59 protein-coding genes and 2 tRNA genes (1 of these 61 cut by a window edge) are annotated in these 55,903 nt (G+C 55.0%); 34 read left to right on the plus strand and 27 right to left on the minus strand.

Going from position 1 to position 55,903, the window contains the following annotated elements:
* The 3 genes from aaeA to JO226_RS06250 form a co-directional block, all read left to right on the plus strand.
* Window positions 1-726, plus strand: a 726-nt coding sequence (gene aaeA, locus JO226_RS06240) for a p-hydroxybenzoic acid efflux pump subunit AaeA (protein ID WP_293534762.1), incomplete at its 5' end; no start/stop codon positions are given.
* Window positions 727-731: 5 nt separating this feature from the next.
* Window positions 732-2,699: a p-hydroxybenzoic acid efflux pump subunit AaeB gene (gene aaeB, locus JO226_RS06245; protein ID WP_293534765.1), complete on the plus strand. Its 1,968-nt coding sequence runs from the start codon at window positions 732-734 to the stop codon at window positions 2,697-2,699.
* Between the two features lie 106 nt (window positions 2,700-2,805).
* Window positions 2,806-3,081 (plus strand): hypothetical protein, encoded by a 276-nt coding sequence (locus JO226_RS06250; protein ID WP_293534768.1) that lies wholly within the window; start codon window positions 2,806-2,808, stop codon window positions 3,079-3,081.
* A 49-nt stretch (window positions 3,082-3,130) separates the two neighbouring features.
* Here the strand turns inward: JO226_RS06250 and yhcN-B are convergent, their stop codons facing one another.
* From yhcN-B to argR, 3 genes are all read right to left on the minus strand, one after another.
* Window positions 3,131-3,397, minus strand: a complete 267-nt coding sequence (gene yhcN-B, locus JO226_RS06255; protein WP_293534771.1) for a DUF1471 family stress response protein YhcN-B — start codon at window positions 3,395-3,397, stop codon at window positions 3,131-3,133.
* A 111-nt stretch (window positions 3,398-3,508) separates the two neighbouring features.
* A complete protein-coding gene (gene yhcN / locus JO226_RS06260) occupies window positions 3,509-3,772 on the minus strand; it encodes a peroxide/acid stress response protein YhcN (protein ID WP_293534774.1) in 264 nt (87 codons plus the stop codon).
* Between the two features lie 379 nt (window positions 3,773-4,151).
* A complete protein-coding gene (gene argR / locus JO226_RS06265) occupies window positions 4,152-4,622 on the minus strand; it encodes a transcriptional regulator ArgR (protein ID WP_293534777.1) in 471 nt (156 codons plus the stop codon).
* 413 nt (window positions 4,623-5,035) lie between these two features.
* On the opposite strand from argR, the gene mdh reads away from it, so the two are divergent.
* Window positions 5,036-5,974 carry a malate dehydrogenase gene (mdh, locus tag JO226_RS06270; protein WP_293534779.1) on the plus strand — a complete coding sequence of 313 codons (939 nt, stop codon included), beginning with the start codon at window positions 5,036-5,038 and terminating at the stop codon, window positions 5,972-5,974.
* 55 nt (window positions 5,975-6,029) lie between these two features.
* On the opposite strand, the gene degS is transcribed toward mdh, so the two are convergent.
* The 3 genes from degS to zapG all read right to left on the minus strand — a co-directional run bounded on the left by degS (window position 6,030) and on the right by zapG (window position 9,136).
* Entirely contained in the window at window positions 6,030-7,100 is a 1,071-nt protein-coding gene (gene degS, locus JO226_RS06275) for an outer membrane-stress sensor serine endopeptidase DegS (RefSeq protein ID WP_293534782.1), read from the minus strand.
* 90 nt (window positions 7,101-7,190) lie between these two features.
* On the minus strand, window positions 7,191-8,567 hold the full coding sequence (gene degQ, locus JO226_RS06280) for a serine endoprotease DegQ (protein WP_293534784.1): 1,377 nt from the start codon (window positions 8,565-8,567) through the stop codon (window positions 7,191-7,193).
* A 170-nt stretch (window positions 8,568-8,737) separates the two neighbouring features.
* Window positions 8,738-9,136 carry a Z-ring associated protein ZapG gene (zapG, locus tag JO226_RS06285; RefSeq protein ID WP_293534787.1) on the minus strand — a complete coding sequence of 133 codons (399 nt, stop codon included), beginning with the start codon at window positions 9,134-9,136 and terminating at the stop codon, window positions 8,738-8,740.
* Between the two features lie 189 nt (window positions 9,137-9,325).
* On the opposite strand from zapG, the gene zapE reads away from it, so the two are divergent.
* The 5 genes from zapE to sspB all read left to right on the plus strand — a co-directional run bounded on the left by zapE (window position 9,326) and on the right by sspB (window position 13,006).
* A complete protein-coding gene (zapE, locus tag JO226_RS06290) occupies window positions 9,326-10,453 on the plus strand; it encodes a cell division protein ZapE (RefSeq protein WP_293534790.1) in 1,128 nt (375 codons plus the stop codon).
* Window positions 10,454-10,727: 274 nt separating this feature from the next.
* The gene (gene rplM, locus JO226_RS06295; protein WP_013364512.1) at window positions 10,728-11,156 is read left to right on the plus strand and encodes a 50S ribosomal protein L13; all 429 of its coding nucleotides are present in this window, start codon (window positions 10,728-10,730) and stop codon (window positions 11,154-11,156) included.
* Between the two features lie 15 nt (window positions 11,157-11,171).
* The gene (rpsI, locus tag JO226_RS06300; RefSeq protein WP_000829818.1) at window positions 11,172-11,564 is read left to right on the plus strand and encodes a 30S ribosomal protein S9; all 393 of its coding nucleotides are present in this window, start codon (window positions 11,172-11,174) and stop codon (window positions 11,562-11,564) included.
* Between the two features lie 313 nt (window positions 11,565-11,877).
* Window positions 11,878-12,516, plus strand: a complete 639-nt coding sequence (sspA, locus tag JO226_RS06305) for a stringent starvation protein SspA (RefSeq protein WP_293535634.1) — start codon at window positions 11,878-11,880, stop codon at window positions 12,514-12,516.
* A gap of 4 nt (window positions 12,517-12,520) precedes the next feature.
* Window positions 12,521-13,006, plus strand: a complete 486-nt coding sequence (sspB, locus tag JO226_RS06310) for a ClpXP protease specificity-enhancing factor (protein ID WP_293535635.1) — start codon at window positions 12,521-12,523, stop codon at window positions 13,004-13,006.
* Between the two features lie 114 nt (window positions 13,007-13,120).
* Here the strand turns inward: sspB and JO226_RS06315 are convergent, their stop codons facing one another.
* On the minus strand, window positions 13,121-14,539 hold the full coding sequence (locus JO226_RS06315) for a glutamate synthase small subunit (protein ID WP_293535636.1): 1,419 nt from the start codon (window positions 14,537-14,539) through the stop codon (window positions 13,121-13,123).
* Window positions 14,540-14,551: 12 nt separating this feature from the next.
* Complete coding sequence (gene gltB / locus JO226_RS06320) at window positions 14,552-19,012, minus strand: glutamate synthase large subunit (RefSeq protein ID WP_293535637.1); 4,461 nt, start codon at window positions 19,010-19,012, stop codon at window positions 14,552-14,554.
* 672 nt (window positions 19,013-19,684) lie between these two features.
* Between gltB and JO226_RS06325 the strand changes: the two genes are divergently transcribed.
* From JO226_RS06325 to mtgA, 4 genes are all read left to right on the plus strand, one after another.
* Window positions 19,685-20,614, plus strand: coding sequence for a TIGR01212 family radical SAM protein (locus JO226_RS06325; RefSeq protein ID WP_293535638.1), 930 nt, complete (start codon window positions 19,685-19,687; stop codon window positions 20,612-20,614).
* An 89-nt stretch (window positions 20,615-20,703) separates the two neighbouring features.
* The gene (gene arcB / locus JO226_RS06330; RefSeq protein WP_293535639.1) at window positions 20,704-23,031 is read left to right on the plus strand and encodes an aerobic respiration two-component sensor histidine kinase ArcB; all 2,328 of its coding nucleotides are present in this window, start codon (window positions 20,704-20,706) and stop codon (window positions 23,029-23,031) included.
* A 240-nt stretch (window positions 23,032-23,271) separates the two neighbouring features.
* On the plus strand, window positions 23,272-23,925 hold the full coding sequence (elbB, locus tag JO226_RS06335) for an isoprenoid biosynthesis glyoxalase ElbB (RefSeq protein WP_293535640.1): 654 nt from the start codon (window positions 23,272-23,274) through the stop codon (window positions 23,923-23,925).
* Window positions 23,922-24,653, plus strand: coding sequence for a monofunctional biosynthetic peptidoglycan transglycosylase (mtgA, locus tag JO226_RS06340; protein ID WP_293535641.1), 732 nt, complete (start codon window positions 23,922-23,924; stop codon window positions 24,651-24,653). Before elbB ends, mtgA begins: the two co-directional genes overlap by 4 nt.
* A 12-nt stretch (window positions 24,654-24,665) precedes the next feature.
* On the opposite strand, the gene npr is transcribed toward mtgA, so the two are convergent.
* Genes npr through JO226_RS06395 form a run of 11 tightly spaced genes read right to left on the minus strand, consistent with a single transcriptional unit; the run spans window position 24,666 to window position 32,547 of the window.
* Window positions 24,666-24,938, minus strand: coding sequence for a PTS phosphocarrier protein NPr (gene npr, locus JO226_RS06345; RefSeq protein WP_293535642.1), 273 nt, complete (start codon window positions 24,936-24,938; stop codon window positions 24,666-24,668).
* Window positions 24,935-25,789 (minus strand): RNase adapter RapZ, encoded by an 855-nt coding sequence (gene rapZ, locus JO226_RS06350; RefSeq protein ID WP_293535643.1) that lies wholly within the window; start codon window positions 25,787-25,789, stop codon window positions 24,935-24,937. The genes npr and rapZ overlap by 4 nt, the downstream gene beginning before the upstream one ends.
* A 31-nt stretch (window positions 25,790-25,820) precedes the next feature.
* Window positions 25,821-26,309 carry a PTS IIA-like nitrogen regulatory protein PtsN gene (ptsN, locus tag JO226_RS06355; RefSeq protein WP_293535644.1) on the minus strand — a complete coding sequence of 163 codons (489 nt, stop codon included), beginning with the start codon at window positions 26,307-26,309 and terminating at the stop codon, window positions 25,821-25,823.
* 57 nt (window positions 26,310-26,366) lie between these two features.
* Window positions 26,367-26,654: a ribosome hibernation promoting factor gene (gene hpf, locus JO226_RS06360; protein ID WP_293535645.1), complete on the minus strand. Its 288-nt coding sequence runs from the start codon at window positions 26,652-26,654 to the stop codon at window positions 26,367-26,369.
* Window positions 26,655-26,676: 22 nt separating this feature from the next.
* A complete protein-coding gene (gene rpoN, locus JO226_RS06365; protein ID WP_293535646.1) occupies window positions 26,677-28,110 on the minus strand; it encodes an RNA polymerase factor sigma-54 in 1,434 nt (477 codons plus the stop codon).
* A gap of 47 nt (window positions 28,111-28,157) precedes the next feature.
* A complete protein-coding gene (gene lptB / locus JO226_RS06370; RefSeq protein WP_293535647.1) occupies window positions 28,158-28,883 on the minus strand; it encodes an LPS export ABC transporter ATP-binding protein in 726 nt (241 codons plus the stop codon).
* Between the two features lie 6 nt (window positions 28,884-28,889).
* Window positions 28,890-29,447: a lipopolysaccharide ABC transporter substrate-binding protein LptA gene (lptA, locus tag JO226_RS06375; protein WP_293535648.1), complete on the minus strand. Its 558-nt coding sequence runs from the start codon at window positions 29,445-29,447 to the stop codon at window positions 28,890-28,892.
* Window positions 29,416-29,991: an LPS export ABC transporter periplasmic protein LptC gene (gene lptC, locus JO226_RS06380; protein ID WP_293535649.1), complete on the minus strand. Its 576-nt coding sequence runs from the start codon at window positions 29,989-29,991 to the stop codon at window positions 29,416-29,418. Before lptC ends, lptA begins: the two co-directional genes overlap by 32 nt.
* Entirely contained in the window at window positions 29,988-30,554 is a 567-nt protein-coding gene (gene kdsC / locus JO226_RS06385; protein ID WP_293535650.1) for a 3-deoxy-manno-octulosonate-8-phosphatase KdsC, read from the minus strand. The genes lptC and kdsC overlap by 4 nt, the downstream gene beginning before the upstream one ends.
* A 14-nt stretch (window positions 30,555-30,568) precedes the next feature.
* On the minus strand, window positions 30,569-31,555 hold the full coding sequence (gene kdsD, locus JO226_RS06390) for an arabinose-5-phosphate isomerase KdsD (RefSeq protein WP_293535651.1): 987 nt from the start codon (window positions 31,553-31,555) through the stop codon (window positions 30,569-30,571).
* Window positions 31,556-31,569: 14 nt separating this feature from the next.
* A complete protein-coding gene (locus JO226_RS06395; protein WP_293535652.1) occupies window positions 31,570-32,547 on the minus strand; it encodes a calcium/sodium antiporter in 978 nt (325 codons plus the stop codon).
* A gap of 208 nt (window positions 32,548-32,755) precedes the next feature.
* Between JO226_RS06395 and mlaF the strand changes: the two genes are divergently transcribed.
* The 7 genes from mlaF (at window position 32,756) to murA (ending at window position 37,549) form a co-directional block, all read left to right on the plus strand.
* Window positions 32,756-33,568, plus strand: coding sequence for a phospholipid ABC transporter ATP-binding protein MlaF (mlaF, locus tag JO226_RS06400; protein WP_293535653.1), 813 nt, complete (start codon window positions 32,756-32,758; stop codon window positions 33,566-33,568).
* 7 nt (window positions 33,569-33,575) lie between these two features.
* Window positions 33,576-34,358, plus strand: coding sequence for a lipid asymmetry maintenance ABC transporter permease subunit MlaE (mlaE, locus tag JO226_RS06405; RefSeq protein WP_293535654.1), 783 nt, complete (start codon window positions 33,576-33,578; stop codon window positions 34,356-34,358).
* A 4-nt stretch (window positions 34,359-34,362) separates the two neighbouring features.
* Window positions 34,363-34,914 carry an outer membrane lipid asymmetry maintenance protein MlaD gene (gene mlaD / locus JO226_RS06410; protein ID WP_293535655.1) on the plus strand — a complete coding sequence of 184 codons (552 nt, stop codon included), beginning with the start codon at window positions 34,363-34,365 and terminating at the stop codon, window positions 34,912-34,914.
* Window positions 34,915-34,931: 17 nt separating this feature from the next.
* Window positions 34,932-35,567 carry a phospholipid-binding protein MlaC gene (gene mlaC / locus JO226_RS06415; protein ID WP_293535863.1) on the plus strand — a complete coding sequence of 212 codons (636 nt, stop codon included), beginning with the start codon at window positions 34,932-34,934 and terminating at the stop codon, window positions 35,565-35,567.
* On the plus strand, window positions 35,567-35,857 hold the full coding sequence (gene mlaB / locus JO226_RS06420; RefSeq protein WP_293535656.1) for a lipid asymmetry maintenance protein MlaB: 291 nt from the start codon (window positions 35,567-35,569) through the stop codon (window positions 35,855-35,857). The genes mlaC and mlaB overlap by 1 nt, the downstream gene beginning before the upstream one ends.
* Window positions 35,858-35,982: 125 nt before the next feature.
* Window positions 35,983-36,237: a BolA family iron metabolism protein IbaG gene (gene ibaG / locus JO226_RS06425; RefSeq protein WP_013364538.1), complete on the plus strand. Its 255-nt coding sequence runs from the start codon at window positions 35,983-35,985 to the stop codon at window positions 36,235-36,237.
* Between the two features lie 52 nt (window positions 36,238-36,289).
* A complete protein-coding gene (gene murA, locus JO226_RS06430; RefSeq protein WP_293535657.1) occupies window positions 36,290-37,549 on the plus strand; it encodes a UDP-N-acetylglucosamine 1-carboxyvinyltransferase in 1,260 nt (419 codons plus the stop codon).
* A 56-nt stretch (window positions 37,550-37,605) separates the two neighbouring features.
* Here the strand turns inward: murA and sfsB are convergent, their stop codons facing one another.
* On the minus strand, window positions 37,606-37,875 hold the full coding sequence (gene sfsB / locus JO226_RS06435; protein ID WP_293535658.1) for a DNA-binding transcriptional regulator SfsB: 270 nt from the start codon (window positions 37,873-37,875) through the stop codon (window positions 37,606-37,608).
* Window positions 37,876-38,063: 188 nt separating this feature from the next.
* Window positions 38,064-39,035 carry an octaprenyl diphosphate synthase gene (ispB, locus tag JO226_RS06440; protein WP_293535659.1) on the minus strand — a complete coding sequence of 324 codons (972 nt, stop codon included), beginning with the start codon at window positions 39,033-39,035 and terminating at the stop codon, window positions 38,064-38,066.
* A gap of 256 nt (window positions 39,036-39,291) precedes the next feature.
* On the opposite strand from ispB, the gene rplU reads away from it, so the two are divergent.
* The 4 genes from rplU (at window position 39,292) to cgtA (ending at window position 42,129) form a co-directional block, all read left to right on the plus strand.
* On the plus strand, window positions 39,292-39,603 hold the full coding sequence (rplU, locus tag JO226_RS06445; protein WP_003025032.1) for a 50S ribosomal protein L21: 312 nt from the start codon (window positions 39,292-39,294) through the stop codon (window positions 39,601-39,603).
* A 19-nt stretch (window positions 39,604-39,622) separates the two neighbouring features.
* Entirely contained in the window at window positions 39,623-39,880 is a 258-nt protein-coding gene (gene rpmA, locus JO226_RS06450) for a 50S ribosomal protein L27 (protein WP_013364542.1), read from the plus strand.
* Window positions 39,881-39,975: 95 nt separating this feature from the next.
* Window positions 39,976-40,941 carry a DMT family transporter gene (locus tag JO226_RS06455; protein WP_293535713.1) on the plus strand — a complete coding sequence of 322 codons (966 nt, stop codon included), beginning with the start codon at window positions 39,976-39,978 and terminating at the stop codon, window positions 40,939-40,941.
* Window positions 40,942-40,956: 15 nt separating this feature from the next.
* Window positions 40,957-42,129, plus strand: a complete 1,173-nt coding sequence (gene cgtA, locus JO226_RS06460; RefSeq protein WP_293535715.1) for an Obg family GTPase CgtA — start codon at window positions 40,957-40,959, stop codon at window positions 42,127-42,129.
* A gap of 51 nt (window positions 42,130-42,180) precedes the next feature.
* Here the strand turns inward: cgtA and dacB are convergent, their stop codons facing one another.
* A complete protein-coding gene (dacB, locus tag JO226_RS06465; protein WP_293535717.1) occupies window positions 42,181-43,614 on the minus strand; it encodes a serine-type D-Ala-D-Ala carboxypeptidase in 1,434 nt (477 codons plus the stop codon).
* Window positions 43,615-43,856: 242 nt separating this feature from the next.
* On the opposite strand from dacB, the gene greA reads away from it, so the two are divergent.
* Window positions 43,857-44,333: a transcription elongation factor GreA gene (greA, locus tag JO226_RS06470; protein WP_293535719.1), complete on the plus strand. Its 477-nt coding sequence runs from the start codon at window positions 43,857-43,859 to the stop codon at window positions 44,331-44,333.
* A gap of 152 nt (window positions 44,334-44,485) precedes the next feature.
* Here the strand turns inward: greA and yhbY are convergent, their stop codons facing one another.
* A complete protein-coding gene (gene yhbY / locus JO226_RS06475; protein ID WP_007369919.1) occupies window positions 44,486-44,779 on the minus strand; it encodes a ribosome assembly RNA-binding protein YhbY in 294 nt (97 codons plus the stop codon).
* Between the two features lie 122 nt (window positions 44,780-44,901).
* On the opposite strand from yhbY, the gene rlmE reads away from it, so the two are divergent.
* From rlmE to JO226_RS06510, 7 genes are all read left to right on the plus strand, one after another.
* Entirely contained in the window at window positions 44,902-45,531 is a 630-nt protein-coding gene (gene rlmE, locus JO226_RS06480; protein ID WP_013364548.1) for a 23S rRNA (uridine(2552)-2'-O)-methyltransferase RlmE, read from the plus strand.
* Between the two features lie 114 nt (window positions 45,532-45,645).
* A complete protein-coding gene (ftsH, locus tag JO226_RS06485) occupies window positions 45,646-47,580 on the plus strand; it encodes an ATP-dependent zinc metalloprotease FtsH (RefSeq protein WP_293535722.1) in 1,935 nt (644 codons plus the stop codon).
* Window positions 47,581-47,678: 98 nt separating this feature from the next.
* Window positions 47,679-48,527 carry a dihydropteroate synthase gene (folP, locus tag JO226_RS06490; RefSeq protein ID WP_293535724.1) on the plus strand — a complete coding sequence of 283 codons (849 nt, stop codon included), beginning with the start codon at window positions 47,679-47,681 and terminating at the stop codon, window positions 48,525-48,527.
* Window positions 48,520-49,857, plus strand: a complete 1,338-nt coding sequence (glmM, locus tag JO226_RS06495) for a phosphoglucosamine mutase (RefSeq protein ID WP_293535726.1) — start codon at window positions 48,520-48,522, stop codon at window positions 49,855-49,857. The genes folP and glmM overlap by 8 nt, the downstream gene beginning before the upstream one ends.
* A 229-nt stretch (window positions 49,858-50,086) precedes the next feature.
* Window positions 50,087-50,416: a preprotein translocase subunit SecG gene (gene secG / locus JO226_RS06500; RefSeq protein WP_293535728.1), complete on the plus strand. Its 330-nt coding sequence runs from the start codon at window positions 50,087-50,089 to the stop codon at window positions 50,414-50,416.
* Window positions 50,417-50,429: 13 nt separating this feature from the next.
* A tRNA-Leu gene (locus tag JO226_RS06505) sits at window positions 50,430-50,516 on the plus strand.
* A 142-nt stretch (window positions 50,517-50,658) separates the two neighbouring features.
* Window positions 50,659-51,066, plus strand: coding sequence for a hypothetical protein (locus JO226_RS06510; RefSeq protein ID WP_293535730.1), 408 nt, complete (start codon window positions 50,659-50,661; stop codon window positions 51,064-51,066).
* 37 nt (window positions 51,067-51,103) lie between these two features.
* On the opposite strand, the gene JO226_RS06515 is transcribed toward JO226_RS06510, so the two are convergent.
* The 4 genes from JO226_RS06515 to argG form a co-directional block, all read right to left on the minus strand.
* A complete protein-coding gene (locus JO226_RS06515; RefSeq protein ID WP_293535732.1) occupies window positions 51,104-51,655 on the minus strand; it encodes a YfaZ family outer membrane protein in 552 nt (183 codons plus the stop codon).
* A 78-nt stretch (window positions 51,656-51,733) separates the two neighbouring features.
* Window positions 51,734-52,777 (minus strand): porin OmpA, encoded by a 1,044-nt coding sequence (ompA, locus tag JO226_RS06520; RefSeq protein ID WP_293535734.1) that lies wholly within the window; start codon window positions 52,775-52,777, stop codon window positions 51,734-51,736.
* A gap of 206 nt (window positions 52,778-52,983) precedes the next feature.
* Entirely contained in the window at window positions 52,984-53,613 is a 630-nt protein-coding gene (locus JO226_RS06525) for a winged helix-turn-helix transcriptional regulator (protein ID WP_293535736.1), read from the minus strand.
* A 209-nt stretch (window positions 53,614-53,822) separates the two neighbouring features.
* Window positions 53,823-55,172 (minus strand): argininosuccinate synthase, encoded by a 1,350-nt coding sequence (gene argG, locus JO226_RS06530; protein WP_293535738.1) that lies wholly within the window; start codon window positions 55,170-55,172, stop codon window positions 53,823-53,825.
* Between the two features lie 333 nt (window positions 55,173-55,505).
* Between argG and JO226_RS06535 the strand changes: the two genes are divergently transcribed.
* Both JO226_RS06535 and rimP read left to right on the plus strand, forming a co-directional pair.
* Window positions 55,506-55,582 (plus strand) — tRNA-Met (locus tag JO226_RS06535).
* Window positions 55,583-55,774: 192 nt separating this feature from the next.
* Window positions 55,775-55,903, plus strand: partial view of a ribosome maturation factor RimP gene (rimP, locus tag JO226_RS06540; protein ID WP_293535740.1) — the beginning only. 324 nt of this gene lie beyond the right edge of the window; 129 of the gene's 453 nt are visible here — the first part of the coding sequence; the start codon lies at window positions 55,775-55,777; its stop codon lies off the right edge, out of view.

The following is a 55,903-nucleotide window of genomic DNA, read 5'->3' on the forward strand; positions in this document are numbered from 1 at the left end:
CGTAAAAATCAGGTGCTGTTTACCATAGACCAGCCACGCTACCAGAAGGCGCTCGCACAAGCGGAGGCAGATGTTGCCTATTACCAGGTGCAGGCATCGGAGAAAAGCCGTGAGGCTGTGCGTCGTAACCAACTGGGTGTGCAGGCCATGTCTCGTGAAGAGATTGACCAGGCGAACAATATGCTGCAAACCGTCGAGCATCAGCTGGCTAAAGCGCAGGCGACGCGGGATCTGGCTCGTCTTGATCTGGAGCGTACCGTTATTCGCGCTCCAGCAGATGGGTGGGTGACTAACCTGAACGTGTACACCGGGGAATTTATCACCCGTGGCTCAACGGCGGTGGCGTTGGTGAAACAAAACTCGTTCTATGTGATGGCCTACATGGAAGAAACCAAACTGGAAGGGGTGCGTCCTGGCTACCGTGCGGAGATCACCCCGCTTGGCAGCTCGCAGATTATGAAAGGTACGGTCGATAGCATTGCGGCAGGGGTGACGAATGCCAGCAGTAGCCGGGACACGAAAGGGATGGCGACTGTTGACTCTAACCTTGAATGGGTGCGCCTTGCCCAGCGCGTGCCAGTGCGTATTCGTCTTGATGCGCAGCAGAGCAATCTCTGGCCTGCCGGGACTACCGCAACGGTGATTATTACTGGCGAAAAAGACCGTGATACGCGCCAGATGTCTTTCTTCCAGAAGCTCGGCATGCGCCTGCGTGAGTTTGGTTAATCACGATGGGGATCTTCACTATTGCCCCCCAGCACCTGCGCTTTGCGGTTAAGCTTGCCTGCGCCATTGTGCTGGCGCTCTTCGTCGGCTTCCACTTTGAGCTGGAAACACCGCGCTGGGCGGTACTGACTGCGGCGCTTGTGGCGGCGGGTCCGGCGTTCGCCGCAGGTGGCGAACCCTATTCCGGCGCGATCCGCTATCGTGGAATGCTGCGTATTTGCGGTACCTTTATCGGCTGTATTGCAGCGCTGATTATCATCATCGTGATGATCCGCGCGCCGTTGCTGATGATCCTGGTGTGCTGCCTGTGGGCCGGTTTCTGTACCTGGATCTCTTCGCTGGTGCGGGTGGAAAACTCCTACGCCTGGGGACTGTCGGGCTACACAGCGCTGATCATTATTATTACCATCCAGAGCGCGCCGCTGCTCACGCCGCAGTTTGCCGTTGAGCGCTGCAGCGAAATCGTGATTGGTATTGTCTGCGCGATCGTCGCCGATCTGCTCTTTTCCCCCCGATCCATCAAGCAGGAGATCGACCGCGAGCTGGATGCCCTGCTGGTGGATCAGTACGCCCTGATGCAGCTTTGCATCCGCCATGGCGACAGTATTGAAGTGGATAACGCCTGGAGCGCGCTGGTGCGTCGCACGCAGGCGCTGGACGGTATGCGCAGCAACCTGAATATGGAGTCCTCCCGCTGGACGAAAGCTAACCGCCGTCTTAAGGCGCTGAATACGCTGTCGCTGACGCTCATTACTCAGGCGTGTGAAACCTACCTTATCCAGAATACGCGCCCGGAGTTGATTACCGACGCCTGGCGCGAGATGTTTAACGAACCGGCGACAACGGCGCAGGAGGTGCATAAAAAGCTCAAACGCATGCGCCGTATCCTGAGCTGGACGGGCGAGCACGATACGCCGGTGACGCTGTACAGTTGGGTCGGGGCCGCGACGCGCTATCAACTGCTCAAACGTGGTGTGGTCGGTAATGCAAAAATTAGCGCCCGTGAAGAGGAGATTCTGCAGGGTGAAGTGGTGGTGAAGGCGGAGTCCGCAGAGCGTCACCACGCGATGATTAACTTCTGGCGTACCACGATCTCCTGCATGCTCGGCACCTTGTTCTGGTTGTGGACTGGCTGGACATCCGGCAGCGGCGCGATGGTGATGATCGCTGTCGTGACATCGCTGGCGATGCGTCTGCCCAACCCGCGAATGGTGGCTATCGACTTTTTATACGGCACGCTCGCCGCGCTGCCGATTGGCGCTTTTTTCTTCCTGGTGGTTATCCCTTCCACACAGCAAAGCATGCTGCTGCTCTGCCTGAGCCTGGCGGTGTTAGCGTTCTTTATCGGTATTGAGGTACAGAAGCGGCGGCTGGGCTCGTTGGGCGCGCTGGCCAGCACCATCAATATTATCGTGCTCGATAATCCCATGACCTTTCATTTCAGCCAGTTTCTCGACAGCGCGCTGGGCCAACTGGTGGGATGCTTTGTGGCCCTGATGGTTATTCTGCTGGTGCGAGACAACTCGCAGGCGCGTACCGGACGCGTGCTGCTAAACCAGTTTGTTTCGGCGGCGGTCTCGTCGCTGACGACCAATACGACGCGCCGGAAGGAAAACCACCTGCCGGCGCTGTATCAGCAGCTGTTTTTACTGCTGAATAAATTCCCCGGCGATCTGGCGAAGTTCCGCCTTGCGCTGACGCTGATTATCGCTCATCAGCGCCTGCATGACGCGCCAGTGCCAGTGAATGATGACCTCTCATCGTTTCATCGCCAGATGCGCCGGACGGCGGACAAGCTGATCTCCGCCAGCAGTGATGACCGGCGTCGTCATTACTTTAGCCGCCTGCTGGAAGAGCTGGATGTCTACCAGGAGAAACTGCGGATATGGGAGGCGCTGCCGCAGGTAACCGAGCCTGTGAGACGCCTGGTGGGGATGCTGCATAAATACCAGCATGCTCTGACGGAAAGTTAATAGCGAGAACCGACGCCAAAAGCGTCGGTTTTTTTATCGCTATACTTACTCGTTAGTAGAGGCCGGGGCGGCCGTGGTCGCCCGCCGGGGACAGGGGGCGCGGACTATGAAAATCTACACGTTTGATTTTAATAAGATAGGCAGTCAGGGGGATTTTTATCGCGAGTTTTCGCAGGTGTTCGCCTTACGGCGCGATAATGTCAGCGATCTTGATTCACTCTGGAAAGCGGTCACCAGCAGCGAGCTTCCGTTGCCGCTGGAGATAGAGTTTATCCATCTGGCGGAAAAGCAGCGTCGGCGCTACGGTGCGTTGATTTTACTGTTTGATGAGGCGGAAGAAGAGCTGGAAGGGGCGCTGCGTTTTAACGTGCGCCACCTGTAAAAAAGCCCCCGACAGGCGGGGGCAAGTCGTCGGCTCAGACGACGAGGGTTTATTTGTACAGCTCTGCTGTCGCGTGCCATACATCGCCGGAACGCGCTTCAATAATACGGTAGCTGCTGGCGCCTTCTTTCTGGGCTTTCGCCGCCAGTTCCTGACGCATATCCATCGGCGCGCTGCCGACCTGGGAGACAGAGATTGTACCCATAGATTGCAGGTTTTGTGCCTGTTCGGCGGTAACCTGATGTACTGCGGCGCCTGCGCTAAAAGAAAGAACGGAAGCCAGGCCCAGTGATGCGATGATAATTGCGCTTTTCATGATCTTTACTCCTGAAAGGGTGTTCAGTGCGGCAAGAAGGTGTGAACAACGTTTTTTATGCCTGGTGCCGCAATGGGAAATTCAATGTTTGTGTCCGACTATCGGAAAAACTTATTTGTACAGCTCAGCCGTCGCGTGCCATTGGTCGCCGGTACGCGCTTCAATCACGCGATAAGAAGAAGCGCCTTGTTCCTGCGCTTTTTGGTTCAGCATGTCGTGCATATCCATCGGTGAAGACCCAACTGCGCCCACGGATACGGTGCCGAGGGACTGGCGGTTTACCGCCTGATCTGCATTGATGGAATCAGCTGCGAGAGCGCCGAAAGAGAGAACAGAAAGGATGCTCAGAGCGGCAACTGTGGTTTTGATTTTCATAATATTCACCTCGTCGAATTTTTAATCAGGGTCTTTGTTTCGTGACCCTCATCACAAAATCAAGTATACACACATCACTGTGAATATTAATACCCTGCTAATTGTTTCCTGTGTAATTAAACGTCAAAAAACGTCATGTTTATAACGCAAAGGCATTAAAAATGTTATTTATGAGCGCCTTTTTACGAAAATTTATAATTAAATCATATTGATATATGGCTTTGATATTTCGTGCGATTTTGTCGGGGGATATTCACTGTGTGAATGATCTTAAGCAGTGAAACGCACTAAATGTTAAATATGCGGCAGGGGAATGTAGCGATGGCGTTGGTATTTGCAACGAGAAAACTCTCCGGCCTGAGCCGGAGAGTGAGGGAGATTAGAGCTCTTGTTCGAACAGCACCAGAATGGCTTCGTAGAGATCTTTGACGGTAAAACCCCGGGCAGGCGTCGTGAAAATCGTGTCGTCGCCAGCAATGCTGCCGAGGATACCTTCGGCTTTACCCAGTGAATCCAGCAGACGGGCGATAAGCTGCGCAGCGCCTGGGCTGGTATGGATGACGACGACGGCATCGTTATAGTCGATATCCAGCACCAGGTTTTTCAGCGGGCTGGAGGTTGTTGGAACGCCAAGTTCTGCCGGAAGGCAATAGACCATCTCCATTTTGGCGTTGCGGGTACGCACGGCGCCAAACTTCGTTAGCATGCGGGAGACCTTGGACTGATTGATATTCTCGAAGCCCTCCTCCTGCAGCGCCTGGACTATCTCTCCCTGAGAACTGAATTTTTCTTCTTTAAGCAGCGATTTGAACGCCTTGATTAATTCTTCTTGCTTAGCCGAGCTTCGCATAAGTCACCCGTGTAATGGCCGTAAAAACAACATTATTATGCATATGGATGAATTTTTATGCAAACTATCTGCCGTAATAATGGCTGAAATAATGTTATGAAAGCCGCAGATTTTATCAAAATTTATTATCGAGAAACATGCTTTCGTCACGGGACGTGAATTAGGGAAAAAGTAAATCAATTGTTATAAAAATGATGTTGTTTTGCCGCAGTTGCTGGGTGTATTGTAACCAGCAGTCGACCGATTGCGTTGTCAGGGATACCTGTCACAGGTTGCAGAAAGTGCGATGACATACATTGCTGCGGGAAACTCCGCATTCTTCAACTAAGTTTATTGTCATTATTAACCTCGTGAATTAAGGTTGCCGCAACGGAGTTACGGTAGATGAAACTAACCATAATAAGGAGTTTAGGATGAAAGTCGCAGTCCTCGGTGCAGCTGGCGGTATTGGCCAGGCACTTGCCCTACTACTTAAGACCCAACTGCCTTCCGGCTCAGAACTCTCTCTGTACGATATCGCACCAGTGACCCCTGGTGTGGCAGTTGACCTCAGCCATATCCCGACCGCAGTAAAAATCAAAGGCTTCTCCGGTGAAGATGCAACACCGGCGCTGGAAGGCGCTGACGTGGTGCTGATCTCCGCAGGCGTCGCGCGTAAGCCTGGGATGGATCGTTCCGATCTGTTTAACGTGAACGCCGGTATCGTGAAAAACCTCGTGCAGCAGATTGCGAAAACCTGCCCGAAAGCCTGCATCGGCATTATCACTAACCCGGTTAACACCACGGTAGCGATCGCCGCCGAAGTGCTGAAAAAAGCGGGTGTTTACGATAAGAACAAACTGTTCGGCGTCACCACGCTGGATATTATTCGTTCGAACACTTTTGTGGGCGAACTGAAAGGCAAACAGCCGACGGACGTTGAAGTGCCGGTTATTGGCGGACACTCCGGCGTGACCATTCTGCCGCTGCTGTCGCAGATCCCAGGCGTAACCTTCTCCGAGAAGGAAGTCGCTGACCTGACCAAACGTATCCAGAATGCGGGTACCGAAGTGGTTGAAGCGAAGGCGGGTGGCGGTTCGGCGACGTTGTCTATGGGCCAGGCGGCAGCACGTTTCGGTCTGTCTCTGGTGCGTGCGATGCAGGGCGAGAAAGGCGTGGTTGAATGCGCCTATGTAGAAGGTGACGGCCAGTATGCGCGTTTCTTCTCTCAGCCGCTGCTGCTGGGCAAAAACGGTATCGAAGAGCGTCGTGCGATTGGCGCCCTGAGCGCGTTTGAACAGCAGGCGCTGGAAGGCATGCTGGACACGCTGAAGAAAGATATTACCCTGGGCGAAGAGTTCGTGAACAAATAAGCGAAACGCGTCCTGAAAAAAACCGGAGCTGCATGCTCCGGTTTTTTTATGACGATCAGTTGGTTGCCGGGTATTCCTGCACGGTGACTTTCAGGGTTATCTGCTTGTCGTCACGCATCACCACGACCGGGATATCGGAGCCCGGGCGGATCTCGGCAACCTGGTCCATGGTTTCCAGCGCTGAGATGGCAGGTTTGCCGTTGACGCTGATAATCACGTCGTTAACCTGGATGCCTGCCAGCGCGGCCGGGCCGCCAGGGGAGACTTCATTAACCACAATCCCCTGAATCTGATCGAGCCCACCGCCCTGCGGCGCATGCATTGGCGTAATTTCGCGGCCGCCGATGCCGATATAGCCGCGGATCACCCGCCCATCGCGAATGAGCTTATCCATAATTTTGGTCGCCAACTGGAAGGGAATGGCAAAACCAATCCCTTCCGGCGTTTCGCCGTCATTACTCTTATCAAACGACAGCGTGTTGATGCCCATCAGTTCCCCCAGCGAGTTAATCAACGCGCCGCCGGAGTTGCCGTGGTTAATCGAGGCATCGGTTTGCAGGAAGTTTTGTCGGCCCGACGGGTTTAACCCAATACGCCCGGTGGCGCTGATAATCCCCTGGGTAACGGTTTGTCCGAGGTTATAGGGGTTGCCGATGGCCAGCACCACATCCCCAATGTGCGGGATGCGTTTCGGGTTAATGGGGATAACGGGAAGACCGCCAGCGGCATTGATTTTCAGCACCGCAAGATCCGTCAGGCTGTCTGAGCCAACGAGCAGCGCTTCAAATACGCGGCCATCCTGCAACGCCACAATGATTTGGTCAGCATCGTTGATGACATGTTTGTTGGTGATGATATAGCCGCGTTCATCCATGATGACGCCGGAGCCAAGCGTGCGGATCTCCAGCCGGTTATTGCTGCTGGAGTTCACACCGCGGTTATAGACGTTCACCACCGCAGGCGCCGCGCGTTTTACTGCCGGGTTATAGCCCGCCGGCGATTCGTCGGCGCTGTCATAAGGAACGGACGATAGCGCGTTAAACTGGCGTAAAGAGGGCATGACGGCTAACAACAGGCCGCCGACAATCAAACCGATTGTGACCGAACGTAAGAGCTTTACAAACATGATGCAGTTATCGCTGGTAAGGAAACTGGCGCAGCATACCACGACTTAACCGGACATCACACGCAGGCGATGTCCGTAAGCGTGCAGCCGTTAGCGCAGGATCAGGTAGAGGCTCTGATTACCGCGCATGACGTTCAGCGCAATAATCGACGGTTTTGCCTCCAGAAGCTTACGCATTTCGGCAATTGACTGAATTCGCTGGCGGTTGATGCCAATGATCACATCATCCTTTTGCAGGCCGACCTGAGCGGCAGGGCTGGCTTTGTCGACATCGCTAATCACGACGCCTTTGGTTCCGTCCTTCAACTGACCGTCGCTGAGCGACGCTCCTTGCAGCGAGGGTGATATCAGCTCGGCGCTGGCGGTAGACGACGTGCTCTTATCCAGGGTGACCTCAACGTCCAGCGGTTTTCCATCGCGCAGCAGGCCAAGTTTCACTTTGGTGCCCGGCGCCGTGGTCGCGATTCGCGAGCGCAGCTCGGCAAAGCTGCTCAGTGGTTTATCGTTGAGACTGACGATGACGTCTCCGGATTTGATGCCTGCTTTCGCTGAACCGGAACCTGGCAGTACTTCGCTGACAAAAGCGCCGCGCTGAACGTTGATATTAAAGGCTTTGGCGATGTCCGCGGTCATCTCCATGCCTTTGATGCCCAGCAGGCCGCGTTTGATTTCGCCGTACTGAATCAACTGCTCGGCGAGCGTTTTGGCCATATTGCTCGGGATAGCAAAGCCGATACCGATGCTGCCGCCGCCGGGCGCCAGAATCGCGGTGTTGATACCGATGAGCTCGCCGTTAAGGTTCAGCAATGCGCCGCCGGAGTTACCCCGGTTGATGGAGGCATCGGTCTGAATGAAGTTTTCCAGGCCCTCAAGGTTCAGGCCGCTGCGTCCTAGCGCAGAGATGATGCCCGAGGTGGCGGTTTGCCCAAGGCCGAACGGGTTGCCGACGGCCACGGCGAAATCGCCGACGCGCAGCTTATCGGAATCGGCGATGGTTATCTGCGTGAGGTTGCTGGGGTTCTGAATCTGAATCAGCGCGATATCGCTCTGATCGTCGCTGCCGACCAGTTTGGCGTCGAATTCACGGCCGTCGTTGAGCTGAACGCTGATTTTCTGCGCCTGGCTTATCACGTGGTTATTGGTCAGCACATAGCCCTTTTTCGCATCGATGATGACGCCCGATCCCAGACCTTCAAAAGGCTGCGCCTGCTGGTTGTCCGGCCCCTCATCGCCAAAATACTTTTTCAGCTCTTCCGGTATTTGTCCGCGTTGGGCGAGCGTTGCAGTCCCTTCAACCTGTACGCTTACGACAGCCGGGAGAACTTTTTCCAGCATCGGCGCAAGGCTTGGCAACTGGCCCTGACCCGGGACCTGCGTCGGCAGAGAGGCGGCAACCGGCGCAGCGGCACCGAGAGATAATCCAACACTTAACGCTAATGCACTCAATAGTAATGTTTTCTTCTTCATCGATGCTGGCTCTCATAACCTGAGGTGTGAGGAAAAGACCGCCTAAACAATCCGATGTTATTGAATTTTCAAACGGCTAACAATGAGGCTGGTGATTAAATAATAGCTGGGATGAGTCGGGAAGGGCGGGCGCAGCGGCTGCGCCCGTGAAAAATAACTGTAATAAGGCGTTAATCGCGTTTTGCACCGTTGCGCAACAGGCCAGATGCGCCTTCAGAGTAGTCGCGCGGCATCTGCACTGGCGCCTGATCGTTACCCGCTTCGGATTCGGCCAGACGGTTGCGGAACGGGTTGGACTCGGCGCTCATTTCCGGCAGCAGGCTGCTGGAGCTTTTCGCCATGTGTTGATACAGCTGACGGTAATCGTGAGCCATCGTGTCGAGCAGCTCTGCGCTGCGGGCAAAGTGGCTGACCAGTTCTTCACGATACTCATCCAGCTCTGCTTTGTTTTTTTCCAGTTCGTACTGCAGTGCCTGCTGTTGACGTAATTTGCGGTTGCCAAAACGCATCGCGACGGCGCCAATGATGATACCGACGACTAACCCAATTAGCGCATATTCCCAGGTCATGAACTTCTCCCGTTGTTTTGTGGTTCCGTAGGGTGGCTCTGAGGCTCTTCGCCTGCGCCCGATAGTGCCACTATAACCGCTATTCCCTTAGAAGTGGAATCCCGGGCGCACATCGCGTAGTGTAGAACGGCCTTTTTTTCGACAACCGTGAACTACGGCACGTTGCTTTTCAGGGAATAACAACAGCTTATGCAAAGCATTACCCCCACATCGCGATATCTGGAAGCCCTGAGTACGGGCAGCCACCAGCCCGATGACGTCCAGCGAGAGACGGTTGCCAGGCTCGATACCATCTACCAGGAACTGACGTCTCGTTCGCACCCGGCGGCGGTGAGTAGCGGCGGATTGCGCGCGACGTTCAGCAAGCTGCTGGGCAAACGAGAACCTGTCGCCGTAACGTCGGTGCGTGGGCTTTATATGTGGGGAGGCGTTGGACGGGGGAAAACCTGGCTGATGGATCTTTTCTACCATAGCCTGCCGGAGGGCCGTAAACAGCGGCTGCACTTCCACCGCTTTATGCTGCGGGTGCATGAAGAGTTAACGGCGCTGCAGGGGCATACCGATCCGCTTGAAATCCTTGCCGACCGCTTTAAGGCCGAAACGGACGTGCTGTGCTTCGATGAGTTCTTTGTCTCCGATATTACCGACGCGATGCTGCTCGGCGGGCTGATGAAAGCCCTGTTCGCCCGCGGCATCACGCTGGTGGCAACGTCCAATATTCCGCCGGACGAGCTCTACCGCAATGGGCTACAGCGCGCGCGTTTCCTGCCCGCTATCGAGGCGATCAAAGCGCACTGCGACGTCATGAACGTCGACGCGGGTATAGACTACCGCCTGCGCACTCTGACCCAGGCCCATTTGTGGCTGTCGCCGCTTGCTGCGTCTACACAGCAGCAAATGGATGCGCTGTGGCTGGCGCTGGCTGGCGCGCCGCGAGAAAACGCGCCGTTGCTTGAAATAAACCATCGGCCGTTGCAGACAATGGGGGCCGAGAACCAGACGCTCGCCGTCTCGTTTAGCACGCTGTGCGTCGACGCCCGCAGCCAGCATGACTACATTGCGCTGTCGCGACTGTTTCATACCGTGATGCTGTTCGATGTGCCGGTGATGACCCCGCACTCGGAGAACGAAGCGCGCCGGTTTATCGCGCTGGTGGATGAGTTTTATGAGCGCCATGTAAAACTGGTGGTCAGCGCGGCGGCGCCTTTATATGAGATCTATCAGGGGGAACGGCTGAAGTTTGAGTTCCAGCGCTGCCTGTCGCGTCTGCAGGAGATGCAGAGTGAGGAGTATCTCAAGCTTGCGCATATGCCCTGAGTGTTTTCCCTGGCACCTGACCTTTTCCTCAGCCGAAGAGGGCCAGGTGCGCATAAAACCCGCTGTAAATCACATTTAGGGGTCGATCTTTGACCGCGACTTCTCTATAATCTTGCGACCCCACGTTACGAGAAGGTTTTTTTCCCGAAACTTTCTATGTGTCGGCATAGGCTATTCGAAGGGGTAGGTTTGCCGGACTCTGTCGTGTGAACCTCAACTGACTAAACGTTTGGGTGTTCACCAACGTGTAACTAATTATTTGGGTAAGCTTTTAATGAAAACTTTTACAGCTAAACCAGAAACCGTACAGCGCGACTGGTATGTTGTTGACGCGACCGGTAAAACTCTGGGCCGTCTGGCTACTGAACTGGCTCGTCGCCTGCGCGGTAAGCACAAAGCGGAATACACTCCGCACGTTGATACCGGTGACTACATCATCGTTCTGAACGCAGAAAAAGTTGCTGTAACCGGCAACAAGCGCGAAGACAAAATGTACTACCACCACACCGGCCACATCGGTGGTATCAAAGAAGCGACCTTTGAAGAGATGATTGCTCGCCGTCCTGAGCGTGTGATTGAAATCGCGGTTAAAGGCATGCTGCCAAAAGGCCCGCTGGGTCGTGCTATGTACCGTAAACTGAAAGTTTACGCGGGTAACGAGCACAACCACGCGGCACAGCAACCGCAAGTTCTTGACATCTAATCGGGATTATAGGCAATGGCTGAAAATCAATACTACGGCACTGGTCGCCGCAAAAGTTCCGCAGCTCGTGTGTTCATCAAACCGGGCAACGGCAAAATCGTTATCAACCAGCGTTCTCTGGAACAGTACTTCGGTCGCGAAACTGCCCGCATGGTAGTTCGCCAGCCGCTGGAACTGGTCGACATGGTTGAGAAACTGGATCTGTACATCACCGTTAAAGGTGGTGGTATCTCTGGTCAGGCTGGTGCGATCCGTCACGGTATCACCCGCGCTCTGATGGAGTACGACGAGTCTCTGCGTTCTGAACTGCGTAAAGCTGGCTTCGTTACTCGTGACGCTCGTCAGGTTGAACGTAAGAAAGTCGGTCTGCGTAAAGCACGTCGTCGTCCGCAGTTCTCCAAGCGTTAATTGTTTCTGCTTCGGCAGAACATTTGGCGAAAAAACCCGCTTCGGCGGGTTTTTTTATGGATAAAACCGCCCTTATCCACAATCAAACTTCCTGTTTTCGCCACTTTTTCAGCATTTCCAGAATACCCTCACCACAAAGGTCATAAAATCTGGTAAACTATCATCCAATTTTCTGCCCAAATGCTGGTGATTGCTCATTTTTTGTTTGGTTCATGAACAAAAATGCCGTTCATTGCTATCCGGGCTTAACATCTGGCTGGCCACGTGGTGGCTGGTAGCAGTACAAAAATTCTGAATATACCTGGAGGTTTTCATGGCTGTCGCTGCCAACAAACGTTCGGTAATGACGCTGTTTTCTGGTCCTACTGACATCTATAGCCATCAGGTCCGCATTGTGCTGGCCGAGAAAGGTGTCAGCTTTGAGATTGAGCATGTGGAGCAGGATAATCCACCACAGGATCTGATCGACCTCAACCCGAATCAAAGCGTACCGACACTGGTGGACCGCGAGCTTACGCTGTGGGAGTCCCGCATCATCATGGAATACCTTGATGAGCGTTTCCCGCACCCGCCGCTGATGCCGGTTTACCCGGTTGCCCGCGGTGAAAGCCGTCTGTATATGCATCGTATTGAGAAAGACTGGTACACGCTGATGAACACCATCCAGACCGGCACCGCCGCTCAGGCTGATGCAGCGCGTAAGCAACTGCGTGAAGAACTGCTGGCGATTGCGCCGGTGTTCACGCAGAAACCCTACTTCCTGAGCGATGAGTTCAGCCTGGTCGATTGCTACCTGGCGCCGCTGTTGTGGCGTTTGCCGGTACTGGGTGTTGAACTGAGCGGCACGGGCTCGAAAGAGATGAAAGGTTATATGACGCGCGTTTTCGAACGCGACTCTTTCCTCGCCTCTTTAACTGAAGCCGAACGTGAAATGCGTCTTGGCCGGGGCTAACTGAATGGATGTATCACAACTGACGCCACGCCGCCCTTATCTGCTGCGAGCCTTCTATGAATGGCTGCTGGATAACGAGCTGACGCCGCATCTGGTCGTGGATGTTACGCTGCCAGGGGTTCATGTTCCGATGGAATATGCGCGTGACGGGCAAATTGTGCTGAATATCGCGCCGCGCGCGGTCGGTAATCTTGAGCTCTCTAACGATGAAGTGCGCTTTAATGCGCGCTTTGGCGGCGTTCCTCGCCAGGTCTCAGTGCCGTTGGCGGCCGTACTGGCTGTCTATGCGCGTGAAAACGGCGCGGGCACCATGTTCGAGCCGGAAGCCGCGTATGATGAAGAGGTCGAGAGCCTCAACGATGACGCAGGCGCTTCTTCCGAAGGCGATACGGTCATGTCGCTGATTGATGGCGATAAGCCTGATGATCACGATCCGGATGATACGCCGCCGCCGCGCGGGGGCCGTCCGGCACTGCGCGTTGTGAAGTAACCGTCCAACAGGCCCGCTCGGGCCTGTTTTTTTTGGTATCAAGCCTTATGGCGCCACAGCACGTTGAGCTCATAAGAAAACGCCCGGCAGCGTAAGGTTGCCGGGCGTTGTGTTTTACACTTCCAGCCAGTTCAGTATCCCGTCAGCCGCCTTACGGCCTTCGGCAATCGCCGTCACTACCAGGTCAGAACCCCGTACAATATCGCCACCGGCAAAGATTTTCGGGTTGCTGGTCTGGAACGCGTTTTCACTGTCTTCAGGGGCGATAATGCGGCCCTGAGAATCCAGTTCGACGCTGTGCTTTGCCAGCCATTCCATGCTGTGCGGGCGGAAACCAAACGCCATCACCACCGCATCCGCCGGCACCACATGTTCAGAACCGGCGACGATCTCCGCACGACGGCGGCCTTTGGCGTCCGGCGCGCCCATCTCGGTACGCGCCATCTTCACGCCGCACACCCGACCATTGGCGTTGATTTCTACGCCCAGCGGCTGGACGTTAAACTGGAATTCGACGCCTTCTTCGCGCGCATTCTTCACTTCGCGTTTTGAACCCGGCATGTTCTCTTCGTCACGGCGATACGCACAAGTGACATGCGTGGCGCCCTGACGCACGGAGGTACGTACGCAGTCCATCGCGGTATCACCGCCGCCAAGCACGACGACGCGTTTGCCTGCCATGCTGACGTACGGTTCTACCGCCGTTTCGCCATAGCCCATGATCTGTTTGGTGTTGGCTATCAGGAACGGCAGCGCGCCAAAGACGCCTTCCGCTTCCTCATTCTCCAGTCCGCCGCGCATGGACTGGTAGGTGCCGACGCCGAGGAACACCGCGTCGTACTCTTTCAGCAGGTCATCCAGCTGTACGTCGCGACCCACCTCAGTATTGAGTTTGAACTCAATCCCCATCCCGGTGAAGATTTCACGACGGCGGGTCATCACCTCTTTTTCCAGCTTGAAGGCCGGAATACCGAAAGTCAGCAGGCCGCCGATTTCCGGATGACGATCGAACACCACCGCTTTGACGCCGTTACGGGTCAGCACGTCGGCGCAGGCGAGACCCGCCGGGCCTGCGCCAATAATGGCCACGCGTTTGTCGGTTTGCTTCACGCCGGTCATATCCGGACGCCAGCCCATTTCGAACGCCTTATCGTTGATGTAGCGCTCGATGTTGCCGATGGTGACCGCGCCGAACTCGTCGTTCAGGGTACAGGAACCTTCACACAGGCGGTCCTGCGGGCAGACGCGCCCGCAGACTTCCGGCAGGGTGTTGGTCTGGTGCGACAGCTCGGCGGCTTCGAAAATACGCCCCTCGTTGGCCAGCTTCAGCCAGTTCGGGATGTAGTTATGCACCGGGCATTTCCATTCGCAGTATGGGTTGCCGCAGGACAGGCAGCGGTCCGCCTGCGCTTTGGCCTGACCTTCTGAAAACGGCTCGTAGATTTCTACAAATTCGATTTTACGAATCTTCAGCGCTTTCTTTGGCGGATCAACACGCTGTAAGTCGATAAATTGGTATACGTTTTGACTCATGACGACAACCCCTTACTGCGCCTGCACGCGCAGCTCTGCTGCGCTACGACTACGGTGACCCAACAGCGCTTTCACATCGCTGGACTTCGGTTTAACCAGCGCGAACTTCGCACAGAACGCCGGCCAATGAGCCAGGATCTCTTCACCGCGCTGGGAGCCGGTAAGCTGCACGTGCTCGGTAATCAAGCCCCGCAGGTGCTCTTCGTGGATTGCCAGCGTTTCAACGTCCAGCACTTCCACCAGCTCCGGGTTCACGCGTTTACGGAAATCGCCGTCTTCGTCGAGGACATAGGCGAAGCCGCCGGTCATCCCCGCGCCGAAGTTGACGCCGGTTTTTCCGAGGATGCAGACAATACCGCCGGTCATGTATTCACAGCCGTTATCACCGATGCCTTCCACCACGGTTATTGCGCCGGAGTTACGTACGCCGAAACGCTCGCCCGCGCGGCCCGCGGCATACAGGCGACCGCCAGTCGCGCCGTACAGGCAGGTGTTACCGATAATGCTCGCTTTATGACTGGGGAAGGCAGAACCTACGGGTGGACGAAGAGCGATCAGGCCGCCCGCCATGCCTTTGCCGACGTAGTCGTTGGCGTCGCCGGTCAGGTGCAGCTCAACGCCGCCCGCATTCCAGACGCCGAAGCTTTGGCCTGCAGTACCGCTAAAGTGCGCGATAATCGGGTCTCCCGCCAGCCCCTGATCGCCGTGCGTCTGGGCAATATAGCCGGACAACGATGCGCCCACGGAGCGGTCGGTGTTGCGAATGTCGAACCAGAACGTTTTGCTCTGCTTGTCGTCGACGAACGGTTTTGCCTGCTGCAGCAGCTGCGCGTTCAGCACGCCGTTGTCGAACGGCGGGTTGTTTTCGGTGCAGTACAGCGCTTTACCCGGATGAGGCTCTGCGGTTTCCAGCAGCTTCGCCAGGTTCAGCTTCTGCTGCTTAGCGGTGAAACCCTCCAGCTCTTTGAGCAGATCGGTGCGGCCGATAAGGTCCACCAGACGTTTTACGCCCAGTTGCGCCATCAGCTCACGCACTTCACGGGCGATAAATTCAAAGTAGTTGGTTACCTTGAACGGCAGGCCGTGGTAGTGGTTTTTGCGCAGTTTATCGTCCTGAGTCGCGACGCCGGTGGCGCAGTTGTTCAGGTGACAGATACGCAGATATTTACAGCCCAGCGCCACCATCGGGCCGGTGCCGAAGCCGAAGCTTTCCGCGCCGAGAATGGCCGCTTTGATGATATCGAGGCCGGTTTTCAGGCCGCCGTCGACCTGCAGGCGAATCTTGTGACGCAGGCCGTTAGCAACCAGCGCCTGTTGGGTTTCCACAAGCCCCAGCTCCCACGGGCAGCCCGCGTATTTCACCGAGGAGAGCGGGCTCGCGCCGGTACCGCCGTCGTAACCGGCAATGGTGATGAGGTCCGCATAGGCTTTCGCCACGCCGGTGGCGATGGTGCCCACGCCCGGTTCGGAGACCAGCTTCACAGAGATCATCGCCTTCGGGTTCACCTGCTTGAGGTCGAAAATCAGCTGCGCCAGGTCCTCGATAGAGTAAATATCGTGATGCGGCGGCGGGGAAATCAGCGTTACGCCCGGTACCGAGTAACGCAGTCTGGCGATGTACGGGGTGACTTTATCCCCTGGCAACTGGCCGCCTTCGCCTGGCTTCGCGCCCTGAGCGACTTTAATCTGAATCACGTCGGCATTCACCAGATACGCTGGCGTCACGCCAAAGCGGCCGGAGGCCACCTGCTTGATACGGGATACTTTGTTGGTGCCGTAACGCGCCGGGTCTTCGCCGCCCTCGCCGGAGTTAGAGAATCCGCCTATGCTGTTCATCGCTTCCGCCAGCGATTCATGCGCTTCCGGGCTCAACGCCCCGATGGACATGGCGGCGGTATCAAAGCGTTTAAACAGCGCTTTTGCCGGTTCAACATCGTTGATGCTCACGGCTTCATCGCCTGGGTTCAGCGCCAGCAGGTCGCGCAGGGTCGCGGCCGGACGCTCGTTCACCAGCGCGGCATACTGTTGGTAGTCGCTGTACTCGCCGCTCTGTACCGCCTGCTGCAGCGTGCGCACCACGTCCGGGTTGTAGGCGTGGTATTCGCCGCCGTGAACGTATTTCAGCAGGCCGCCCTGAGACAGCGGCTTACGTGCCAGCCAGGCCCGCCGGGACAGGTTCCGCAGATCCTGCTGGAAGTCATCAAAACCGGCGCCGCCGATGCGGCTGACCACGCCCTGGAAGCAAAGGTTGGCGACATCGTCATGCAGACCGACGGCTTCGAACAGCTTCGAACAGCGGTAGGAGGCGATGGTCGAGATGCCCATTTTGGACATGATTTTGTACAGGCCTTTATTGATGCCGTTGCGGTAGTTGAGCATCACATGGCGGTAATCTTTTTCAATCGCTTTGTTGTCGACCAGCTTCGCCAGAGTTTCATAGGCGAGGTACGGATAAATCGCGGTCGCGCCGAAGCCCAGCAGCACGGCGAAGTGGTGCGGATCGCGGGCGCTTGCAGTTTCCACGATAATGTTGGCGTCGCAGCGCAGGCTCTTATCGACCAGACGGGTCTGGATAGCGCCCACGGCCATCGGCGCCGGTACTGGCAGACGATTTTTCGCAATATTACGGTCGGACAATACCAGCAGAACGGTACCGTTACGCACCATCTGCTCCGCTTTGTCGCACAGCGCTTTCACCGTTGCTTCAAGGCTTGCTTCGGTCACGTCGAAGGTGATATCGAGCGTGTCGGCGCGATAGTGCTCCTCCTGCATGGTGGTCAACTGTTTGAAATCGGAGAACAGCAGGATCGGCGATTTGAAGCTCAGACGATGGGCCTGGCCTTCCGCTTCGCAGAAGACGTTCATCTCACGGCCGATGCTGGTGGCAAGCGACATCACGTGCGCTTCGCGCAGCGGGTCGATCGGCGGGTTGGTGACCTGCGCGAACTGCTGGCGGAAATAGTCGTAAATGATGCGCGGCTGGCTGGAAAGCACGGCGAAGGGGGTATCGTCGCCCATTGAGCCGACCGCCTCCTGGCCGTTCTCGCCCAGTACGCGGATAACCGAGTCGAGTTCTTCTGCGCTGTAGTTAAACTGTTTCTGGTAGCTGGCGAGCGTGTCGTCGTCCAGTTGACGGCTGCCCACGTCTTCGTCCGGCAGCTCCTCAAACGGCACCAGGCGGCGGACGTTCTTTTCCATCCACTCTTTGTACGGGTGGCGGATTTTCAGGTCATGGTCGGTTTCCGCAGAGTGCAGAATGCGGCCGACCCGGGTGTCGATAACCATCAGCTCGCCAGGGCCGACGCGGCCTTTCTCGACCACTTCGTCAGGCTGGTAGTCCCAGATGCCGACTTCAGAGGCGCAGGTGATGAGCTTGTCTTTGGTGATAACGTAGCGCGCCGGGCGCAGGCCGTTACGGTCGAGGTTACAGGCGGCGTAGCGCCCATCCGACATGACGATACCGGCCGGGCCGTCCCACGGCTCCATGTGCATGGAGTTAAAGTCGAAGAAGGCGCGCAGATCCGGGTCCATATCCGGGTTGTTCTGCCAGGCTGGCGGAACCAGCAGGCGCATGGCGCGCACGATGTCCATCCCGCCAGCCAGCAGCAGCTCAAGCATGTTATCCATGGAGCTGGAGTCGGAGCCGGTTTCGTTGACGAACGGCGCCGCATCGTGCAGATCCGGGATAAGCGGCGTCTTGAATTTATAGGTGCGCGCGCGTGCCCACTGGCGGTTACCGGTGATGGTATTAATTTCGCCGTTATGCGCCAGATAGCGGAACGGTTGCGCCAGCGGCCAGCGCGGCACGGTGTTGGTGGAAAAGCGCTGGTGGAACAGACAGATGGCCGACTCCAGACGCAGGTCCGCAAGATCCAGGTAGAAGCGCGGCAAATCCGCCGGCATACACAGACCTTTGTATATATTAATCAGGTTCGACAGGCTGCAGACGTAGAAGTCTTTATCGTCCAGCAAACGCTTTTCGATACGGCGACGGGCGATGAACAGGCGGCGTTCCATATCGCGCGGACGCCACCCGGCAGGGGCGTTGACAAAAATCTGTTCAATACGAGGCAGCGAGGAGAGGGCGATTTCACCGAGAACCCCTTCGTTGGTCGGCACGTCGCGCCAGCCAACAATCGACAGGGTTTCACGCTGAAGTTCTTCTTCAACAATGCGGCGGGCCGCGCCCGCCTGCTCAGGATCTTTATTCAGGAAAATCATCCCGACGGCGTAGTTTTTGGCTAAACGCCAGCCGCGCTCTTCGGCCACCAGGCGGAAGAAGCGATCCGGTTTTTGCAGCAGCAGGCCGCAACCGTCGCCGGTTTTACCATCAGCGAGGATCGCGCCGCGGTGCTGCATGCGGGCCAGTGCGTGTATCGCGGTACGCACTACCTTGTGGCTAGGTTCGCCTTCTATGTGGGCGATCAGGCCGAAACCACAGTTATCCCTCTCAAGGGATTTATCGTACAACATATCAGTGAACCTCCCCAGGCTCTACGGGACACCCTCCGGTACCGATTGCGCACGGGCACAGAAAGAGCATGGCGACGGGGTTTACACCTCGCATTCGCCCTCTTTAAATCCTTTTCGCATCGGTACACAAGTTTGAGGACTTGCTGTTAAGAGGGAATCTCAATTACTGCATAAATATGATGAGCAGAGCGCTCATCCAGAAAGCTTCCAGCGGATTTCCAACTTATCGGGAATCTGGGCACAGGTCAAATGGCAATCTGATTTATGCGGATATGTGCTATGGAGTGGTAATTTGCTGAAATATAATGAATTTTAAGCTTTTTTACAGTGTGATGAACCTCTAATAATCGACGGGTGAGTGTGATCTGTCTCACTATCTCATGCCGCTATTATCACTTATCTGTGCTGATGTGCCGATTTAACGCAGAACTTTCATCTATCCGTGTGAGGTAATACGCGTGATGACACTGTTTTTCACTATGGTGCGGAGAAACGAAAAAATGAGGGAAGACATAAGGAAAAATTATCAGTGAGAATTTGCATGAAACTGTGTTTATTTTGACTTTTTATGCAATAGATTAAAGGCCTCCGCGGCGCTTGATCCAGGTCATCGCCGAAAGAGACTAAAAATGGCAGGCTTGGCCCCTTTGCTTCAGGCCGGTCTATCAGATTATGCAGTTACAGAAATTAGTCAATATGTTTGGTGGGGATCTTACGCGTCGCTATGGCGAAAAGGTTCATAAGCTGACGCTGCACGGCGGTTTTAGCTGCCCCAACCGCGACGGTACGCTGGGCCGCGGCGGCTGCACATTCTGTAATGTCGCCTCGTTTGCCGATGAGGCGCAGCAGCATCGCTCGATTGCCGAACAGCTTTCGCATCAGGCAGCCCTGGTGAACCGCGCTAAGCGCTATCTCGCCTATTTTCAGGCGTACACCAGCACCTTTGCCGAGGTACAGGTGCTGCGCGACATGTACCAGCAGGCGGTAAGCCAGGCCAGTATCGTCGGGCTGTGCGTCGGTACACGGCCCGACTGCGTGCCGGAAGCGGTGCTTGATTTGCTCACCGGGTACAGCGATCAGGGGTATGAAGTGTGGCTGGAGTTGGGGTTACAGTCGGCACAGGACAAAACGCTGCGCCGTATCAATCGCGGACATGATTTCGTCTGCTATCAGAAAACCACGCGGCTTGCCCGCGAGCGAGGGCTGAAGGTGTGTACGCACCTTATCGTCGGCCTGCCGGGCGAGGGAGAACAGGCATGCCTGCAAACCCTGGAACAGGTGGTGGCGACGGGCGTTGACGGCATTAAGCTGCATCCGCTGCATATCGTGACCGGCAGCATCATGGCGAAGGCCTGGCAGGCGGGCCGGCTCGACGGTATTTCGCTGGAGGACTACACGCGCACCGCCGGAGAGATGATTCGTCATACCCCTCCTGAGGTGGTGTATCACCGAATTTCCGCCAGCGCTCGTCGCCCGACGCTGCTGGCGCCGCTGTGGTGTGAAAACCGCTGGACCGGGATGGTTGAGCTGGATCGCTATCTGAACGCCTGCGGCGCGCAGGGATCCGCGCTTGGGCGCAGTTGGATCCTTCCGGGCGCCTGATCCGACCTTTACCGCATTTTTCGCACAACCTTCAACGCGTTGCTCAGAATTGGGTATTATTGAGCGATATTGTGGTGAAGGAATTCCCTATGAAGCAAATCCGAATGCTTGCGCAGTACTATGTCGACCTGATGATGAAGCTCGGCCTGGTGCGCTTCTCAATGCTGCTGGCGCTGGCGCTGGTGGTGCTGGCCATTGTCGTACAGATGGCGGTGACCATGGTGTTGCATGGTCAGGTAGAGAGCATTGACGTTATCCGCTCTATCTTTTTTGGCCTGCTGATTACGCCCTGGGCGGTCTATTTCTTGTCGGTGGTGGTTGAGCAACTTGAAGAGTCGCGCCAGCGCCTGTCGCGGCTGGTTGAAAAACTTGAGGAGATGCGCGAGCGCGACCTGAAGCTCAACGTGCAGTTGAAAGACAATATCGCTCAGCTTAATCAGGAAATCAGCGATCGCGAGAAGGCGGAAGCAGAACGCCAGAGCACGCTTGAGCAGCTCAAAGTTGAAATGCAGGAGCGTGAGGAGACGCAGATCCAGCTTGAGCAACAGTCCTCTTTTCTGCGCTCGTTTCTTGATGCCTCGCCAGACCTGGTGTTTTACCGTAACGAAGATAAAGAGTTTTCCGGCTGTAACCGGGCGATGGAACTGTTGACCGGCAAAAGCGAAAAACAGCTGATTCACCTGCATCCGCAGGATGTCTACTCCCCGGAGGCGGCGGAGAAGGTGATTGAAACGGATGAAAAGGTCTTCCGCCACAACGTTTCGCTGACCTACGAGCAGTGGCTGGATTACCCGGACGGGCGCAAAGCCTGCTTCGAAATCCGCAAAGTGCCTTATTACGACCGTGTCGGCAAGCGTCACGGGCTGATGGGGTTTGGCCGCGATATCACTGAACGTAAGCGCTATCAGGACGCCCTGGAACGCGCCAGCCGCGATAAGACCACGTTTATCTCTACCATCAGCCACGAGCTGCGAACGCCGTTGAACGGTATTGTCGGTCTGAGCCGGATCCTGCTCGACACCGATCTGACCACTGAGCAGGAAAAATACCTGAAAACGATCCACATCTCTGCGGTGACGTTGGGTAATATTTTCAACGATATCATTGATATGGATAAGATGGAGCGGCGCAAGGTGCAGCTCGATAACCAGCCGGTGGATTTTACCGGCTTTATGGCGGATCTCGAAAACCTCTCCGGGCTGCAGGCGCAGCAAAAGGGGCTGCGCTTCGTGATGGAGCCGACGTTACCGCTGCCGCATAAGGTGATTACCGACGGCACGCGTCTGCGCCAGATCCTCTGGAACCTTATCAGCAATGCCGTCAAATTTACCCAGCAGGGTGAGGTGACGGTGCGGGTTCGCTATGACGCGGGCGATATGCTGCGCTTTGAGGTGGAAGATTCCGGGATCGGTATTCCGCAGGAAGAGCAGGATAAGATTTTCGCCATGTACTATCAGGTTAAAGACAGCCATGGCGGTAAACCAGCGACGGGGACCGGCATTGGTCTTGCGGTATCAAAACGGCTGGCGAAAAGTATGGGCGGCGACATTATCGTGAACAGCGTTCCGGGGAAAGGCTCCCTCTTTACGCTGACGGTCAACGCGCCAGCGGTGATTGAAGAAGGGGCTGATGCTCAGGACGATGACGACATGCCGCTGCCGGCGCTGCACGTGCTGCTGGTGGAGGATATTGAGCTGAACGTTATCGTGGCCCGCTCGGTGCTGGAGAAGTTGGGTAACAGCGTCGACGTGGCGATGACCGGGAAAGCGGCGCTGGAGATGTTCTCACCGACCGAATATGACCTGGTGCTGCTGGATATCCAGCTGCCGGATATGACCGGGCTGGATATTTCGCGTGAGCTGAAAAGACGTTACGCCGCTGACGAACTGCCGCCGCTGGTGGCGCTGACCGCCAACGTCCTGAAGGACAAAAAAGAGTATCTCGATGCGGGAATGGATGACGTGCTGAGCAAGCCGTTGGCCGTACCGGCGTTGACGGCAATGATTAAGAAATTCTGGGATACCTGTGACGATGAGGAGAGCCATGTGACAACGCAAGACAGTAGCAAAGCGCAAAGCGTGTTGGATATCGCGATGCTTGAGCAGTATATCGAACTGGTTGGCCCGAAACTGATTACCGACGGTCTGGCGATATTCGAGAAAATGATGCCTGGTTATCTGTCCGTGCTGGAGTCGAACCTGACGGCGCGCGATCAAAAGGGCATTGTTGAGGAAGGGCACAAAATTAAAGGCGCGGCAGGTTCCGTGGGGCTGCGTCATATTCAGCAGCTCGGCCAGCAGATTCAGTCACCTGATTTACCTGCCTGGTGGGATAATGTTGGTGAATGGGTTGAAGAGATGAAAACCGAATGGCCGCAGGACGTCGCGACGCTGAAAGCCTGGGTTGCCAACCGATAAAAAAATGACCCCGGATTGACCGGGGTGCGCGAATACTGCGCCAACACCAGGGAAATTGTGGCTGCGCCGGAATCGTTAGAATGGTTTTTGGCAAGGACGCAACCCTGAAATAAGGCTGCACGCTCATAAGATAGCAAAACTTAAAATATTTGTTATGCAAATCATAAAAATATGTGAAGCGTAGCGGTTAATTTAAATTTTCTAAAGCGTTTCATGCTGTTGAAAAGAAGGACTGAGGCGATGAAAAGAATTGGCGTAGTACTAAGCGGGTGTGGCGTCTACGACGGCACGGAAATTCATGAAGCGGTAATTACACTGCTGGCGATTGCCCGCAGCGGCGCGAAGGCGGTCTGTTTTGCGCCGGATAAAAGCCAGGCGGATGTGATTAATCACCTTGCGGCTGAACCCATGGCGGAAAATCGTAACGTCCTGATTGAAGCCGCGCGTATTGCCCGCGGCGAGATTCAGCCGCTGTCGCAGGCCCGTGCAGAGACGCTTGATGCGCTGATCGTCCCCGGCGGCTTTGGCGCGGCGAAAAATCTCAGTAACTTTGCCGCCGAAGGCAGTCAATGCGTGGTTGACAGCGCCCTGGCTCAGCTCGCCCGGTCGTTGCATCAGGCGGGAAAACCGCTGGGGTTTATGTGTATCGCTCCGGCGCTGCTGCCGAAAATTTTTGATTTTCCGCTGCGTCTTACCATCGGCACCGATATTGATACGGCAGAAGTGCTGGAGGATATGGGGGCTGAGCACGTACCGTGCCCGGTTGACGATATCGTGGTGGATGAAGACAACAAAGTGATCACGACGCCAGCCTACATGCTGGCGCAGAACATTGCCGAAGCGGCGACAGGGATTGAGAAACTGGTGGCGCGCGTGCTGGCTTTGTGCGAATGAGAGCACGCCTTTCCCCGCTTGCCTGGGCAAAGCGGTTCTTCCTTCGTGTAGCGCTGGTGCTGGCGGTATTCTGGGGGGGCGGTATCGCCCTGTTCAGCGTCGTGCCGGTTCCCTTTTCCGCCGTGATGGCGGAGCGTCAGCTCGGCGCCTGGCTGCGGGGGGATTTTCACTACGTTGCGCACGCCGACTGGGTGAGCATGAGCGATATGTCGCCGTGGATGGGGCTGGCGGTGATTGCCGCCGAGGACCAGAAATTCCCTGACCACTGGGGGTTTGACGTCTCCGCCATTGAGAAAGCGCTGGCGCATAACGAGCGTAACGAAAACCGTATTCGCGGCGCGTCTACGCTGTCTCAGCAGACGGCCAAAAACCTGTTTCTCTGGGATGGCCGCAGCTGGTTGCGTAAAGGGCTGGAGGCTGGCTTAACGCTCGGTATTGAAACCCTCTGGAGCAAAAGGCGTATTCTGACGGTGTACCTGAATATTGCGGAATTTGGCGAGGGCGTGTTTGGCGTAGAAGCCGCTTCGCAGCGTTACTTTCATAAACCTGCCAGCCGACTGACGATGTCTGAAGCGGCGCTGCTCGCTGCGGTATTGCCGAATCCTGTTCGCTTTCGCGCCGATGCGCCGTCAGGCTATGTACGCAGCCGCCAGGCGTGGATCCTGCGCCAGATGCGGCAGCTTGGTGGGGAAGGGTTTATGACGGAAAATAAGCTGTACGCGAAGTGAAATGCGTCGCGGTTAGTCTTCGTCGAATCCGGCGTTAAACAGCGCAATCACCGCTGACAGTGCTTCCTGCTCCTGCGGGCCGCTGGCCTCAATCTCTATCTGCCGCCCTTTGGCGGAATCCAGCATGAGCAGTGCAATGACGCTGCTGGCTTCCGCTTCCGCGCCTTCGTCATTACGCAGCAGCACCTCGGCATCAAATCCCTGCACCAGCTCAAACAGTTTCATGGCCGGGCGCGCATGCATGCCCAGCTTATTGGTGATTTCAACGGTTTGCTTTACGGTCATGTTTTGCGTTTTTCCAGCGTCCGGTGACGAGACTGAACGTTTTTACCGCGCGAGCGGAAATAGTCAGCCAGCTGCTCGGCAATGTACACCGAGCGGTGTTTACCGCCGGTACAGCCGATAGCGACCGTCAGGTAGCTACGGTTGTTGGTTTCCAGCATAGGTAACCATAGCTCAAGATAGCTGCGGGTCTGGTAGATAAAATTGTGTACCTCGGTATGCCTGTCGAGAAACGCGGCGACGGGCTTATCGAGGCCGGTCATCGGACGCAGCTTCGGGTCCCAGTGCGGGTTGGGTAAAAAACGGACGTCAAACACGTAGTCGGCATCGATAGGGATACCGTGCTTAAAGCCAAACGATTCAAACACCATCGTCAGCTCGCGCTCGCGTTTACCCAGCAGGCGCGTCCTGAGCATCTCGGCCAGTTCATGGACCGACATCTCAGAGGTATCGACAATCAGGTCGGCCCGGGAGCGCAGGGGCTCGAGCAGGTCGCTTTCCTGGTCGATGGCGCTTTCCAGAGACAGGTTTTTGCTGGAGAGCGGGTGCAGGCGCCGGGTATCGCTGTAGCGGCGGATCAGCGTATTGCGATCGGCATCAAGGAACAGCAGCTGCGGCGAGAAGGCTTCCGGCAGGTTTTTCATGGCCTGTTCGAAAATTTCTGGCGATTCCGGCATGTTGCGCACGTCAATGCTTACCGCCGCGGAGATATTTCTGTCCACCAGGCTTTTGGCCAGTTCAGGCAGCAGGACGACCGGCAGATTATCTACACAGTAGAAGCCCATATCCTCCAACGCGCGTAAGGCGACGGATTTCCCCGAGCCTGAACGACCGCTGACGATCATCAGTACCATCTACTGTATCTCCTCACAACAGGATTCCTCATTACGCGTCATCACTGCCTTCTTCTCCAGTGATAATCTGGTACAACTCTTCGTCGCTCTGCGCGCTGCGCAGGCGGCGGCAGATCGTTTTATCCGCCAGACGCTTCGCCACCAGAGAGAGCGTATGCAGGTGCGTTTTGGTTTGATCGGCCGGTACCAGCAGGGCGAACAGCAGGTCTACGGGCTGATTATCAATGGCGTCAAACGGGATTGGCGTTTCCAGTTGCACAAAGACGCCGACGGCGCGCAAGGTATCCTCCTCCAGCTTACCGTGAGGGATGGCGATGCCGTTGCCGATGCCGGTACTGCCCATTTTCTCGCGGGTCAGTATGGCTTCGAATACCACCTGAGGCGGTAAACTGAGCTGTTTGGCAGCCAGTTCGCTGATGATTTCCAGCGCACGTTTTTTACTCTGGCAGTGAACGCCACTGCGGGTACATTCCTGGTTAAGGACATTGCTCAGTTGAAGAGCGGAATCGTTGTTCATCATAATTTCACCTGCGTTTCGCCTGACGCGCACTATGGCATCAGGCGAACGCCCGGACAATTAGTGTTGTTTCAGTTTATCTTTATGTTTGGTCAACTGTCGTGCCAGCTTATCGATAAGACCATCAATAGCGGCATACATATCCTGCCCTTCCGCGCTGGCATGGATTTCACCACCGTTAACATGCAGGGTGGCATCCGATATATGAGTCACTTTCTCCACTTTTAACACAATATAGACCTGATTAATGCGTTCGAAAAACTGTTCCAGTTTAGCGAATTTCGATGTCACGAACTCGCGCAGAGACTCAGTAATTTCGACATTGTGTCCTGTGATATTGAGCTGCATAGTGTCTTCCTTATCGGTTGTGTCAGATCAGCTGTTTACGCTGGTTAGACGGCGGAATGGATAAAGACTCTCGGTACTTTGCAACGGTGCGGCGTGCCACCATGATACCCTGTTCACAGAGCATGGTGGTCAGCTTACTGTCACTCAGTGGTTTCGCGGGGTTTTCCGCGGCAATTAACTTCTTCACCAGCGCGCGAATGGCCGTGGATGAGGCTTCGCCGCCGCCCTCGGTATTCACATGGCTGGAGAAGAAATACTTAAGCTCAAAAATGCCACGCGGACTGTGCAGATACTTCTGCGTTGTGACGCGTGAAATCGTGGATTCATGCATTTCGACGGCCTGGGCGATATCCGCCAGCACCATCGGTTTCATAAACTCTTCGCCCTTTTCAAAGAAGGCCTGCTGCTGTTCGACGATGCAGCGGCTGACGCGCAGCAGCGTATCGTTACGGCTTTCGAGGCTTTTAATCAGCCAGCGGGCCTCCTGCAGGTTACTGCGAATGAACTGGCTGTCGGCATCATTGCGGGCGTTGTTGCACATACCGGCGTAATGCTGGTTTATCTGCAGGCGCGGAAGGCTGTCGGAGTTGAGATCCACCGCCCAGCGATCGTTGACTTTACGCACCAGCACGTCGGGGATCACGTACTCCGGCTCGCCGGTCTGGATCGACTGGCCGGGGCGAGGATCCAATGACTGAATCAGCGCGACCGCCTCTTTCAGCACCTCTTCCTTTAACCGGGTCACCCGCATCAGCGTGCGGAAATCATGGTTGGCGAGAAGATCGAGGTGATCGCTAATGATGAGCCGGGCCTCTTCCAGCCACGGCGTTTCCTTTGCGAACTGCGAAAGCTGGATCAGCAGGCAGTCGCGCAGATCCCGCGCCGCGACGCCAACAGGGTCGAAACGCTGGATCCGCTTGAGCACGGCTTCCACTTCGTCGAGTCCAATCTCTTCATCGCCCATGCTTTCGAGGATGTCGTCCAGCGTCACCGTGAGGTAGCCCGTCTCGTCCACTGCATCCACGATGGAGGTGGCTATTGCGCGGTCGGTGTCGGAAAAAGGCGTCAGCTCGACCTGCCACATCAGATAATCCTGCAATTTCTGCGTGGTTTCGCCCTGATAGACCGGAATTTCGTCGTCCTGATAATCCGCGCCGGTTCCGGAAGGGGTCCCGGCGGTATAGATCTCGTCCCAGCTGGCATCCAGCGGCAGCTCCTCGGGCATCTCTTTTTTCTCGAGCGCGTCGACAGTGTCGAGCGTTTCGCTGTCCTGGGTTTCTTTGGACGCAACTTCGTCATGGAGCTCGGTTTGCTCAAGCAGCGGGTTGCTCTCCAGCGCTTGCTGAAGTTCCTGCTGAAGTTCCAGCGTGGACAGCTGCAGCAGGCGGATAGCCTGTTGCAGTTGTGGGGTCATGGCGAGCTGTTGGCTGAGCCTTAATTGCAAACCTTGCTTCATAGTCAGGGCAAATTTCTCCGGCTAATACGTCTATACCTGCTACCCTATCAGAGTCTGAAGTCTTCCCCAAGGTACACGCGCTTAACCTGCTCGTCTTGCAGGATTTCTTCTGGCGTGCCGTGGGCGATAAGGTGACCCTGGCTAACAATGTAGGCGCGTTCACAGACGGCCAGCGTTTCTCGTACGTTGTGGTCGGTAATCAGCACGCCAAGACCGCTGTCGCGCAGATGCTCGATGATGCGTTTGATGTCGATAACGGAGATCGGGTCAACGCCGGCAAAAGGTTCATCCAGCAGGATGAATTTTGGGTTAGCCGCCAGCGCGCGCGCAATTTCCACACGACGACGTTCCCCCCCGGACAGCGCCTGACCCAGGCTGTCGCGCAGATGTTCGATATGGAACTCTTCCATCAGCTCGTTGGCGCGGTCTTCACGCTGCTCGCTGCTTAAATCATCGCGGATTTGCAGCACTGCCATCAGGTTATCAAATACGCTCAGGCGACGGAAAATGGAGGCTTCCTGCGGCAGATAGCCAATGCCGCGACGGGCGCGGGCATGCAGCGGCAGCAGGCTGATATCGTCGCCGTCGATAATAATGTTGCCGGCGTCGCGCGGCACAATGCCGACCACCATGTAAAAGGTGGTCGTTTTCCCGGCGCCGTTTGGTCCCAGCAGACCGACAATCTCACCGGAGTTGACGGTGAGGCTAACGTCCTCGACGACCCGGCGGCCCTTATAGGCTTTTGCGAGATTTTTTGCAGTTAATGTTGCCATAGCGAATTAGTTACTCTTTTTCTGCGGCGCCGGAGCCTTGTTGTTGCCTTTATCCTGCAGCTGAGACGGTATCAGCACCGTGGTCACGCGTTTGCCTTTATCGCTGAACGCCTGCATTTTCTGCTCTTTAACCAGGTAGGTGATTTTGTCTCCTGTGATGTTGCTGTCGAGCTGCTCCAGATAGGCGTTCCCCGTCAGCACCACGAAATCATTTGCCGTTTCATAGTGCATTTTAGAGGAGTGGCCCTTCACCGGTTTACCGTTGTCCTGCATCTGGTAAAAGGTGGCCGGGTTGCCGTAACCATCGACGGTTTCTTTCCCTTTTTCACCGCCAGGGCGGGTGACGACCACTTTATCCGCATTAATCTTGATACTGCCCTGGGTGACGATAACGTTGCCGGTAAAGGTGGCGACGTTACCCTGCATATCCAGCGACTGCTGATCGGATTGGATATGAATCGGTTGATCGGTATCACCCGTTAATGCCAGCGCTGGCAGGCTGGCCGCCAGCAAGACGCTGGTAAGAGCAAGCTTAAGGCTGAGTTTGTTTGTTTTGAATTTCATAAGAGGTTCTCACCTTTTCAATCAGCTGTGCGTTTTTGCTGCGTAAGTTGCCGCGCATTTTCAGGCCGCTGGAATTAAATGTCGTCCCATACAACGTCACCAGATCGTCTGAACTTACGTCCTGCGTTGTCAGATTTACTATGGCGTTATCTGTTGTTATTTTGCGCAGTTGAGAATCCGGTGTTAACGCGTTGATTTCAACATGCCCATAAAGATACAGCATACGGTCATTGGTCAGTTTGGCGCGGTCCGACTTGATGGACCACGTCGCAACCTTATTGACGTCATACGTGGTTAACAGCGGATGCTCGAACCATGAAACGGCGTCGTCGGAAAAATACTCCACATGCTCCGCAATCAGGCGATAGCTGAGTGCGCCTTCCGGGCTGTAAACGAGCGTGTCGGTATGCTCGCTTTTGTAAGTCGGGTCATTGCTGTTAGTGACGGGATGTACCGTCTCGTCTTTGTTTACGAAGTTATAGCCGATCAGCACCAGCGCGACCAACGAGAGCAGAATGATAACCCAACGTCTGGTTTTACTCATATGGATTGCCCTTTGGCCTCATCTAACTTGCCCTGAGCCAGCAGCAGCAAATCACAAACCTCGCGCACCGCGCCTTTACCGCCCGCAATATGCGTGACGTAATCCGCGCGCGGAATGAGCAGCGGATGGGCGTCAGCAACGGCGACGCTCAGACCAACCTCCGCCATGACCGGCCAGTCGATCAGATCGTCACCCACATAGGCAACCTCTTCCGGACGCAGCGCCAGCGTATCGAGCAGTTTGCGGTAGGCGATAAGCTTGTCGGACTGCCCTTGCCAGAGATGGGTGATCCCCAGCGTTTTACAGCGGTCTTCTACCAGTTTAGCCTTTCGACCGGTGATAATGGCGACTTCAATACCAGAGGTCATCGCACAGCGAATACCATAACCATCACGGACATTGAAGGCTTTCAGTTCTTCACCGTTATTGCCCATGTAAATAAGGCCGTCAGACAACACGCCGTCAACGTCCAGAATCAACAGGCGGATATTTTCCGCCCGCTGAATAATCTGCGCACTAACCGCGCCATAGCAGGTCGTCACCGACGCACCAGCATTACTCATTGTTTTATCCTTACTTATACTACGCCAGCGCGCAGCAGATCATGCATATGTACCACACCCAACAGATGGTCGCCATCAGCAACCATCACGCAGGTGATATGGCGGGACTGCATCAGGTTCAGTACATCCACGGCAAGCGTGCCTGAACGCACCCGAATACCGCCGTGGGTCATCACGTCCGCAATGCTCAGGCTGCGGACGTCCGCGCCCATGTCGAAGACCCGACGCAGGTCGCCATCGGTGAAAATACCCTCGATAGTCATCTGGTCGTCGCAGATGACGGTCATCCCCAGATTTTTCCGGGTGATCTCCAGCAGCGCGTCGCGAAGCGATGCCGCTTTGTTGACGCGCGGAATTTCAGCGCCGGTGTGCATGATATCGTTCACCCGCAGCAGCAGTTTGCGGCCGAGCGCGCCGCCCGGGTGCGACAGGGCGAAATCCTCGGCAGTAAAACCGCGGGCTTTCAGCAGCGCAACGGCGAGCGCGTCACCCATCACCAGTGCTGCGGTGGTGCTGGAGGTTGGCGCCAGCCCCAGCGGGCAGGCTTCCTGCTGTACCTTAACGCACAGGTGAATATCGGCGGCTTTCGCCATACTGCTGTCTGTGCGACCGGTCATGCAGATAAACGGTACCTGCAGGCGCTTAAGCACGGGGATCAGCGCGAGGATCTCGTTGGACTCGCCAGAGTTGGAGAGGGCAATCACCACATCCTGCGCCGTGACCATCCCGAGGTCGCCATGCGCTGCTTCGCCCGGGTGGACGAAAAACGACGAGGTGCCGGTACTGGCGAAGGTCGCCGCCATCTTGCGGCCGATATGCCCGGATTTGCCCATGCCCATGACCACGACTTTACCGCTGCACCTGAACATTTTCTCGCAGGCAAGGGCAAAGTCTTGGTTGATGTATTGGTCGAGTTGGGCCAGACCTTCACGTTCAATCTCCAGTACCTCAAGGCCTGCTTTCTGAAAGTCAAAATCCGGCTGCAAATCTATTTGCGACATAATGTTATTCCGATTCATTCTGCGAAGAACGGCGTACCCCAGTAGAGAAACGCCAGCCAAACAATAAACCCGCTGGTTAACAGCGCCCCGGCGACTTTGCCGATCCGCAGACGGCGGCGCCAGCACAGCAGGGCGAAGATGACGCTGACCAGCACCATCACGCCATAATCACGATGAAAGGCCAGGGGGTTAAACGCGCCTGGCGCAATAAGCGCGGGTAAACCGAGCACAATGGCGATATTGAAGATGTTGGAGCCTATTATATTGCCAATTGCGATATCGCCTTCACCTTTTCGGGCGCCAGCAATCGTGGTCGCCAGTTCCGGCAGGCTGGTGCCGATGGCGATGACCGTCAGACCAATGGTGAGTTCGCTCATGGCGAAATAGTTCGCCAGCACGGTGGCGTTGTCTACCACCATGCGGGTCGCCATTGGCATAATAATCAAGGCGATGCCGAGCCACAGACAGGCCACCGGCAATGACCCTTCGCGAGGAAGTTCGGCCATCTGCTCGCGGGTCAGACTGTCGTTTCCTTCGTGCTCCGCAAGCCGGGCTATTTTAACGATAAAGAACAGCCACAGCACCGCCAGCGAGAGCATAAATACGCCGTCGAGCCTTGAGAGTTCGCCATCATACAGCACATATCCCGCCAGCAGGGTCACGATTAACATTAGCGGCAATTCACGGCGCAGGATATCGGAATGGACGGTAAATGCGTGGAACAACGCGGCAAGGCCAATAATCAATAAGATATTGATAATATTGGAGCCGATGGCGGTGCCTATCGCCAGATCGAGTTGTCCATGAAAAGCGGCGGCGACAGAAACGATAATTTCAGGGAGCGATGTCCCAATGCTGACCACGGTCATGCCGATAATCAGCGGCGGAACGCCCATGGTGCGACACAGGATAGATGCGGCAAAAACCAGACGATCGGCGCTGTAGACCACCAGAAGTAAACCAATTATTAACAGAGCCGTCGCTAAAAGCATCTAAAGTCCTTTCTTCAGGTATAATCGCCGGTCCGCGCTTATCGGGGGCGGGGCATAGACGAATTCTTAATTTTGACTTTATGCGGCTAAAAAGTAAAACAAATGCCTGCTTTCGCTAACTATGGCAGGTCAGTTTCTGTAAAAATGATGGGTCAGGGGCGCCGCTGCGCCATGCTTAACCTTATGCGTTTTTTGTAAGGATGAACCTATGAGCCAGACTCTGGCGAATTTGGTCGACGTTCAGAACATGAGCTTCTCACGGGGCCAGCGAACTATCTTCGACAATATCTCGCTCTCCGTGCCGCGGGGTAAAATCACCGCGATTATGGGGCCGTCGGGCATTGGTAAAACGACGCTGCTGCGGCTTATCGGCGGGCAGATCCCGCCGGATTGCGGCGAGATCTTGTTTGACGGCGAGAACGTGCCGGAGATGTCGCGATCAAGGCTCTATACAGTGCGTAAACGCATGAGCATGCTGTTTCAGTCCGGCGCGCTGTTTACCGACATGAACGTCTTTGACAACGTTGCTTACCCGCTGCGCGAACATACCCGTCTGCCGCCGCCGCTGCTGAAGAGCACGGTGATGATGAAGCTTGAGGCGGTCGGTCTGCGCGGCGCGGCGAAACTGATGCCGTCTGAGCTTTCCGGCGGGATGGCGCGCCGCGCCGCGCTGGCTCGCGCGATTGCGCTGGAGCCGGATCTCATCATGTTTGATGAACCGTTTGTCGGGCAGGACCCGATAACCATGGGGGTGCTGGTCAAACTGATCTCCGAGCTCAACAGCGCGCTGGGCGTGACCTGCATCGTCGTGTCGCATGATGTACCGGAAGTCCTCAGCATTGCCGATTACGCCTATATCGTCGCGGACAAAAAAATCGTTGCTCACGGCAGCGCGCAGTCGCTGAAAGTGAATGACGACCCGCGCGTACGTCAGTTTCTTGACGGTATTGCCGATGGGCCCGTGCCGTTTCGCTATCCGGCGGGCGACTACCGCCGTGATTTATTAGGTACAGGGAGCTAAGTTACTCATGCTGTTAAATGCACTGGCTGCGCTGGGTCATCGCGGGATTAAAACCACCGCCGCCTTCGGTCGCGCCGGGTTAATGTTATTCAATGCCGTGGTCGGAAAACCGGAGTTTCGCAAGCACGCCCCGCTGCTGGTTCGCCAGTTGTATAACGTCGGCGTGCTCTCCATGCTGATCATTATCGTGTCGGGCGTCTTTATCGGCATGGTGCTCGGGCTGCAGGGGTATCTGGTGCTGACGACCTACAGCGCCGAAACGAGCCTCGGCATGCTGGTGGCGCTGTCGCTGCTGCGTGAGCTCGGGCCGGTGATCGCCGCGCTGCTGTTTGCCGGGCGCGCTGGTTCTGCGCTGACGGCTGAAATCGGCCTGATGCGGGCGACAGAACAGCTCTCCAGCATGGAGATGATGGCGGTCGATCCGCTGCGCCGGGTGATTTCGCCTCGCTTCTGGGCGGGCGTCATCTCATTACCGTTGCTGACCATCATTTTTGTCGCGGTCGGCATTTGGGGCGGTTCGCTGGTTGGGGTGAGCTGGAAGGGCATTGACGCTGGCTTCTTCTGGACGGCAATGCAAAATGCCGTCGAATGGCGCATGGATTTAGTGAATTGCCTGATTAAAAGCGTGGTGTTTGCCATCACGGTGACATGGATTGCGTTATTCAACGGTTATGATGCGATCCCCACTTCTGCCGGGATCAGCCGCGCGACGACTCGCACCGTCGTGCACTCTTCGCTGGCAGTGCTTGGGTTAGATTTTGTGCTGACTGCATTGATGTTTGGGAATTGAGTTCATGCAAACGAAAAAAAGTGAAATCTGGGTGGGTGCTTTTTTGCTGGCGGCGTTGCTGGCGGCACTGTTCATCTGTCTGAAAGCAGCCGATCTTACCTCGCTGCACACTGAGCCCACTTATCGCGTCTATGCGACCTTCGATAATATCGGTGGCCTGAAAGCTCGCTCTCCGGTGCGTATTGGCGGGGTGGTGATTGGTCGTGTGGAAGAGATAGCATTAGATCCGAAAACCTATCTGCCGCGTGTCACGCTGGATATCGAAGAACGCTATAACCAGATCCCGGATACCAGCTCGCTGGCGATTCGCACCTCCGGCCTGCTGGGCGAACAATTCCTTGCGCTGAATGTCGGTTTTGACGATCCAGAAATGGGGACGTCTATGCTTAAAGACGGCAGCACCATCCAGGATACGAAGTCCGCGATGGTGCTGGAGGACCTTATTGGTCAGTTCCTGTATAGCAGCAAGGGCAGTGATAATCAGAATTCTGGCGATGCGAAAATGCCGGATAAAGGACATACTGACGCTGTGCCGCCCGCTGGCGCGCCGCACTAATTTCAGGAGAATCAATGATGTTTAAACGTTTACTTATGGTCGCCATGCTGGCGATCGCCCCTTTGACCGCGGCCACGGCTGCCGATCAGTCAAACCCGTATACCCTGATGAATCAGGCCGCGAAAAAAACGTTTGATCGCCTGAAGAACGAACAACCCAAAATTCGGGCGAACCCGGATTACCTGCGCGTGGTGGTCGATCAGGAGTTGCTGCCGTATGTCCAGGTGAAATATGCCGGCGCGCTGGTGCTTGGCCGCTACTACCGCGACGCCACCCCGGCGCAGCGTGACGCCTATTTCGCCGCGTTCCATGAATATCTGAAACAGGCCTACGGCCAGGCGCTGGCGATGTATCACGGCCAGACGTATCAGGTTGCGCCGGAGCAACCGTTCGGCGATGCCACCATTGTGCCTATTCGCGTCACCATTGTTGACCCGAATGGTCGCCCGCCGGTACGCCTGGATTTCCAGTGGCGTAAAAATAGCCAAACCGGCAACTGGCAGGCGTATGACATGATCGCTGAAGGCGTAAGCATGATCACCACCAAACAGAATGAGTGGAGCGATCTGCTGCGCACCAAAGGGATCGATGGCCTGACGGCGCAGTTGCAGTCAATCGCGAAGCAGCCGATCACCCTGGATCAGAAAAAATAATGACGCCATCGCTGGGCTGGATGCTCGATAACGATCGCCTGCGGTTGCAGGGCGAGCTGGATCAGGACGTGATCCCGTCGCTCTGGGATGCCCGCGCGCAGGCGACGGCAGGGGTATCAATTCTCGATCTGAGCGATGTTACGCGTGTGGATACGGCGGGCGTTGCGCTGTTGGTGCATTTTGTCGCGCTGATCCGCGCGCAGGGTAAAACGCCTGAGATCGTGGGTAAGAGCGAAAAAATGCAGACGCTGGTGCAGTTGTATAACCTGTCTGACGATCTAATCCCATAATTATTCAAGATGTTATTATTTAAAGCCCCAACGTTTTTGACGTCGGGGCTTTTTGCTTATTTAAGACCGCCTCACTTTCCTCTAAGATGTTGGGCTTGTTTTCACTACCAGATAAAATGACGCCCATGGAAAATCATGAAATTCAGACCGTGCTGATGAACGCACTCTCCCTTAAGGAAGTCCACGTCTCTGGCGATGGCAGCCACTTTCAGGTTATTGCTGTGGGTGAGATGTTTGACGGTATGAGCCGGGTCAAGAAGCAGCAGGCCGTTTATGCGCCGCTGATGGAGTATATTGCGGACAACCGCATCCATGCCCTGTCGATCAAGGCGTACACCCCGCAGGAATGGGAACGCGATCGTAAACTCAACGGTTTTTAAGCAGCCGCACTCGTCCGGCTGTACAGAATCAATTTACAAGAGACCAGAATTAATGGACAAATTTCGTGTACAGGGGCCGTCGCGCCTCCAGGGCGAAGTCAGCATTTCAGGCGCTAAAAATGCCGCCCTGCCTATCCTCTTCGCCGCGCTGTTGGCTGAAGAGCCGGTAGAAATTCAGAACGTACCGAAGCTGAAAGACATCGATACGACCATGAAGCTGCTGAGCCAGCTCGGCACCAAAGTTGAGCGTAACGGCTCGGTCTGGATCGATGCCAGCGGCGTTAACGTGTTTTGCGCGCCTTATGAACTGGTGAAAACCATGCGCGCCTCTATCTGGGCGTTAGGGCCGCTGGTGGCGCGTTTCGGTCAGGGCCAGGTGTCCCTGCCGGGCGGCTGCGCTATCGGCGCGCGTCCGGTGGACCTGCATATTACCGGTCTTGAGCAGCTTGGCGCTGAAATCAAACTGGAAGAAGGCTACGTGAAGGCCTCCGTCAATGGCCGCCTGAAAGGCGCGCACATCGTGATGGATAAAGTGAGCGTCGGCGCCACGGTTACCATCATGAGCGCCGCGACGCTGGCGGAAGGCACGACCATCATCGAAAACGCCGCCCGCGAGCCGGAAATCGTCGATACGGCGAACTTCCTCAATGCGCTGGGGGCGAAAATTACCGGTCAGGGCACCGATCGGATCACCATTGAAGGCGTTGCGCGCCTCGGCGGCGGCGTTTACCGCGTACTGCCTGACCGTATTGAAACCGGTACGTTCCTGGTTGCTGCCGCGATCTCGGGCGGCAAAATCGTCTGCCGTCACGCCCAACCGGATACGCTGGATGCCGTACTGGCAAAACTGCGTGAAGCGGGCGCTGATATTGAAGTCGGTCAGGACTGGATAAGCCTGGACATGCACGGCAAACGTCCGAAAGCGGTTAACGTGCGTACTGCGCCGCACCCGGGCTTCCCAACCGACATGCAGGCTCAGTTCACGCTGCTGAACCTGGTGGCGGAAGGTACCGGTGTGATTACCGAAACTATCTTCGAAAACCGCTTCATGCATCTGCCGGAGCTTATCCGTATGGGCGCGCACGCGGAGATTGAAAGCAATACGGCGATTTGCCACGGCGTGGAGAAACTCTCCGGCGCGCAGGTCATGGCGACGGATCTGCGTGCCTCCGCAAGCCTGGTGCTGGCGGGATGTATCGCTGAAGGGACCACCATTGTCGACCGTATCTACCACATCGATCGCGGCTATGAGCGCATTGAAGACAAACTTCGTGCGCTGGGCGCCAACATCGAACGCGTGAAAGGCGAATAACGTCCTGTCTCGTACGCAGCCCCCTGTCCTTGCGACAAGGGGGTTGCTCTTCTGCTTTATTTCTCTTTCGGTCGGCGTACCAGCTGCGTTCTGTCGATAAACGCATGGGTGATGGGATCGTGGTAGCGCGATGGCCAGATGACCCAGGGGTCTGTTTCCAGCGCGCGGGCGATGATGACTTCTCCCTTTGGCCAGGGGCGTGTGAGCGCATTCGCCAGTGTTGATGAGTTGAGGCCGTTTTTGCGGGATTCCGCCGCCAGTGAAGTACCTTTCTTACGCAGCCCGGCAATAATATCGGCGGGATGCCAGTCGATAAATTTATCCATACTTTTTCCCTGTTGATAACGACACGCCATCCACATCAGACGGCTGAGATACTATACCTCTGAATGTCGTTAAGTTCTAAAAAGTTCAAGTAAAGAAAAAGGATATTCAGAATATATCAAGCTGTCAGGAGAGAGTGGGGGTGAGCTAATTTTTATTGGAACTTTCCCGCGCAGTGCGCGGGAAGGGATTAACGATCGCGTTGTACGGCGATGTGCGCCAGGGAAATGAGCGCGTCACGCCAGGGGGTATCGGGCAACACGCTGAGCGCGGCAATCGCTTTGTCGGCTTCTTCTTCGGCGCGCTGGCGCGTCCATTCAAGCGATCCGCAATCGGCCATCGCTTCCAGCACCGGCTCCAGTAAATGGCGGCCGTTGCCTTCTTCAATCGCCTGACGAATCATCGCTGATTGCGCCGCTGAACCGTGACGCATCGCGTGGAGCAGCGGGAGCGTCGGCTTGCCTTCATTGAGGTCGTCGCCCACGTTTTTACCCAGCGTCTCGCCATCGGAACTGTAGTCCAGTAAATCGTCGATAAGCTGGAAGGCGGTGCCAAGATAGCGGCCATAATCCTGCAGGCCTTTCTCTTGTTCGTCTGAACAGTCCGCCAGCAGGCCGGAACACTGCGCCGCCGCTTCAAACAGACGCGCGGTTTTGCTGTAAATCACCCGCATGTAGCTCTCTTCGGTGATATCCGGGTCGTTAACGTTCATCAACTGCAGAACTTCGCCTTCTGCAATCACGTTCACCGCTTCGGACATCACCTCAAGGATTTTTAGCGACCCGAGACTTGTCATCATCTGAAAGGCGCGGGTGTAGATGAAGTCGCCGACCAGCACGCTTGCCGCATTGCCGAATGCCGCATTCGCAGTGGCTTTGCCGCGGCGCATATCTGATTCATCCACAACATCGTCATGCAATAGCGTGGCGGTGTGGATAAACTCGATGAGCGCCGCAATCGTGACGTGTGCATTACCCTGATAGCCCACGGCTCTCGCCGCCAGCACCGCGATCATCGGACGGATGCGTTTACCGCCGCCGCTGACGATGTAGTAACCTAACTGATTAATCAGTTGGACGTCTGAATTGAGTTGCTCAAGGATTGCCGCATTGACACCCGCCATATCTTGCGCGGTTAACTCATTGATTTTTTCTAAATTCATCGCAAATGCCGGGCTAAAGGTCCTGTTTACCGCTTATCCAAAAGGGATAACGTAGAGTCTGGGTTACAATTGTAGCCCCGATTGTACTGAAAAAACGACGCAGATAAACGATACCTTGCGCGTTGTGTTTTTTTTCTTCATGGATTGACGATCGGACTTGTCAAAGGCTCTCGTTTTGCGTAATATTCGCGCCCTATTGTGAATATTTATAGCGCACTCTGAATCACACGAGGATGTGCGCGGAAGCGGAGTTTATATGTACGCGGTTTTCCAAAGTGGTGGTAAACAACACCGAGTAAGCGAAGGTCAGACCGTTCGCCTGGAAAAGCTGGACATCGCAACTGGCGAATCTGTTGAATTCGCTGAAGTTCTGATGATCGCAAACGGTGAAGAAGTCAAAATCGGCGTTCCTTTCGTTGATGGCGGCGTTATCAAAGCTGAAGTTGTTGCTCACGGTCGTGGCGAGAAAGTTAAAATCGTTAAGTTTCGTCGTCGTAAACACTACCGTAAGCAGCAGGGCCATCGTCAGTGGTTCACTGATGTGAAAATTACTGGCATCAGCGCCTAAGACCTGAGGAGAGATTTAAATGGCACATAAAAAGGCTGGCGGCTCCACTCGTAACGGTCGCGATTCAGAAGCTAAACGCCTGGGCGTTAAGCGTTTCGGTGGCGAATCCGTTCTGGCGGGTAGCATCATCGTTCGTCAGCGTGGCACCAAATTCCACGCTGGTACTAACGTAGGTTGCGGTCGCGACCACACTCTGTTTGCTAAAGCAGACGGTAAAGTGAAATTCGAAGTTAAAGGCCCGAAAAACCGTAAGTTCATCAGCATTGTTGCTGAATAAGTTTTTCGCGTCCCGGTAACGGATGAAAGCCCCGCAACACGTTGCGGGGCTTTTTACATTAGAAGTCCGGAAAATTTTCTGTAGGGAAAACGGGCATGAAGCAGCAGGCGGGCATTGGTATTCTTTTGGCTCTCACCACGGCGATGTGTTGGGGAGCGCTGCCAATTGCAATGAAACAGGTGCTGGAGGTCATGGAGCCTCCCACCATCGTGTTTTACCGCTTCCTGATGGCGAGTATCGGTCTTGGGGCCATTCTGACCATCAGAGGTAAGCTGCCGCCGCTACAGCTGTTCCGTAAGCCTCGCTGGCTGGTGTTGTTGGCGATCGCGACAGGCGGGCTGTTCGGCAACTTTATTCTGTTCAGCTCTTCCCTGCAGTATCTCAACCCAACGGCGTCACAGGTGATAGGTCAACTCTCACCCGTGGGGATGATGGTGGCAAGCGTCGTCATTCTTAAAGAGAAGATGCGCGGAACCCAAATTGTGGGTGCGATGATGTTGCTCTGCGGCATGGTGATGTTCTTTAACACCAGCCTGATAGAGATTTTTACCCGCCTGACCGATTACACATGGGGCGTCATTTTCGGCGTCGGGGCGGCGACGGTCTGGGTGACCTATGGCGTCGCGCAAAAGGTGTTATTGCGCCGTCTGGCTTCACAGCAGATCCTCTTTTTGCTGTACACTTTATGTACGATAGCGTTGCTGCCGCTGGCCGATCCGGCGAAGATTCAAGCCCTGAACGAGTGGCAGTTAGCCTGCCTCGTTTTCTGCGGTCTGAATACCCTGGTCGGGTACGGCGCGTTGGCGGAAGCGATGGCGCGCTGGCAGGCGGCGCAGGTGAGCGCGCTGATCACGCTGACGCCGTTGTTTACGCTGTTGTTTTCAGATTTGTTATCTGTGGCCTGGCCCGATGTCTTCGCCAGACCGATGTTGAACCTTTTAGGTTACCTCGGTGCGTTTGTCGTGGTTGCGGGCGCGATGTATTCCGCCATTGGTCATCGTCTGTGGGGACGGTGGCGTAAGCGTGAAGCGGTAGTACCGTTACCCCGCTCAGGCGAATGATTTACGGAGAGTAAGATGAAGTTTGTTGATGAAGCAACAATCCTGGTTGTGGCCGGGGACGGTGGTAATGGTTGTGTGAGTTTCCGCCGTGAAAAATATATCCCGAAAGGGGGCCCTGACGGCGGTGACGGCGGCGATGGCGGCGACGTCTGGCTGGAAGCGGATGAGAACCTCAATACGCTCATTGATTACCGTTTCGAGAAGTCTTTCCGCGCTGAGCGCGGCCAGAATGGTCAGAGCCGTGACTGTACCGGTAAACGGGGTAAAGATGTGACGGTTAAAGTCCCGGTCGGTACCCGCGTTATCGATCAGGGCACTGGCGAAACAATGGGCGACATGACAAAACACGGTCAGCGTCTGATGGTCGCCAAAGGCGGTTGGCACGGTCTGGGCAACACCCGCTTTAAGTCGTCCGTTAACCGTACGCCGCGCCAGAAAACCATGGGTACGCCGGGCGATAAGCGCGACCTGCAACTGGAGCTGATGCTGCTGGCCGACGTCGGGATGCTGGGCATGCCGAACGCCGGGAAATCGACCTTTATTCGCGCCGTTTCCGCAGCCAAACCGAAAGTGGCGGATTATCCGTTTACCACCCTGGTGCCAAGCCTCGGTGTCGTACGCATGGATAACGAGAAGAGCTTTGTGGTCGCGGATATTCCGGGGCTTATCGAAGGCGCCGCGGAAGGCGCTGGCCTGGGTATTCGCTTCCTGAAGCACCTTGAGCGTTGTCGCGTTCTGCTGCACCTGATCGATATCGATCCTATCGACGGTTCCGATCCGGTGGAAAACGCCCGCATTATCATCGGCGAGCTGGAAAAATACAGCGATAAGCTGGCGGCTAAACCGCGCTGGCTGGTCTTCAACAAAATCGACCTGATGGATAAAGCGGAGGCGGAAGCCAAAGCGAAGGCGATTGCTGAAGCCATGGGCTGGGAAGAGAAGTATTACCTGATCTCCGCAGCAAGCCAGGTGGGCGTAAAAGAGCTGTGCTGGGATGTGATGACGTTCATCATCGAAAACCCCATTGTTCAGGCGCAAGAAGAGCAGCAGCCTGAAAAAGTGGAGTTTATGTGGGATGACTATCATCGTCAGCAGCTTGAAGAAGCGGAAGTGGAAGACGACGAAGACTGGGATGACGACTGGGATGAAGACGACGAAGAAGGCGTCGAATTCATCTATAAGCGCTGATTCTCTGCGTCTCATAACGAAAAGGCTCCCGTCGGGAGCCTTTTTTTTCGCTTAGTTGTTCTGGTAAAGATCCTTGTACAACCGGCTTTCAAAACGCACCAGCGGGATACGTCGGTTGCGCTGATCGGCAGGTTCTACCGCATAACCCGACAGATACTGCACGAACGCCATCCGCTGTCCGCTCGCCGTGGTGATGAATCCGGCCAGGTTGTAAACCCCTTGCAGAGAGCCGGTTTTCGCCGACACCTTACCATCGACCCCTGCCTGATGCAGACCCGCACGGTACTGCAAAGAACCGTCGTAGCCCGCCAGCGGCAGCATGGAAATGAAATCCAGCTGGCTGTCGTGCTGAGCGATGTACTGCAGCACCTGCATCATCGTCGCCGGTGCGATCAGGTTGTGGCGGGACAAACCGGAACCATCGGCGATGATGGTATTGCCCAGCTCAACGCCCGCCTGCTGACGCAGAATCTGCCGTACCGCATCGGAACCCGCTCGCCAGGTGCCGGGCACGCCAAAACGGGCATGGCCAATGGTGCGGAAGACCGTATCGGCAATCATGTTGTCCGATTTTTTCAGCATTACCTTCAGCAGGTCATGCAGCGGCGCGGACTGTTTGCTGGCGATAACCGTTCCAGGGTCGCCAGGAAGCGTCTGACGCAGCAGCGTGCCGGTCCAGGTGATGCCTGCCTGCTTGAGCTCGTCTTTGAGGATAGCGCCTGCATAGCTGGCGCCGTCCTGAATGGCGAAGGCCAGCGGCAGCGGGTCGGTGCGCTGCGGCAGGCAGCCAGTCAGCGTATAGCGGTTTAAGTCGCCGGGAACGACGTCCAGCTCACAGTACTGCGCATCGCCTGAGCCACGAGCCAGCGTGCGAACTTGGCTGAACATGGTGACCGGGTAATATGACGCCACGCGGATGAACGCCAGATCGCCCGGTTTTTGCGCGCTGTAGAGTGAAACAGAAAAACAGTTACGATCGACAATAGCCGCTGCGGGCGGTGCGCTAAAACACTGGGTTAAGTCGTTCCACGGCCAGCCCGGAGCTTTATCGTGGCTGGCGAAAACGGAGGTATCAATCAGGATGTTGCCATCGATTTGCTGTACGCCCGACTTTTTCAGCACGGCGACCATATTGCGAAGATCCTGGCGTTTTAGCGTAGGATCGCCGCCAAAGCGTGCAATCAGGTCGCCTTTCAGGACGCCGCCATTCAGGCTGCCTTTGGTTTCAAGCGTGGTAGTGAAGCGAAAATCAGGGCCAAGCTGTAGCAGGGCGGCGAGGGCGGTGATCACCTTCTGGGTACTGGCGGGTAGCGCCATTTGTTGCCCGTGATAATCTATCTCCGGCGTCTGCGACCCGACTTTCTGCACCATAAGGGCAAGGTTTGCGCCCGCGGGGAGTTGGTTAATATACTCCTCAACGTTCGCGGCCTGAACGCTAAATGCTAAACTGGTGGTCAATCCGATGATAAATCTGGAAAATCGCATAATCTCGCGCTAACAACCTGGAAACAAGCCGTCATACTACGGCGCATCGCCCTGTAAAGTAAACGATGACCCATAGTGAACTTCAGGGTAAAATGCGTATCAAACAAAAAAATTGCTGCTGGCCTGGAATTTTGTGTCCGGGTCAGTTTTCTTTTTGCTTCTTTCCTGCCCACTGTGGCCCGGGAAGATAGCGGGGGCAGCGGTATGCTGCGCCTGAAGGAATGATGAAAGAGGTATAACTAATGCAAGCTATTCCGATGACCTTACGTGGTGCCGACAAACTGCGCGAAGAACTGGAGTACCTGAAATCCGTTCGTCGCCCTGAAATCATCGCCGCCATTGCCGAAGCGCGTGAGCACGGCGATCTGAAAGAAAACGCGGAGTACCACGCTGCGCGTGAACAGCAGGGCTTCTGTGAAGGCCGTATCAAGGATATCGAAGCGAAGCTGTCGAATGCGCAGGTTATCGATATCAGCAAAATGCCGAACAACGGGCGCGTGATCTTTGGCTCCACCGTCACGGTGCTGAACCTGGACAGCGACGAAGAGCAGTCATATCGCATCGTGGGTGATGACGAGGCCGACTTCAAACAGAACCTGATCTCGGTTAACTCGCCGATCGCACGCGGTCTGGTGGGGAAAGAGCAGGACGACGTCGTTATCATTCGCACCCCAGGCGGTGAAGTGGAATACGAAATCGTTAAGGTTGACTACCAGTAATGCTGGCGTATCGCGTAAGCGTTACGACAATGTAAAGATAAGAAAAAGGCCGCATAGCGGCCTTTTATCAACGTCAAGAGCGTGGCATTTTGCTCGTCTGTTTGCGCAAATCCCTCGTTTTACACAGAAATCGTGTTTAACTGAGGATATTCTTAGCGTGGCAGCGAGATTTTTCGCTCTGCGGTCGGGCGATAAAGCACCAGCGTTTTACCGATGACCTGTACGTTACAGGCGCCGGTTTCGCGTACGATAGCTTCCACGATCAGGGTTTTGGTTTCGCGGTCTTCAGAGGCGATCTTCACCTTGATGAGTTCATGGTGCTCTAACGCTTGTTCAATCTCGGCCAGCACCCCTTCGGTCAAACCATTATTGCCAAGCATAACTACTGGCTTGAGCGGATGTGCCAGACCTTTCAGGTGCTGTTTTTGTTTAGTACTCAGATTCATCGTATATTTTTGCTTACGTTGGGATTGAAAACGGTTCATTCTACCGCCATCTCCCTAATATCGCCAAATTGCCGCGTCGAAATTTACGTCGCTGGACACGATGAACCCGGATGGAATGTGAAATGACAGGTAAAAAGCGTTCTGCCAGCTCCAGTCGCTGGCTCCAGGAACACTTTAGCGACAAATATGTTCAACAGGCGCAGAAAAAGGGGTTACGTTCCCGTGCCTGGTTTAAACTTGATGAAATACAGCAAAGTGACAAACTTTTTAAACCGGGGATGACGGTCGTCGATCTCGGTGCGGCACCGGGGGGCTGGTCACAGTACGCGGTAACGCAGATCGGGGGTAATGGCCGCATCATCGCATGCGATCTTTTACCTATGGATCCTATCGTTGGTGTGGACTTCCTTCAGGGCGATTTTCGTGATGAATTAGTTCTGAAAGCGTTACTCGAACGCGTGGGTGATAGTAAAGTACAAGTTGTCATGTCAGATATGGCACCAAACATGAGCGGAACACCGGCGGTGGATATCCCCCGCGCCATGTACCTGGTGGAGCTGGCGTTGCAGATGTGTCGGGATGTCCTGGCACCGGGCGGCAGCTTTTTAGTGAAGGTGTTCCAGGGCGAAGGTTTCGATGAGTATCTTAGGGAAATTCGCTCCCTGTTTACGACGGTTAAAGTTCGTAAGCCGGACTCTTCGCGTGCGCGTTCACGCGAAGTGTACATTGTAGCGACCGGGCGAAAACCATAACCGACGGATGCCGGACGGCAGCTTTCGAAGCTGCGGTTTGAATTTTGGCGGATATAGAGTAACCTGACGCTGTTATTAACACAGTTGTAATAAGAGGTTAATCCCTTGAGTGACATGGCGAAAAACCTAATACTCTGGCTGGTCATCGCAGTCGTGCTGATGTCCGTGTTCCAGAGCTTTGGGCCCAGCGAGTCTAATGGCCGTAAGGTGGATTACTCTACCTTCCTGCAGGAGGTCAATCAGGATCAGGTTCGCGAAGCGCGTATCAACGGACGTGAGATCAACGTTACCAAGAAAGATAGTAACCGTTACACGACTTACATTCCGGTTAACGATCCGAAGCTGCTTGATAACCTGCTGACCAAGAACGTGAAAGTGGTTGGTGAACCGCCTGAAGAGCCGAGCCTGCTGGCTTCTATCTTCATTTCCTGGTTCCCGATGCTGCTGCTGATTGGCGTCTGGATTTTCTTCATGCGGCAGATGCAGGGCGGCGGCGGTAAAGGCGCCATGTCGTTCGGCAAGAGTAAGGCGCGCATGCTGACCGAAGACCAGATCAAAACCACCTTTGCCGACGTTGCGGGCTGTGACGAGGCAAAAGAGGAAGTGGCCGAACTGGTGGAGTACCTGCGCGAGCCGAGCCGTTTCCAGAAACTGGGCGGTAAAATCCCGAAAGGCGTCCTGATGGTCGGCCCTCCGGGTACCGGTAAAACGCTGCTGGCGAAGGCTATCGCCGGTGAAGCGAAGGTGCCATTCTTTACGATTTCCGGTTCTGACTTTGTGGAAATGTTCGTGGGTGTCGGTGCATCTCGTGTGCGTGACATGTTCGAACAGGCCAAGAAGGCGGCGCCGTGCATTATCTTCATCGATGAAATCGACGCCGTCGGCCGCCAGCGTGGCGCCGGTCTGGGCGGTGGTCATGATGAACGTGAACAAACGCTGAACCAGATGCTGGTTGAGATGGACGGCTTCGAAGGCAATGAAGGGATCATCGTTATCGCGGCGACAAACCGCCCTGACGTCCTTGACCCTGCGCTGCTGCGTCCTGGTCGTTTCGACCGTCAGGTTGTGGTTGGCCTGCCGGATGTTCGCGGTCGTGAGCAGATTCTGAAAGTACATATGCGTCGCGTACCGCTGGCGCCGGATGTCGATGCTGCGATTATCGCGCGCGGCACGCCGGGCTTCTCCGGTGCGGATCTCGCAAACCTGGTGAACGAAGCGGCGCTGTTTGCTGCACGCGGCAACAAGCGCGTGGTATCGATGGTTGAGTTCGAAAAAGCGAAAGACAAAATCATGATGGGTGCGGAACGTCGCTCCATGGTGATGACGGAAGCGCAGAAAGAATCCACCGCTTACCATGAAGCGGGCCATGCGATCATCGGTCGTCTGGTGCCGGAACACGACCCAGTGCACAAAGTGACGATTATTCCGCGCGGTCGCGCGCTGGGCGTCACCTTCTTCCTGCCGGAAGGCGATGCGATTAGCGCCAGCCGTCAGAAGCTGGAAAGCCAGATTTCGACCCTGTACGGCGGTCGTCTGGCGGAAGAGATCATCTACGGCGTAGAGCATGTTTCTACCGGTGCGTCGAACGACATTAAGGTCGCGACCAACCTGGCGCGTAACATGGTGACCCAATGGGGCTTCTCCGACAAACTCGGTCCGCTGCTGTATGCAGAAGAAGAAGGCGAAGTTTTCCTCGGCCGTAGCGTCGCGAAAGCAAAACATATGTCCGATGAGACCGCGCGTATCATCGACCAGGAGGTGAAAGCGCTGATCGAACGTAACTACGGTCGCGCACGTCAGATCCTGAATGACAACATGGATATCCTGCATGCGATGAAAGATGCGCTCATGAAATATGAGACCATCGACGCACCGCAGATCGACGACCTGATGGCGCGTCGTGATGTGCGTCCGCCAGCGGGCTGGGAAGATCCTGCTACGTCCAATAACTCTGATAACAACGGTACCCCGCGTGCGCCGCGTCCGGTTGATGAACCGCGTACGACCAATCCGGGCAACACGATGTCAGAACATCTGGACGACAAGTAAGATCTCCGCCTTGGGATATTCTGTCGTTACCTGTTAAAACCCTGGGGCTTGCCCCGGGGTTTTTCTTTTCTCTTTAACGTTTTACCAGGGACATTGTCATGAAACTCTTCGCTCAGGACACCACCCTCGATCTTTCTCATCCGCACGTCATGGGGATCCTCAATGTGACCCCCGATTCCTTTTCGGATGGAGGGACGCACAATCAGCTTGTGGACGCTGTTAAGCATGCCAATCTGATGATCAACGCCGGTGCGACGATTATCGATGTCGGCGGGGAGTCCACCCGTCCAGGCGCCGCCGATGTGAGCGTGGATGAAGAACTTTCAAGGGTTATTCCGGTGGTGGAAGCGCTGGCTCAGCGGTTTGAGGTGTGGATCTCTATCGATACCTCAAAACCGGAAGTGATCCGCGAATCCGCACGGGCTGGCGCGCATATCATTAACGATATTCGTTCGTTAACTGAGCCCGGCGCGCTGGAAGCGGCAGCGGAAACCGGTTTGCCGGTGTGCCTCATGCACATGCAGGGTCAACCTAAAACCATGCAGGAAGCGCCGAAGTACGATGACGTCTATGAGGACGTCAATCGTTTCTTTATTGAGCATATCGCGCGCTGTGAGCAGGCGGGAATCCCAAAATCAAAATTGCTGCTCGACCCGGGGTTTGGTTTCGGTAAAAATCTTGCTCATAACTATGCGCTTCTCGCACGGCTGTCTGAGTTTCATCACTTCGGTCTGCCGCTGTTAGTGGGTATGTCGCGTAAATCGATGGTGGGCCAACTGTTGAACGTCGGTCCGTCCGAGCGATTGAGCGGCAGTCTGGCGTGCGCCGTGATTGCGGCAATGCAGGGCGCGCAAATTATCCGTGTCCATGACGTCAAAGAAACTGTAGAAGCGTTGCGCGTGGTGGAAGCCACACTTTCCGGGAGGGAACACAAATACTATGAGTAACCGTAAATATTTTGGCACCGATGGGATCCGCGGTCGTGTTGGCGATGCCCCTATTACCCCTGATTTTGTTCTTAAACTGGGTTGGGCCGCCGGGAAGGTTCTGGCCCGTCACGGTTCTCGTAAGGTCATTATCGGTAAAGATACGCGTATATCCGGCTATATGCTGGAATCCGCGCTTGAAGCGGGCCTCGCGGCGGCCGGTTTGTCTGCCTCTTTTACGGGCCCGATGCCAACGCCTGCCGTTGCTTACCTGACGCGTGCTTTCCGTGCGGAAGCCGGGATAGTTATCTCTGCTTCACACAATCCGTTCTACGATAACGGCATTAAGTTCTTCTCTACCGAAGGCACTAAGCTTCCGGATGACATCGAAAAAGCGATTGAGGATGAGCTGGAAAAAGAGATCAGCTGTGTTGATTCTGCCGAGTTAGGCAAAGCCAACCGCATCGTTGATGCTGCTGGTCGCTATATCGAATTCTGTAAAGGCACCTTCCCGAATGAATTAGATCTCAACGATCTGAAAATTGTGCTCGATTGCGCCAACGGCGCCACCTACCACATCGCGCCGAATGTTTTTCGCGAGCTGGGCGCTAAAGTTATCACGATCGGCTGTGAGCCGAACGGCGTTAACATCAATGAAGAGGTGGGGGCAACGGATGTACGGGCCCTTCAGGCGCGCGTGCTGGCGGAAAAGGCCCATCTGGGTATCGCCTATGACGGTGACGGCGACCGCGTGATTATGGTTGACCACGAAGGGAACAAAGTCGATGGCGACCAGATCCTCTACATTATTGCCCGTGAGGCTCTGCGCCAGGGGCAGCTGCGCGGCGGCGCGGTGGGTACTCTGATGAGCAACATGGGGCTCGAGCTGGCGCTGAAACAGCTGGGCATTCCATTTGCCCGCGCGAAAGTGGGCGACCGCTACGTGCTTGAAAAACTGCAGGAAAAAGGCTGGCGCATCGGCGCGGAAAACTCCGGCCATGTGATTTTGCTGGATCAAACCACTACCGGCGACGGTATTGTCGCGAGTTTGCAGGTCGTTGCCGCGATGGCCCGCAATCATATGACCCTGCATGATCTGTGCAGCGGTATGAAAATGTTCCCGCAGGTATTAGTGAATGTTCGCTACCAGAACAGCACAGACAACCCGCTGGAGCATGAGAGCGTGAAAACCGTTACCGCAGAAGTGGAGGCCGCGCTGGGTAACCGTGGGCGCGTATTGCTGCGTAAATCCGGTACTGAGCCGTTGATTCGCGTGATGGTGGAAGGCGAGCATGAAGAGCAGGTCAATGCGTTCGCGCATCGTATTGCCGATGCAGTGAAAGCCGTCTGATATCGCCTGTGAAGTGTCTGAAAAGGCGACAATAGTCGCCTTTTTATTCGCCAAAAATGACGTCTTTGCTGTTTTTTTCCGCAGTTGATACAATAGCGCTAAATTGCCCTTGCGAAGCCCATTCGCTTTGGTTAGTATTCACACCCGCTTCAGTGGGAAACGTTAACGCCTCCCGCTTTATTGGTCGAAGCAATTGGTATGCAGTAATGCTGCAAGGAACAGGTTGATTATGTACGAAGCTCTTCTTGTCGTTTTCCTTATTGTTGCGATTGGCCTCGTAGGTCTGATTATGCTGCAGCAGGGTAAAGGCGCTGATATGGGAGCCTCCTTCGGAGCAGGCGCATCCGCTACGCTGTTTGGTTCAAGTGGTTCTGGTAACTTCATGACCCGCATGACCGCGATTCTGGCGACGCTGTTCTTCATCATCAGTCTGGCATTGGGCAATATCAATACCAATAAGACGAATAAAGGAAGCGAGTGGGAAAATCTGACTGCACCGAAATCGGAGCAGACTCAGCCAGTAGCGCCGGCGCAGCCGAGCAGCGATATCCCGCACTAAGCAGTAACTCTGTGCCGAGGTGGTGGAATTGGTAGACACGCTACCTTGAGGTGGTAGTGCCCGATTGGGCTTACGGGTTCAAGTCCCGTCCTCGGTACCAATATTTAAGAAAAAGACGTCGCAAGACGTCTTTTTTGTTTTCCCGCCGTTTATTAATAAACAAATCTTCACTGGTCGGTGTCCCTGCAAAATCGATAAAGTCTGTGTCTATTTTTACGTCACTGATGCAGGTAAACGACGTCGTGAATATTTACAGAACTTTTATTATTGCCGGTGCATTCGCTATTGCGGGATGCAGCAGCTCGTCTTCTTCTTTAAATACCGTCAATGAAATCAACGGTACCGCCGTTCCGGTTGTTCATGCGAATAACAGCGCGGCAGCGAGCACAGAGCAGGCATCCGTCACCTCATTTTACCAGGCGAACTCCCGGCAAATTTCTAAGCTTAGCTATTCGCTGAAAAGTGAATGGTTGCAGGATGTAAAGCCAGCAGAAGTGCTCGACCCGAGCAGCGATGTTCACCATGTTTATGCGGCATTGTCGAAGTTGGAAGAAATGTCGGAGATGAACGAGATATACCGTAAAGATAATAATATCGAGGGATTAAAGGCAATTAATCTGGCGCTGAAGCCGTGGACGCTGAATGCCTGAGAAACGGTTGCCGGAGTGCGGCAACCGTATGTCGCGATCAGAACTTAAAGTTGAAACCCGCGTAAGGGCCGTCGGCCAGAGTGTTATCTTTGTTACCGTCTTTACCTGCCATCTCAATATAGCGATAGCCAGCATCAATGCTCATTGATTTGGTGAGGTTAAAACGTACACTGGCGTTCGCTTCAACGTAGTCTTCGACACCACTTGAGAGCGAATCCGGCGAATAGTAATACTCCCCCATCAGCGTAATGAAATCACCTAACGGCAATTGCGCGCCGACGCCGACAGCCACGGCATAGCCCTCGTCGCCATTATTGGGGTTCAGATAAACAGCGCGTCCGCCAGGGGTGAGAATGAGCGAGCCCAGTGGGAAGTTGTATCCCATACCCAACCCGGCGATATCGCCATCGTTATCGCTGTGCGCCCAGTTACCGTTGAAGGTAAAACCCGGTTCGCTACCGCCAAATGTCGCGGAAAGGTTGGTGTAGTTTTCGCCTGCATCGCCGTGAAGATTGACAGCGGCGCTGGCAGTCCCGCTAACAGTGAGCGCCGCTATCAGCAACGCAGCTTTCGTTTTGAGCGTGTTCATTGTATGTCCCTACAGGTAAAAAAAGCCCGATACTGACGATCGGGCAAGTAAGACAAGGTGTCTGCTGCTACGTGCGTGTTATTGGCCGGAGATCTGCACCACAACACGGCGATCAGGAGACAGGCAGTTTTTCAGTGCGCTGCCGGTCATGTTATCGCAGGTATTACCCGTGACGGAGTCTGTCGCACCGCGACCTTCCGTCTGGATGTTTGCCGGAGACATACCGAGGCTGACCAGCTGCTCAGCAACGGCCTGGGCGCGACGAGCGGACAGTGCCTGGTTGTAAGAAGCGCTGCCGGTACGGTCGCTGTAACCAATGACCAGGGTGGTATTGCCAGTGGCAGACTGCAGGTCCGGAGAATGATACAGCTGGTTAATAGCCGCTTTGCCTTCGTTTGTCAGCGTTGCGGAGTCATAACCGAACATCACGTCAGACTTCAGGTTGAAGGTTTTTGGCTCTGCAGCTACTGGCGCCGGTGCTGGCGCAGGCGCGACAACCGGCTCTGGTGCATTTTGACCAAAGCGGTAGACGATGCCCGCCGTCACAGTGCTGATGTCTGCGGTCATGCCGATCTGGTTTTCATTACCCACATTGCTGACCCACTGGTATTCGAGGCGGCCAGCCAGGCTTGGGGTGAACGCGTACTCGGTACCGACTGCCAGCAGCGGGCGTACGCCAGTATCGAAGGTGCTGTGACCCGCGGTTTCGGTTTCCGCACGATAGCCCATGGCGCCTGCGCGACCGTAGAGATCCCAGCTATCGGAAAGGTCATAGCTGGCTTTAACAGAAAGCTGCAGACCCTGGCTTTTCATTTTACCGCCTACGGCACCGTTGTTGCCGTTGAACTGCATGTTGCCGAGGTAATCGTAACCGCCTTCAACCGCCAGCCAATTATTAATCTGATAGCCGCCGAAGAAGCCACCGCCGACATTGTCGTGGTTGATATCAATATCCGTCGCCTGACGAATATTGTCATTGAAGTCATTATTTGCGCTGGTATCAAAATAATGGGACCAGCCAAATTTTGCACCGCCGTACCAGGTACCAGCATCAGCGGCAGCAAATGCCGTGGACATTGTGCAAGCGTTTAAAATTGTCAGAGCGACAAGTGTTTTTTTCATTTTCTAACCCTGGATCTGTTATAACGTAGTCGAAACCACGTGAAATAGTCTTATAGCGCAAGCGGCTAAGATATCGATGTTTTTTAAATCAGTTAATGATTACTTTGTTTATTTTTAAATTGTTTTTAACTGTTTCAAAATATATTTATAACAGAAAGGAAGCCGCCACCGCTTGAAATATTAAAGCGGCGGTGGATGTCGTAGGGTTAGAATTTTTCAGGCAGGGTCGTAATGCTTTGCAAATATCCGCCGCGGATAAATTGGATATATTTCCCTTTTTTGAGTGCGGATAATACATTTAATACGCTGCTGCGTGATAAATGTGTCCGGTCCTGAATATAATCGAGCATTGAGGTACGCATGCGGGTTTCTTCAGGCAGCAGGATCATTTCCAGCAGATGGTTACGAATGACCGAATAGGTGCGCTGTTGCAAAACCAGCGTGTCGCGATACCCCATATAGGCGGTATGGTACGCCAGCAGGGCAGTAACATCCTGCCACAGGTTCTTTTCGGTAAAAATGCGGATGGCGACATCAGCATCAATTCGCAATACGGTGGATTCAACCTCTGTACGCAGACCGTGGCCACGCATGGGTTGCAGCATTTCTGCTACGCCAAACAGGTGGGGTTCGTAAACCGTTACCATCACTAGCCCATCGGATGCCCGCAGAATGGAAATCTCACCCTCTTTAAAAAGATAAAGCTGCGGCTCGCCTTTATAGTCCCAGGTGAGCTTTTTACGGGCAACTGATTTTAGCGTGATAGCATGTGGTTCCAGCGCAGCAATCAGTCGATCAATTGAGGGCTGCGGTCGTACAGGTTGCGAAATATGCATAGAAATCCTCATAAGAAATGATGATATCTTCCGTCGGAAATGATAGACGAGCATGTAAATGCACAATGGAAGGCGAAGAGGCAAATTACCCCAAAACCGGCCCAGTTTAGTAGGTTATATGGCGTTGGCAAAGTTTTTTTAGTTTAGAAAAATACACGGGTCAGAAATTTCTGACCCGTGTATTTGAAAGAGTTACTTTTTATTGCTGATTATTTCTGGTTATTGCCTGATTCCAGGTTTTCAACCTGCGGCAGGCCGTTAGCCGATGACGCGGAGAGCAGCCCGCTATTGGCATAAGTAAACAATTTTTCACGCGTATCTGTGATATCGAGATTGCGCATGGTCAGTTGCCCGATACGGTCGTCCGGGGAGAAAACGGAATCGCCTTTTTCCATAGTCAGACGCTCTGGCTTATAGGTCAGGTTGTCCGAGACGGTATTGAGGATCGAATAGTCGTTGCCGCGGCGCAGTTCAAGCGTGACCTCGCCGGTGATGGCGCTCGCAACCCAACGCTGCAGAGCATCGCGCAGCATCAGCGCCTGAGAGTCAAACCAGCGGCCCTGATACAGCAGACGACCTAACTGACGGCCATGGGCGTGGTACTGCTCAATGGTATCTTCGTTATGGATACCGGTCAGCAGGCGCTCGTAGGCGATATGCAGCAGCGCCATGCCCGGGGCCTCATAAATACCGCGGCTTTTGGCTTCGATGATTCGGTTTTCAATCTGATCGCTCATGCCTAATCCGTGACGGCCGCCAATACGGTTGGCCTCCATCATCATTTCGATATCGTCGCTGAAGGTTTTGCCGTTCAGCGCCACTGGATGGCCTTTTTCAAAGCGAACCGTCACTTCTTCCGCCGGGATCTTCACGTTTTCGTCCCAGAACTTCACGCCCATGATCGGGTTTACAATCTTGACGCTGGAGTTTAGAAACTCGAGGTCTTTCGCCTCATGCGTCGCGCCCAGCATGTTGGAATCGGTGGAGTAGGCTTTCTCAACCGACATTTTGTAATCGAAACCGCAGGCTATCATAAACTCGGACATTTCCTGACGGCCGCCGAGTTCGTCGATAAAGTCGGTATCCAGCCACGGTTTGTAAATTTTCAGTTCGGCGTTGGTCAGCAGGCCGTAGCGATAGAAACGCTCAATATCATTGCCTTTATAGGTGCTGCCGTCGCCCCAGATGTTTACGCCATCTTCTTTCATCGCGGCGACCAGCATGGTACCGGTGACGGCGCGCCCCAGCGGGGTTGTGTTGAAGTAGGTTAGTCCGCCCGTGGTGTTATGGAACGCACCGCACTGGATGGCGGCAATCCCTTCGGCGACAAGCTGCTTACGGCAATCGATCAGGCGGGCGTTTTCTGCGCCATATTCCATCGCACGGCGGGGAATCGCGTCATAATCCTCTTCATCTGGCTGGCCCAGGTTCGCCGTGTATGCATACGGCACAGCGCCTTTTTTTCGCATCCACAGCAAGGCGGCGCTGGTGTCCAGACCACCGGAGAAAGCGATACCAATACGTTGACCAACCGGAAGATGCTTGAGAATCGTCGTCATAAAGTAAAACCCTGATTGCCAGACTATGATGGAGTGATTGCTTAACGTCTATTGCATTTTTATGCAAAATAAGTGAGTTTTCATTTAAACACCTTTTCACCATTACGGGAAGAGATTCGTGTGTTTTTCGTGAAAAATTTGTTTTCTCAATGCGTTAATATTATGCATAACAGCGGATTTTTTATGCTGACGCTACCCTCAGGATGAATAGGTTGACACGGGTGGCGATACTTCAATATACTGAACGCCGATTTTACGTCCCGTCCTCGGTACCAAATCCCAGCAGTATTTGCGTTTTTTACTCAAAATGAGTAAAATATGCCACGTTTCAGGCGCGGGGTGGAGCAGCCTGGTAGCTCGTCGGGCTCATAACCCGAAGGTCGTCGGTTCAAATCCGGCCCCCGCAACCACTTTCCCTTTGAGTTCTTTTTCAAATATACTCTTCGTAGCTGGATTTGAAAAAATTCTCTCGGAAGGTACTCCAGACCGCACTTGCGGTTATAGGGTTCAGTTATCTAAAACCCCGATTTATCGGGGTTTTTTGTTATCTGACTAAAGAATAACTGGGCTTTACGCCCTTTTTTTATGTCTTGGGGGTGGGCTTGTCCACTTTAGAACAGAAATTGACAGAGATGCTTACGGCGCCGGTTGAGGCTTTGGGCTTTGAGCTGGTTGGCATCGAATTCGTTCGCGGTCGCACATCCACGCTGCGCATCTATATTGATAGTGAA

The organism is Pluralibacter sp. (assembly GCF_019237635.1).
GTDB lineage: Bacteria > Pseudomonadota > Gammaproteobacteria > Enterobacterales > Enterobacteriaceae > Enterobacter_B.

Coding starts and splice junctions, on each gene's coding strand:
- rpmA (WP_013364542.1), top strand. CDS start 39,623: ATGGCACATAAAAAGGCTGGCGGCTCCACTCGTAACGGTCGCGATTCA.
- ispB (WP_293535659.1), bottom strand. CDS start 39,035: ATGAATTTAGAAAAAATCAATGAGTTAACCGCGCAAGATATGGCGGGT.
- aaeB (WP_293534765.1), top strand. CDS start 732: ATGGGGATCTTCACTATTGCCCCCCAGCACCTGCGCTTTGCGGTTAAG.
- hpf (WP_293535645.1), bottom strand. CDS start 26,654: ATGCAGCTCAATATCACAGGACACAATGTCGAAATTACTGAGTCTCTG.
- degS (WP_293534782.1), bottom strand. CDS start 7,100: ATGTTTGTAAAGCTCTTACGTTCGGTCACAATCGGTTTGATTGTCGGC.
- mdh (WP_293534779.1), top strand. CDS start 5,036: ATGAAAGTCGCAGTCCTCGGTGCAGCTGGCGGTATTGGCCAGGCACTT.
- rpoN (WP_293535646.1), bottom strand. CDS start 28,110: ATGAAGCAAGGTTTGCAATTAAGGCTCAGCCAACAGCTCGCCATGACC.
- secG (WP_293535728.1), top strand. CDS start 50,087: ATGTACGAAGCTCTTCTTGTCGTTTTCCTTATTGTTGCGATTGGCCTC.
- rplM (WP_013364512.1), top strand. CDS start 10,728: ATGAAAACTTTTACAGCTAAACCAGAAACCGTACAGCGCGACTGGTAT.
- murA (WP_293535657.1), top strand. CDS start 36,290: ATGGACAAATTTCGTGTACAGGGGCCGTCGCGCCTCCAGGGCGAAGTC.
- ptsN (WP_293535644.1), bottom strand. CDS start 26,309: ATGATGAACAACGATTCCGCTCTTCAACTGAGCAATGTCCTTAACCAG.
- dacB (WP_293535717.1), bottom strand. CDS start 43,614: ATGCGATTTTCCAGATTTATCATCGGATTGACCACCAGTTTAGCATTT.
- zapE (WP_293534790.1), top strand. CDS start 9,326: ATGCAAAGCATTACCCCCACATCGCGATATCTGGAAGCCCTGAGTACG.
- kdsC (WP_293535650.1), bottom strand. CDS start 30,554: ATGAGTAATGCTGGTGCGTCGGTGACGACCTGCTATGGCGCGGTTAGT.
- mlaD (WP_293535655.1), top strand. CDS start 34,363: ATGCAAACGAAAAAAAGTGAAATCTGGGTGGGTGCTTTTTTGCTGGCG.
- sspA (WP_293535634.1), top strand. CDS start 11,878: ATGGCTGTCGCTGCCAACAAACGTTCGGTAATGACGCTGTTTTCTGGT.
- yhcN (WP_293534774.1), bottom strand. CDS start 3,772: ATGAAAATCAAAACCACAGTTGCCGCTCTGAGCATCCTTTCTGTTCTC.
- elbB (WP_293535640.1), top strand. CDS start 23,272: ATGAAAAGAATTGGCGTAGTACTAAGCGGGTGTGGCGTCTACGACGGC.
- greA (WP_293535719.1), top strand. CDS start 43,857: ATGCAAGCTATTCCGATGACCTTACGTGGTGCCGACAAACTGCGCGAA.
- glmM (WP_293535726.1), top strand. CDS start 48,520: ATGAGTAACCGTAAATATTTTGGCACCGATGGGATCCGCGGTCGTGTT.
- mlaE (WP_293535654.1), top strand. CDS start 33,576: ATGCTGTTAAATGCACTGGCTGCGCTGGGTCATCGCGGGATTAAAACC.
- degQ (WP_293534784.1), bottom strand. CDS start 8,567: ATGAAGAAGAAAACATTACTATTGAGTGCATTAGCGTTAAGTGTTGGA.
- JO226_RS06325 (WP_293535638.1), top strand. CDS start 19,685: ATGCAGTTACAGAAATTAGTCAATATGTTTGGTGGGGATCTTACGCGT.
- argR (WP_293534777.1), bottom strand. CDS start 4,622: ATGCGAAGCTCGGCTAAGCAAGAAGAATTAATCAAGGCGTTCAAATCG.
- cgtA (WP_293535715.1), top strand. CDS start 40,957: ATGAAGTTTGTTGATGAAGCAACAATCCTGGTTGTGGCCGGGGACGGT.
- yhbY (WP_007369919.1), bottom strand. CDS start 44,779: ATGAATCTGAGTACTAAACAAAAACAGCACCTGAAAGGTCTGGCACAT.
- JO226_RS06315 (WP_293535636.1), bottom strand. CDS start 14,539: ATGAGTCAAAACGTATACCAATTTATCGACTTACAGCGTGTTGATCCG.
- ibaG (WP_013364538.1), top strand. CDS start 35,983: ATGGAAAATCATGAAATTCAGACCGTGCTGATGAACGCACTCTCCCTT.
- argG (WP_293535738.1), bottom strand. CDS start 55,172: ATGACGACGATTCTCAAGCATCTTCCGGTTGGTCAACGTATTGGTATC.
- JO226_RS06525 (WP_293535736.1), bottom strand. CDS start 53,613: ATGCATATTTCGCAACCTGTACGACCGCAGCCCTCAATTGATCGACTG.
- ompA (WP_293535734.1), bottom strand. CDS start 52,777: ATGAAAAAAACACTTGTCGCTCTGACAATTTTAAACGCTTGCACAATG.
- rpsI (WP_000829818.1), top strand. CDS start 11,172: ATGGCTGAAAATCAATACTACGGCACTGGTCGCCGCAAAAGTTCCGCA.
- JO226_RS06515 (WP_293535732.1), bottom strand. CDS start 51,655: ATGAACACGCTCAAAACGAAAGCTGCGTTGCTGATAGCGGCGCTCACT.
- folP (WP_293535724.1), top strand. CDS start 47,679: ATGAAACTCTTCGCTCAGGACACCACCCTCGATCTTTCTCATCCGCAC.
- JO226_RS06395 (WP_293535652.1), bottom strand. CDS start 32,547: ATGCTTTTAGCGACGGCTCTGTTAATAATTGGTTTACTTCTGGTGGTC.
- mlaF (WP_293535653.1), top strand. CDS start 32,756: ATGAGCCAGACTCTGGCGAATTTGGTCGACGTTCAGAACATGAGCTTC.
- JO226_RS06250 (WP_293534768.1), top strand. CDS start 2,806: ATGAAAATCTACACGTTTGATTTTAATAAGATAGGCAGTCAGGGGGAT.
- yhcN-B (WP_293534771.1), bottom strand. CDS start 3,397: ATGAAAAGCGCAATTATCATCGCATCACTGGGCCTGGCTTCCGTTCTT.
- JO226_RS06455 (WP_293535713.1), top strand. CDS start 39,976: ATGAAGCAGCAGGCGGGCATTGGTATTCTTTTGGCTCTCACCACGGCG.
- gltB (WP_293535637.1), bottom strand. CDS start 19,012: ATGTTGTACGATAAATCCCTTGAGAGGGATAACTGTGGTTTCGGCCTG.
- sfsB (WP_293535658.1), bottom strand. CDS start 37,875: ATGGATAAATTTATCGACTGGCATCCCGCCGATATTATTGCCGGGCTG.
- mtgA (WP_293535641.1), top strand. CDS start 23,922: ATGAGAGCACGCCTTTCCCCGCTTGCCTGGGCAAAGCGGTTCTTCCTT.
- zapG (WP_293534787.1), bottom strand. CDS start 9,136: ATGACCTGGGAATATGCGCTAATTGGGTTAGTCGTCGGTATCATCATT.
- mlaB (WP_293535656.1), top strand. CDS start 35,567: ATGACGCCATCGCTGGGCTGGATGCTCGATAACGATCGCCTGCGGTTG.
- lptB (WP_293535647.1), bottom strand. CDS start 28,883: ATGGCAACATTAACTGCAAAAAATCTCGCAAAAGCCTATAAGGGCCGC.
- rapZ (WP_293535643.1), bottom strand. CDS start 25,789: ATGGTACTGATGATCGTCAGCGGTCGTTCAGGCTCGGGGAAATCCGTC.
- npr (WP_293535642.1), bottom strand. CDS start 24,938: ATGACCGTAAAGCAAACCGTTGAAATCACCAATAAGCTGGGCATGCAT.
- arcB (WP_293535639.1), top strand. CDS start 20,704: ATGAAGCAAATCCGAATGCTTGCGCAGTACTATGTCGACCTGATGATG.
- lptA (WP_293535648.1), bottom strand. CDS start 29,447: ATGAAATTCAAAACAAACAAACTCAGCCTTAAGCTTGCTCTTACCAGC.
- lptC (WP_293535649.1), bottom strand. CDS start 29,991: ATGAGTAAAACCAGACGTTGGGTTATCATTCTGCTCTCGTTGGTCGCG.
- ftsH (WP_293535722.1), top strand. CDS start 45,646: ATGGCGAAAAACCTAATACTCTGGCTGGTCATCGCAGTCGTGCTGATG.
- rplU (WP_003025032.1), top strand. CDS start 39,292: ATGTACGCGGTTTTCCAAAGTGGTGGTAAACAACACCGAGTAAGCGAA.
- sspB (WP_293535635.1), top strand. CDS start 12,521: ATGGATGTATCACAACTGACGCCACGCCGCCCTTATCTGCTGCGAGCC.
- kdsD (WP_293535651.1), bottom strand. CDS start 31,555: ATGTCGCAAATAGATTTGCAGCCGGATTTTGACTTTCAGAAAGCAGGC.
- rlmE (WP_013364548.1), top strand. CDS start 44,902: ATGACAGGTAAAAAGCGTTCTGCCAGCTCCAGTCGCTGGCTCCAGGAA.
- mlaC (WP_293535863.1), top strand. CDS start 34,932: ATGTTTAAACGTTTACTTATGGTCGCCATGCTGGCGATCGCCCCTTTG.